Here is a 57,671-nt window from a genome sequence, read left to right as displayed (position 1 = left end):
CTTATCAATATTTTCAAAATATCCCTTTGGAGATAGAATAGATACAGAATACCCCTTCTATTTAGGTGGGATAGAGATTCTAATTCACAATAAAAAAATCCGGTTTTTCTCTAACTGGTTTCACTATTTACCATGGGATGATGAACCTGAGAAAATGGGAAAATCAAGTGAAGAATTGTTGGCATGGGAACGTACAGGGCAGAAATATGAGATGATTCAAAAAGTACTTCCCTACTTAGAGAAATTCAGCGATGAAACAGATTCTATTCCCATGATTTTTGGAGGTGACATGAATACACCATCACATAAAGATTGGGGAGAACAAACAAAACATCTGCATAATGGCTTGGTGGTACCTTGGTATTCTACCAAAGTATTGGAAGATCTAGGATTGATAGATTCCTTCAGGAAAATAAATCCTGATCCTATTTCGTATCCGGGCATAACCTGGGATACTAAAGGAATTAATGATTCGCATCGGATCGATTATATTTTTTACAAAGGGAATTCAATAGAAGCAATAAAATCCGATTCTTATAAGGCTTTTCTAAATGAACCATTTTCTATAAATAACAAAGAGTTCAACTATCCTTCGGATCATGGATTTGTAGTAACTGTGTTTGAAATAAAATAAACAGAATAGAAATTTAAGATATGACTGGGCCTGATAAGCATGTGAAATTCCCGCTTCAGAATTATGATAAGCTATGCTTTTTAAAAAACATCATCAAGAACCCCAATATCATTGTGGGCGACTACACGTATTATGATGACTTTCAAAATGTGGAGAATTTTGAGAAGAACGTAAAATACCACTTTGACTTTACTGGTGATAAATTAATAATCGGAAAGTTCTGCATGATCGCTTCCGGAGTAAAATTCATAATGAACGGAGCGAATCATCTCACAGATTCATTATCAACTTATCCATTTGCCATATTTGGAAATGGATGGGAGAAGGCAATGGAAGGAAAATCATATCCAAACAAAGGAGATTTGGTCATCGGAAACGATGTTTGGATAGGTCATAATGCCACAATTATGGCAGGAGTTAAAATTGGCGATGGAGCCATAATCGCAACAAATTCTACCGTCGTCAAAGATGTTGAGCCATACACGATAGTTGGTGGAAACCCTGCGCTTGAAATTAAAAAGCGATTCCCAAAGGAGACAATAGAGAAACTTTTAGAATTAAAATGGTGGGACTGGGATATTGATAAAATCACTGCCAACATTCAAAATCTAACAGGCAATCAAATCCAAAACCTTTAAAAAAGCCGACCTATCTCCTTGACTTAAAAAATTTTTCCCGCTCCCTACAAAAAATATTTTAATTTAGGTAATTCCAACTTCTTAGAAATTATTAAATAAGTACGCAAAACCACAACGCCTTGAAAACCGCTACTCTCTCCTATCTATTTCTTTTGTTGGGTATCATAAGTTGCTCTGCTCCTACTGAAAATCAGACTGAAGAAGCACAAGAAACTTTACTGACTCACAATCCAGTGATCATGGCCTATTATGTGGCGGAACGTGATTATAAGCCAGAGAATATTCCAGTAGAAAAGCTAACGCACATTATCTACTCCTTCACAAATGTGATCGATGGGGAAATGAAATTCAGAAATGAGGAGGCAGCAGGTCCAAAAATTGAGGCTCTGGTAAAACAAAAGGAACGTAATCCTGATCTAAAAGTAATGATCGCCTGTGGTGGTTGGGGAGCTGATGGATTCTCTGATATGGCATTGACAGAAGAAAGTCGAGCTAAATTCATCAAAAGTGCATCTGAATTCATCACAAAATATAAGCTTGATGGAATGGATATGGACTGGGAATACCCTGGGATTTCCGGTGCAGGCACCATGGCTCGTCCAGAAGACACAAAGAATTTCACTGCCCTGATGAAAGGTTTACGTGAAATGCTTGACGAATTCGATGCTCCAAAAGTGCTCACCTTTGCATCAGCGGGCTGGAAGCGCTACTATGATTTTGTAGATATGGATGAGGTTATGAAATATGCGAATTTCACCAATGTAATGACGTATGATCAGGTTTCTGGCGTTTCTATTTACACAGGGCATCATACACCCCTGGGCGATGTGAAAAGTGCAGACATAGCAGGAACTCCATTCCAAGCGCATCTTGACAGCTTGTATACAAATGGAGATAATTTAGATCCTGATCCTCGTTCATCAGAGAAAATCGTAGACTTCTTAATCAAGGAAGGTGTAGATCCTAAGCAGATCGTAATCGGAAGCGCTTTTTATGGCAGAGTCTGGAAAGGTGTCCCTCCAGTAAATAATGGATTATACCAGTTGAGCAGTGGGCTACATATCGGTTGGATGGCCTATCATCAGATCCGTGATAAATACGAACAAGACAGTAACTTCAAACGCTTCTGGGATGAAAAAGCCGAAGCACCTTATTTGTATAATGCTTCCGACAGCCTGTTTGTATCCTATGACGATACAGTTTCCGTTGCGCTAAAAACAAGATACACCATGGAGAAAGGCTTGGGAGGAATCATGTTCTGGGAATTGGGAAATGACACCAAAGAAGCAGGAAGTTTACTTGATGCAATTTATAAGGCTGTAAAAGAGTAAAAGCTTATGTAGCCAGAAACCTGATTTCACAGGAAAAGAGCAAGGTGTAGTCCTGAAATATTCTCAGGATTACACCTTGCTCTTTTTATAGTGATTTAACTAAAAGAAATCCCAACTAGTTAGAACAAACTGATGCGTGAGCATTACCATAATAGTCTCTCAATTCTAATATTCAAGACACTTTCAGAAGGTTTTTTCTCTGCTGTTTGAACTCATAACATCAGAATCTTGATACTAGACACCCATTACTTAATACTCCCTTATTCACTCACTTTTCAAGCTCTTTACTGGATTGACAATAGCCGCAGAAATTGCCTGATAGCTTACTGTCAGTAGTGCTATAGCCAAGGTCACCAAGCCAGCAAGTAAGAATACGCTGATTCCCAAGTCAATTTTGAAAGCAAAAGAATTCAGCCAGCCTGCCATGGCAAACCACGCAATAGGAACCGCTATCACAAAGGCAATTGTCACCAACTTCGCGAAATCTATAGACAACAACAGTATGATACTTCCAATTGATGCTCCTAGAACCTTTCTAACTCCTATTTCCTTGGTTCGCAAAAAAGCAGTGTAGGCCGCCAAACCGAATAAACCAATGCAGGCGATTACGATGGCCAAAATCGAAAACATACCCAAAACCTGACCAGAAACCTGCTCACTTCGATAAAGTTGGGCTAGATCATCGTCTAGAAAGAAATAAGACAAAGGAGCGCCATCTGAAAGTTCGATCCATTTAGCTTCCAATCCTTTGACGACTTCTGTCTGATGACCTGAAGCGAATTTGATGGATAAGAAATTTTCAAAACCTCTGGCATTATCAGTATTAAACATCACCAAAGGAGTCACCTTCGTATGCAGTGATTCAAAGTTGAAATTGTCTACCACACCAATGACAGTGAACGCTACCTCACCTCTTTCACCATTAATATCTGTATTGGTATTAAGTCGTTGCCCGATGGGGTCTTGATCTCCGAAAAAAATCTTTACAGCCTCCCTATTGAGAATCAAGGATAGCGAATCATTGAAATTCTCATCGAAAACTCTCCCTTCTACAGGCTCAATCCCGATAGTTTGGAAAAAATAATCATCCCCCGCAAAACTCTTTGCTGTCAAAACATCTCCTCCACCAGGTTTTGTAAATTGAACTCCAACGCTACCTTTTCCAGGCAAGCTACTGGACGTGGCCACTGAATGCACTCCAGACAGTTTTTCTAACTCATTCTGTATTACTTCACGTTTCTCTTGGTTGCCAAATCCCTCCAGCACAAGGATATTTTCCTTTTGAAAACCCAAACTGGTGGATTGAATAAAGTTGATCTGCCGATTAATAATCAAGGTGCCAGCAATCAGCATAATGGCAATAGAAAATTGGAAAATCACCAAAACATTTCGAAGCCAATTCCCGCTACCGGTCACTTCCAATTTCCCCTTGAGAATACTGATTGTATTCAGTTTGGAAATATAAAATGCTGGATAATATCCTGCCAAAAGTCCTACTAGAACTCCAAATCCAATCAAAATAGGCAAGGCAAAAAGCACTGAATTCAAATCAATTATAAGCGTCTTTTCAGTCAAGTCATTAAAAAAAGGTAGCGCTAAATAAACAAGCAAAATCCCAAGCAAAAGTGAACTGAAGGTCAAAATAAGTGCCTCAAGAAGAAATTGAGAGATAATTTGACTGCGCCCCGAGCCCATGGCTTTTCTTACTCCTACTTCACGGGCACGATCCGAAGACCGAGCTGTAGCCAGATTAATGAAGTTGATACAAGCCAAAACCAAAATAATAATGGCTATACTAATAAAAATATAGACATATAAAAAGTTGCCGTTTGGCCTCATTTCACTTTCAAGATTGGAGTGCAGATGAATCGATGTTAATGGCTGTAGAAAATAGCGGTACCCATTTCCTGCTGCTGTATAATCTGTAAAGGAAACACCCAAGTCGCGTTCGATTTGACCTGCTGCATACTTGGAAACCAGGACAGGAATCTGAGCTTCAACTTGCTTATAACCAACTTCTGGATTGACTTTCAGATAAGTAAAAGCAGAAAACCCAGTGAAATTTTCATGAATAAGATCCGGAAATGAAACAGTGGCAAAAAGAAAGTCAAATTTCAGATGGGAATTTTCAGGCACATCAGCCATCACTGCCGAAACCTCAAAATCTAACCCAAAGACTTTAAGTAATTTACCTACTGGATTATCCGTATTGAATACTCTCTTAGCTGCTGATTGGGTTACCACTACCGTGTGTGGGCGGATCAAAGCCTTATCTTGTGTAGCGCCTTGGAGGATCTCAAAATCAAATATTCTAAAAAAGTTTGAATCAGCAGCAGCACCAAAATTCTCTTCAAACTTCACATCTCCGATTCCGATCACAACACCATTTCCCAAGGTAAAAATACGCGTGGACTCTTCTACTCCGTTGATTTCATCAGCAATTACTTCTGAGTAGCTGTCAGGAATAATTGCATAAGAACTCACATGATCAGGATACACACGTTCCAAGGAAACTCTGTATATATTCTCGTGATTTGGAATGAATTTATCATAAGAAAGCTCATCCTTCACATGAAGCATTATCAATATGCAGCACATAAACCCAAGGGTCAAGCCCAACACATTAATCCCTGTATATACCTTGTTTTTCAACAAGTTTCGAATCGCAATTTTTAAGTAGTTTTTGAGCATGATTCCTTTGGAAAAAAAATTAAGCAAAGTATACTAATCGAGTTTTCTAATGTAGTAAGGTTGAGAAATGAATAAATTCCAATTCCCTTCTCAGTGAAAAACTTCTCTCTTCCTTCCTGTAATTTACTCTTCGTGAGATAATTACCCACAAATCAAATATAAGGAATCAGTTAAAGTATTCTAAAAAAACAAATTCCATCAGAGCGTTTGAATATAAATCGCATGGCGTAAAACGCCCTGTCTTAACGTCTTTTTTCCTACCTTTGCCTTTTCCCAAAAACAAATCAACCCATTTCCAAATGGCTACCAAAAAAATAAAATCTGCCCTTATTTCTGTCTACTATAAAGACAACCTCGAACCTATCATCGCCCTATTGAAAAAACATGACGTCACCATTTATTCTACTGGTGGCACTCAGAAGTTTATCGAGGAACAAGGCGCGGAAGTAATCCCAGTGGAAGAGTTGACTAGCTATCCTTCCATTTTCGGAGGAAGAGTAAAAACCCTTCATCCAAAGATTTTTGGAGGTATTCTTTACAGAAGAGATAATGAAGGTGATCTTTCTCAAGCTGGAGAATATGACATCCCAGCCATTGATTTGGTGATCGTTGATTTGTATCCTTTTGAGGAAACTTTAGCTTCTGGTGCTTCTGAAGCAGATATCATCGAGAAAATTGACATCGGAGGAATTTCTTTGATCCGTGCTGCTGCGAAAAACTTCAAAGACGTTACGATCATTGCTTCCAAAGATCAATACACAGAACTGGAAGGAAGACTAACTGAACAAGAAGGAGCAACCACACTAGCCGACCGTCGCTATTTCGCAGCTCAGGCTTTCCAGGTTTCTTCTAATTACGACACACATATTTTCAATTACTTCAACCAAGCTGAAAATATTCCAGCATTGAAAGTATCTGAAACCAAAGCAAAAGCACTTCGCTACGGAGAAAACCCACATCAAAACGCTCACTTCTATGGTAACATGGAAGATCTTTTTGATCAGTTGAACGGAAAAGAACTTTCCTATAACAACTTGGTCGATGTGGATGCCGCGGTGAATTTGATCGCTGAATTCAAAGGTGAAACAGCCTTTGCTATCTTGAAGCACACCAATGCTTGTGGAGTTGCCCTAGCATCTACAGTAAAAGAGGCGTATCAGAAAGCTTTTGCCGCAGATACTACTTCTGCTTTCGGGGGCGTGTTGATCACAAATCAGACAGTAGATAAAGATGCAGCTGAAGAAATGCATTCCTTATTCTTCGAAGTGTTGATCGCTCCAGCATTTACAGAAGAAGCTTTGGAAGTGTTGAAAGGCAAGAAAAACAGAATTTTGTTGTTGCAGAAAATGGATCTTCCAGGCACCAAGATGATCAAAACCTTGCTTAACGGCGTGATCGAGCAGGATAAGGATTTGGCGACTGAAACAAAGGCTGATTTCACTGTGGCGACCAAAAAAGCTCCAACAGAAGCTGAGCAAAATGCATTAGTATTCGCAGCAAAAATCTGTAAGCACACTAAATCAAACACGATCATTCTTTCTAACGGAGACCAATTATTCTCAAGCGGAGTAGGTCAAACTTCCCGTGTAGATGCATTGCTTCAGGCAATCGACAAGGCGAAGGCATTTGGCTTTGACCTGAATGGTGCGGTGATGGCATCTGATGCATTCTTCCCATTCCCGGACTGTGTAGAGATCGCAGGCAAAGCAGGAATCACCGCGGTAGTTCAACCAGGCGGATCAATCAAAGATCAATTGAGCGTAGATTACTGTGACGCAAACGGCATCGCAATGGTGATGACGGGAGTGAGACACTTTAAACATTAATAAAGTAGCAAGTCGCTAGACAAAAGTATCAAGACCTTCGGAAGTGAACATTTCGAAGGTCTTTTTTTGGTTTTGAGATTATTAGAATAGAATTCAAAATCAGAAGTTTCCATATATTTAATTATGGGAAAGTATGAGAAGATCCTATTGAAAATACTTAGAGGAAGGTCTGACCAAAACATTGATTTTGAAGACCTTAAAAGGCTACTAATTATTTTTGGGTTTGAAGAAAGAATCAAAGGAAGTCATCATATTTTCTCTAAATCTCAAATGGTAGAAATCCTCAACATTCAGGAAAAAGGAGGAAAAGCTAAACCTTATCAGGTCAAACAAGTAAGAAATCTTATATTGAAATATAGATTAAAGCTAGATAAAGATGAAAACTAACCCTCGATACGAGATTATCATTTACTGGAGTGAAGAAGATCAAGCATTCATTGCAGAAGTACCTGAATTGGCAGGTTGTGCAGCCGATGGAGAATCTTACTCAGAGGCATTAGCCAATGCAGAAATCGTTATTGGGGAATGGGTAGAAACAGCGAAATCTCTTGGAAGGTCTATACCTACGCCTAAAGGGAAATTGATGTTAGCCTAACACTATTCTACCCTTCTCGTAAATTGTATAAAACTTAATAAGAAATGGAAGCCATCAGAATCAAAGCCTATCCAAAACACAAATCAAATCTATTGCTGATTTTTTGAGCAAAGAAGGTATTGAATTTGAAATGGTTGAAAAAGAAGAGTTCTTGGAGTTCCTAGGAGAAATAGAGTCTAGCTTGTCGCAAGTAAAAAAGATTCAAAAAAGAGAAATGAAAAAAGAAAGTGCCAGAGACTTTTTAAATGAGCTATGAGGTAATTCTCACCCAAAATTTTAAAAGTTCTTCAAAAAGCTTTTTAAAAAATATCCTTCCCTGAAAGCTGATCTCTTCAGTCTAATTGGAAAAAGATTATGAAGAAGAAATTCCACTTGGTGGAAATCTCTTTAAAATCCGATTATCAATAAGTAGCAAAAACAAAGGGAAATCAGGCTGAGCAAGAGTTATATACTACTTTTTAAGTCAGGATAAAGAAATCTACCTGATCCATATATTCGATAAAAGTGATTTTGAGAATATCCCAAAGGCGAAATTAATAGACCTTTTGAAATCCGCGGGACTGACCTAGCTTAGCCGTATTAATAGAAATAGTTTTTTAGTGCTTATTATATTTAATGACTTAAATATTCTTGGTTGAATCCTTGTACCTACCTAGACTCAACAGTTATTTTTATTCTTTTTCATTTCCCCACTCGAATCCGCTATTTTGCAGCCTGAATCAATTTCGGGCTAGATCCGTTGTTGGTTTTTGATACTTAGTACAGATTCTACTCATGAAGTCGCATAATCTTAAATTATACAATACTCTTTCACGCCAGAAAGAGGAGTTTCAGCCCATCAATCCGCCTTTTGTAGGCATGTATGTCTGTGGACCGACGGTCTATGGAGATGCTCACCTTGGCCACGCTCGTCCTGCCATCACTTTTGATACAGTCAATCGCTACCTTACGCACTTGGGCTTCAGGGTTCGCTACGTGCGCAACATCACCGATGTAGGTCACTTACAAGGAGATGCAGATGAGGGTGAAGATAAAATCGCCAAGAAAGCAAAGCTAGAACAGCTTGAGCCTATGGAAGTTGCCCAGCAATATACGGACAGCTACCACAGAGACATGGCGCTTTTGAATACCTGGAAACCGAGCATCGAACCTCGTGCAACAGGCCATATTCCTGAGCAAATCGCTTTGGTGGAGGCCATTCTCAAAGAGGGTTTTGCCTATGAAGTAAACGGATCTGTGTATTTCGATGTGATGAAATACAACGAAACGAACAACTATGGTAAGCTATCAGGTCGTGACTTGGAAAACCTGATGAGCGGAAGCCGCACGCTGGATGGACAGGATGAAAAGCGTAATTCAGTTGATTTTGCACTTTGGAAAAATGCTTCTTCGGAGCATCTCATGAAGTGGGACTCTCCTTGGGGAGTTGGTTTTCCTGGCTGGCATCTAGAATGTACAGCCATGAGTTCCAAATACCTGGGCAAGCATTTTGACATCCATGGAGGCGGAATGGATCTTCTTTTCCCTCACCACGAATGTGAAATCGCACAGGGAAATGCATGCAATCATCAGGATCCTGCCAAGTATTGGATGCACAATAATATGATCACCATCAACGGACAGAAGATGGGTAAGTCACTGGGTAACTTTATCAACCTGCAGGAGCTCTTCACTGGAAGCCATAAACTTCTGGAACAGGCTTATAGTCCGATGACGATCCGTTATTTCATCTTGACAGCGCATTATCGCTCTACCTTGGATTTCTCTAACGAAGCACTTCAGGCTGCGCAAAAGGGATACAAAAAGCTGATCAACGGATTGAGAATTGCAAAGATTTTGAAATTCGAAGCGAATGATGCTGAGAAAGATGAGGAGCAAATCAAGCAAGTAGAACAAATCATCAACAACGCTTACCGAGCCATGGACGATGATTTCAACACCGCACAGGCGATTGGGCATTTGTTCAACTTACTGAAGAAAATCAATTCCATGTACACAGGACAATTGAAGTCCGCTGTCTTTGGAGAGGATGTATTCAATAAATTGATTGAAACATTCAACACCTTTGTTTCCGATATTTTGGGTTTGATCGAGGAGAAATCAGATACTCAAAATGAAATGCTGAACCTACTTTTGCAATTGTATGCTGAAGCAAAAACAGCCAGAGACTACGCAAAAGTGGATGAAATCCGAGCAGGTCTGAAAGAAATCGGATTTGTAGTAAAAGACATGAAAGATAAAATTGACTGGGCATATGAAGAATAGATTTTGGCTGGTAGGCTTACTAGCATTAGCCTGGGCATGTACAAGTCCTGACAAAAAAGCTGAGACTGTAGCGGAAGTTCCTGCTAAGCCCTACCCTACTTTCTCTCCAGATTCTGCGTATGCATTTGTGCAAAAGCAAGTTGATTTTGGCCCGAGAGTACCGGAAACCGAAGCGCATGAAGCAACTAAAAACTGGTTATTAGCTAAGTTTGAAGGTTATGGCTTTACTGTAGAAACTCAGGATTTCGAAGCGAAAACCTACGATGGATTAACTTGGGATCTGAGCAACATTATTGCTTCCTACAATCCTCAGGCAACGAAAAGAATACTTTTGGCTGCACACTGGGATACAAGAAGAATCGCTGACAAAGATACCGACAGGATGGATGAACCTATCGATGGAGCTAACGATGGCGCCAGCGGAGTGGGGATTTTACTGGAAATCGCTCGTGTGATCGGTTCTCAGGAACTAAAGCCAGGCGTTGGGATAGACATTATTTTATTCGATGGAGAAGATGATGGGGAACCAGATCTATCTTCCGAAAGAGACAACAGTCAAATATGGTGGTGCCTAGGATCTCAGCACTGGTCCAAAAACAAGCACAAACCGAATTACTCAGCCTATTATGGGATTCTTGTGGATTTGGTTGGAGCCAAGGGAGCTCGTTTCTATAGAGAAGGATATTCCCGTCAATACGCATCTGGAATTTTGAAAAAAGTCTGGGACAATGCTGCACAGATTGGTCAAGGAGACTTCTTTATTTACAAAGATTCTCCTGAGATCCTGGATGATCATGCTTTTGTCAATGAATTTGCCAAAATACCAATGATTGATATAATTGAGTTTTCCCCGGATTATGGCTTCGGTCAATACCATCATAAGCATGCAGATAATATGGAAATCATAGACCGTAGAACTTTGCAGGCAGTAGGAGAAACTGTTTTATTTACAGTTTACCAAGAGTAAAAGCTTATCTTTCCGTCTTAGAATCGTCGAATTTGGAGGGTTCGAAGTGATAGTTAAATGATTTTACCCCATGAAAAAAGGTCATCAAGTCACCATGAAGGAAATCGCCAAGAAATTAGGCGTTTCTGTATCGACCATTTCAAGAGCACTCAAGGATTCTCCTGAGCTTCATCCTGACACTAAAAAACGAATAGTGGAGATGGCAAAGGAGATGAATTACCAACCTAACCTCCTTGCTCAAAGCCTTAGAATTAGCCGTACGAATACACTCGGCGTAATCGTACCAGAAATTACTTCACACTTTTTTGCTTCCTGTATCTCTGGGATTCAGGATCATGCGAATAAGCGTGGTTATAACGTGATGATTTGTCAATCGAATGAAACATTGGAACTTGAAAAAGCTAATATCAGAACTTTAGTAGCCTCTCAAGTGGATGGTTTATTAATCTCTCTGAGCCGCGAAACGAACACATACGATCATTTGATTGATCTCTACAATAGAGAAATCCCCTTTCTGCTTTTTGATAGAGTAAATGAAGATATACCAGTATCGAGAGTGACATTCAATGATGAAGGCGGTGCCTATCAAGTCACCAAACATCTATTGGAAACTGGCTGCAAGCGTGTGATGTATGTATCAGGACCAGAAGATCTCTATATCAGTAAAAAACGTAAAGAAGGATATCTGCACGCACTAAATGAGTTTGGGATCACTCCTGATCCAGCATTGGTGAAAATATCTGATCTTACCATAGAAGGAAACATCAAAATAGGTAAAGAAATAGCCGAAATGAAAGATCGGCCAGATGGCGTATTCTGTATGATAGATCCGGTAGCAATAGATATTCTGACCTGTTGGAAATCCATGGGCATCAAGGTGCCGAATGACATGGCATTAGCTGGTTTTACAGACAACCCTACATCCGCCGTGGTGGAACCGCCACTGACTACGGTAGCCCAACCTGGCTATGAAATGGGGAAATTATCAGTAACTCACTTACTTGATCAATTAGATGGCATCGCATCTGACGACCCTATTTCTATAGTACTCGAAACGACCCTTGTACCTCGACAATCAACAAAAGCCCTTAAGTAAATGAAAGATAAAATTGCCCAAACCTTCAGGAAACTGTTTGGTAGTGAACCTATTTTGGCTTTCGCACCAGGAAGAATCAATCTGATCGGAGAGCACACAGATTACCAGGATGGTTTGGTATTCCCAGCTGCAATAGAACAAGGTATATGGGTAGCTATCCAAAAAAATGGTCTTTCATCCTGTCGCCTTTACTCAGAAGATTACGAGGAAGAATTTGTTTTTGATATCACTTCATTTTCTCCAAAAAAGGGTCACTGGGCAAATTATACCATGGGTGTGATCTCGCAATTTCAGCAGGCGGGTTATAAGTTTGAAGGTTTTGACTTAGCTTTCGTCGGTAACATCCCAGCTTCAGGTCTTTCTTCCTCAGCGGCACTTTCCGTAGCAATCGGTACGGCATTGACCGCTTTATTTAACCTTACCATCACCAAAAAGTCAATCGTTCTCTACGCCCAAAAAGCAGAGCATTTATTTGCTGGTGTGAAATGCGGCATTATGGATCCTTATGCTTCTGCTTTTGGAGTAAAAGACCGAGCCTTATTACTGGATTGCCGCACCAATACACACTTTGAAGTTGAAGTTGATTTTGGTAATCATTCTTTAATTCTGATCAATTCTAAGGTAAAGCATTCCCTTGCCGACTCTGCTTATAATAAGCGAAGAGAGGCTTGCGAAGAAAGTGTAAAAATTCTTCAAGGCACTTTCCCTGAAGCCACAACACTTAGAGATATTCCGGTGAATGATATTGAGAAAGTTCAGCAACTTTTACCCTCAGATCTTTTCCCAAAGGCAAAACACGTCATCACAGAAATCGAACGGGTAAACCTAGCATCTAAAGCTCTCCATGCTGGCGATTTAACTGTCTTTGGAAACCTTCTGAAGGAATCTCATCGAAGCTTAAGTGAAGACTTCGAAGTGAGTTGCGTGGAACTTGATTTCCTTGCTGAGGAATCATGGAAATTACCAGGGGTAATTGGATCCCGAATTATGGGCGGAGGCTTTGGAGGTTGCACTATCAATTTGGTAGCTAATTCAGAATTGAAGAGTTTCCAAGCTACTATGCTAGCTGCCTACAAGGAAAAATTTGATATAGAAGCAGATTTTATCCCAGTTGAACTTTCCGAAGGAGCTAGAATACTATAAAGAGCCATCATTTAAAAATTCTATTGTTTCAATTAGACAATTACTATAATTTTTATCAAAATTTTCCCCAATTTGTAACCCCAACTCTGAATTGAGTTTTATTACCTATTTTCCCAAAAATTTGAAACCTATGAATTTTCCAAAAAACCTAAGAAGCCTACTGCTACTTGGTCTGATTGCGAGTGTAGGTTTCTGGAGCTGTAATTCTCGCTCTGGAAAACCTAAAGTACTTGTATTTAGCAAAACAGCAGGATTTCATCATGAATCCATTCCTAAAGGAATAGAAGCAATAGAAAAACTAGGGTCAGAAAATGGCTTTGACGTGGATACTACCACTCAGGCAGAAATGTTCACCGAGGAGAATTTAGCACAATACTCAGCCGTAATCTTTTTAAGCACTACTGGCGATGTGTTAAACAACTACCAAGAAGCTGACTTCGAAAGATACATTCAATCAGGTGGCGGTTTCATGGGTATCCATGCTGCAGCTGACACAGAATATGAGTGGGGCTGGTATGGCCGATTAGTAGGTGGTTATTTCACCGATCATCCCGGCATCAACGATCCTAACCCAAATGTACAGGCTGGAGAAATCACTGTGGTGGATGCTAAAAACTCCTCCACATCTTTCCTAACTAGTCCTTGGGCAAGAACAGATGAGTGGTACAGCTACAAAAACATGAACCCAGACGTCCATGTGCTATTGAACCTGGAAGAAGACTCTTATAAAGGTGGTTTCGACATGGGAGAGCATCCTATCGCTTGGTATCATGACTATGATGGAGGAAGAGCTTTCTATACTGGAGGTGGTCATACTAATGAATCTTATTCTGAAGAATTATTCTTGAAGCATGTACTTGCAGGTATTGAATACGCTATTGGAAACAATTCCGAATTAGATTATTCTAAAGCAAAGAGCAAGCGTGTTCCTGAGGAAAACAGGTTTACAAAGACGACTTATGCTTATGGAGAATTCACTGAGCCAACTGAGATGACCATACTTCCGAACTTAGATATTCTTGTATCACAGAGAAGAGGAGAAATTCTGTTATTCGATAATGATACAGAGGAACTGAAAGAAGTAGCCAAGCTTGATGTGTACTGGAAAACAGAAGTAAAGGGAGTAAATGCTGAAGAAGGATTGATGGGGATTAAAAAAGACCCAAATTTCGCTGAAAACGGCTATATTTTTGTCTATTATGCACCAGCAGGTGATGAAGAAATCAACAGGCTTGCAAGGTTTACTTTCAAAAACGACACATGGGATATGGCATCAGAAGTTGTCATTCTCGATATACATTCCGATCGTGATATTTGCTGCCATACTGGTGGATCTATCGCATTTGATAAAGATGGCAACCTATTCCTTTCCTTAGGAGACAATTCTACTCCTTTCAACCAAGCTGATTCTAAATTCATCAACAACGGATTTGCTCCGCTAGATCAGAGACCGGGTAAGGAACAGTATGATGCGAGAAGATCATCTGGAAATGCAAATGACCTTAGAGGTAAAATCCTTAGAATTAAAGTAAAGGAAGATGGTTCTTATGATATCCCTGAAGGCAATCTATACCCGGTAGGAACAGAGGGCACTAGACCTGAGATTTATGTTCAGGGAAACAGAAACCCGTACAGAATATCTGTTGATCAGAAAAATGGTTTCTTGTATTGGGGTGAAGTTGGTCCTGACGCCAATGCTGACAGCTTGGAGACTCGTGGTCCTAGAGGCTACGATGAGGTAAACCAAGCGAGAAAAGCAGGGAATTTTGGCTGGCCTTATTTCGTAGGAAATAATTATCCTTACCGTGAATTTGACTATGAAACTGGTGAATCAGGAGCAGCTTTTGATCCTAATGGCCCAACAAACACATCCGTAAATAACACCGGTAAAAAGGATTTGCCTGCACTAGCACCTGCATTCATTTGGTATCCATATGCGGAATCTAAAGAGTTTCCGCAATTAGGAACGGGAGGAAGAAATGCAATGGCAGGTCCAATCTATTATTCTGACATGTACACTGCAGACACGAAGTTCCCGGATTACTACGATGGGAAAATCTTTATCTATGATTGGATCAGAGGCTGGATTAAGGCTGTTACCATAAAGGAAAATGGTGATTTTGACAAAATGGAAGCATTTATGCCAAGCACCAAATTCAACGCATTGATAGATATGGAAATGGGGCCTGACGGCAGAATCTATATATTGGAATACGGAAATGGCTGGTTCTCCAAGAATCCAGATTCAGGACTTTCCAGAATAGATTTTAATGGAGGAAATAGAGCGCCAACGGTGACTAAAATTTCAGCAGATAAGACCTCAGGAACAAATCCATTGACTGTCACATTTAGTGCGACTTCTTCAGATCCTGAAAATGACGCAATGACTTACATTTGGGATTTGGGCAATGGTGAAACCAAGACTACAGAGGCTCCTAGCCTTACCCATACTTTTAATGGAATCGGTGAATACGAAGTAAAAGTAACTGCAAAAGATCCTAAAGGATTAACTGGCAGCAGTTCTATTGCTAGTGTTTATTCTGGAAACATTGCTCCGGAAGTTTCAATCACAATCAACGGAAATCAGTCCTTTTATTTCCCTGGAAAGAAAGTAGAATACAACGTATCCGTTGCTGATGCTGATAACCCTGAGGCTGCTACAGACCTCAGTACCCTGTATATTTCTGCTGACTATATCGAAGGACTAGATAAGGCAGAATCTGACATGGGCCACAAGGTGATGACTGAAGCAATGATGGGTAAATCTCTCTTCACCACACTAACTTGTAAAACCTGTCATAAGGAAGCTGAAGCATCTGTTGGACCTGCTTACATTGATGTAGCGAAGAAGTACAATCAAAGAGACATCGACTATTTAAAGAATAAGATCAAAAATGGTGGTGGCGGAGTCTGGGGCGAAACAGCTATGCCTGCAAATCCAGATATGAAAGATTCTGATTTGAATGCCTTGGTTGCTTATATTCTTTCTTTGGATCAAGTGACTACTCCTTCTCTTCCAAAAACTGGATCTGTAGATGCGACAGCTGGTAAAACTCCAACTCCAACAGGCATATTGATGCTCAATGCATCTTATACAGACCAAGGAGGGGAAAACATAAAACCACTAACAGGTTCCTCTACCCTATTGCTCAAGAGTAACACCATAGATTTGGGTAATGCGGAAGAATTAACTGGAGGCTATGCCATCAGCAGTTATAATGGAGCAACTTTCTTATCGGTTCCTAACGAGGAGGGCACTGCTCTTATCGGTACTGTAGATTTGACTGACGTTGGTTCAGTAACTCTAAACATGTTTACCATGGGAGCTTTAGCTGGGCAGTATGATTTCCAACTAAGATTGGATAGCCCTACGGGAGAATTAGTGGGTGAAGGAAACTTCAGTCCAAAAGCTTCCACAGGCAGAGCGCCAAACCAAGGGGAGCTGACTATCCCATTCACTGGAAGTACTGATGGAAAAATGCACAAGGTCTATTTGATTTCAAAACCAAATACCGAAGGAAATAAAGGAAGATTTACTATTAGAGCTTTCACATTCAACTCTAAATAAAACCAACCTTCTTAGAACAGTAAAGCCATCCCGATAATCGGGATGGCTTTTTTTGTATCTAATCAATTCATTTAATGAAGATTAGCTAGAATATCACTTCCTTTTACCCAAAAACACACTCTGAGTTTGCCGGCTGCCAGATAACCTCGCTGTCTTCCAAATCATCAAAGCTTATTTGTTCATTTATTCTATTCCCTTCACAATCAAGTAAGATCAATGCCCAACTGCAATTGGGACAACAAGAGCCTTGATAAAAAACTCTTTTCCCTTTGTATTTAGCTTGAGTGATATAAGCATATTCGGAAAATCCTCCAGTTGAGGCACTTTCAGCCAATAGCTTAAGCCAAGGAAGATTTTCTATGGGATCACTCACTCCGCAGGCTGTGGCAGGGTCATCCTTCTCCTCACATGCAAAACCGATTAGTACAATGAATAAAATAGGGTAAATAGACTTTTTCATGGTAAAGAGTTTTCTAGAAAGCAAGTAGTTTGATACTATTACGGACAGTCCAACCTTTACGCTACACTCTAATTATTTCAAAGGAGAAAAAGGCAAAGTCTTTAAAAACACAGCATCCACTTTCTCTACAATCTTTCCATCAGCCTCCGAAGCATCTCTAGCTTTTACCCAAGCCGGATCTTTGATGAAGTTTTGAAAATTCTTTTCAAAAGATTCTTGATCCTTGTCTGCAAGAAGATAAACCAACTTTGGTTGACTTCCGTCCTTCTCTACTGTAACCCAATACGGATAATTTCGCAAGCCCTGCTTCTCAAACAAATCCTGCGTATGATCATTAAATCTAGTGATTAGATTATTTAGCCTTCCATCAAAACAAGTATAGGTCCTTAACTGAAAGACTCCACTTTCCTGATTCTTTGGGGTATCATTCAGTCCTTGCGCCAATTTCATAAAAGTTTGATCTACCCCCTTTACTAGGCCTCCATTCAGTTCTGATTCCTTCTTCGCTTTTTGCCATTCTGGATCATTAGCAAATTTTGCCCACATCCGATCGCGAGAATTTTCATCTGGGTAGCCCAAGATGTATGTCAGGGAATTATCGGTGTTGTCTATTGGAAGAAAATAGGCAATGTTCTCCATTCCACTTTTCTCAAAAAGGCTCATCGTATGATCTTCGAAGCGCTTTATCAAATCGTCTAACTTGCCTTCGTTAGCGTAGTACTTCCTAATTTCAAAATAGGTAGACGTACTTCCACTTAACTGCTGCGCAAAACTGCCAAAGGCGAATAACATAACTAGTAAACTTAGAATTGACTTTTTCATGGTTGTTTGGTTTGATTAGTTTAGGGAAAATAGGTAATCAGAGCTATCTCAATTGGGGAATTGATCTTTCTGAAATTGTCTCCTATTTCTTCCAGGCTTTCCACAAAGCAGGAAGCATCACTACAAGGATAATTAATAGTCCAAAAGTCTCTCTGGACTCTTCCATAGACTGAGTTTTCATACTAAGATTATGCTGTTCTACTTCTTGCGAAACCCAGCTTCCCACATCTCCTTGCCAATAATAAATAGCGCCAATGATGCATCCAATTGCAAGAATAGTCAAAGGAATTTTCGGAAAGACTCCACGGGTCCCCAAAAGACAAAATATCATCGCTACACCATAAATACTCACCCAAACTTCAGGGTCTGGATCATTAAATTGCCAAAAGGCAAATAGCGCGAAAATGAAAATCCATATTCCAAAAAAGATCTTATTAAACTTCATAGCATTTTAGGGTTTTGGTCAAATTTACAGAAAACAAAGAAACTTAATTATTTTACTACTACTTCTATCCAACAAATTATCTGATAAATTATTCTGAATTGTCAAAATACTCTGCCATTCTAACTATAATACCTAGCCCGCCGAGTTAACAAATGAAGATATACTTGCTGACTTAAATAGGTATAAAAAGCAGGATATTACCTCGTTCACTAAGAAGTGATTCAGACTTTTTGAAAGAAACAAAAAACATTTCCTGAATAATACATACTGCCGTTAATTAATGCTAGCTCATATCAAAATCCTAAAAAATGAGCATTTATCTTCAGTATTCTATTTTCAGGTGACCCTTACCTTTCATGGCTGTGTGTAAGAATGGAATATTGAGATCGGAGATTGCCCAGAAAAGTCTTAAAAAGCAAAAAGGGAAACCCTCTTGCGATTGTTTCCCTCTCTCTCACTGATAACCATAGTCATCAACAAGAGCCAAGCTACTGTTTAAAGACTTTTCATCCAGTTACCCGGATTCCTAATACTGACTTTCAAACTCCGCCCTCTCCACCTTGCGGTTTTGAAGATATCAATTAACACTTCTGTGGTAATCCATTTCAGACAAATACCCTGAGGTCTTTGACCATTCATGTTTTAATTACGAGCTTTCAATCTGTATCCGAGATCGTACTCTCGGTCTTTTTATCTCTTACTTGGTTTAATAAATATCTTCCTAATTTCACCTAATCGCAAGATTTAAAGACCTTATTTCTCCACTATCTTTCCACCAAATATTATTCTAAATCAACACACTTATTCACTTTAAATAAATGGTTATCAACTTTTTAATCACATCTGGATACCCATCCCAGATAATTGGTTCGAACCCGGATTTAGTTGACTTTGATTCTCATCAAATAAGCATCTGCAGTGATGTATAAATACTTCTCCTCGCTGTCAAAAGTACAATTCGCCGTACCCTCACCAGTCAGGATAGTACCTAGGTGCTTTCCCTCCGAACTGATCACCCAAACTCCGCCTGGCCCAGAAGCAAAGAGAGTACCCGAACTATGAACTGTCAAACCATCAGGCAACCCAGGCAGCTCATCCCCTACACTTGAAGTAACATCCAATAAAATTCTCCCACTCAAAACATCTCCATTCTCATTCAAGCTGAAAGAATAATACCTCGCTTTTTCAGCATCAGATTGAGCTATGTAAAGTGTTTTATGGTCTGGACTTAACCCTATTCCATTTGGCCGACTAAGACTATCTAATAGCAAAGTCAAACTTCCATCAGTATCCAATCTGTAAACACCCTGAAAATCCAATTCCTTGGTATCCCAATCATCCAGACCATAAGGCGGATCTGTAAAGAATAATTGTCCAGAATTATTTAGAACCAAATCATTTGGGCTATTGAATTTATTGCCCTTGTAATCAGAAACCAATGCAGTAAAATCAGATGTCGGTGCGGAGAGCGGAGAATTCATTTTTGCAATACGTCTTTCTCCATGCTGACAAAGAATTAGATTTCCATCTCTGTCCAGAATCAAGCCATTTGCTCCTGGCTCTTTCTTATTTGTCTCTGAGCCTAGATATCCAGAAGGTTCCAAAAACAAACTCAGACTGTCAGCCTCTGTCCATTTCCAGATTTTGTTAGTCGGCACGTCTGTAAAAATCAATGCATTCTGATCAGCAAGCCAAAGCGGCCCCTCAGACCATTCAAATCCGGAAGCGATAACTTCGATTTCAGCTCCGACAGCTATCAATGAATTGATCTCTGAATCTATTCTCTCCACAGAACCAACCGTCTTATAAGGAGATTCTACCACCTCTGTATCAGAAGATGTTTTAGGGCTGGCGCAGGCAAAAGCTGAAACAAGGAGGCATAAAATACTTGAATTTCTCATATCTGAATATTTAATTTATCTATTTTAAAAGTATGGAGAAGTAATAATATCATGAATATATAAGAATAAGACAGGACAGAGAAGGACACTCAAATTCTATTTCATAATTATATTCAATTATTCAAAGGTTTTAACAGTAAATAGATTGGGTACGAAAAGGCGGGGATTATTCTCCGCCTTTTCACATTTATACTCCTGTATTTTATCTTATTTCCGCTCTGAAGGCAGCAAACCAAAAATCGGATTTGCAATATGCGATGAATTCATCAAGCCTTCCAATTCCTTAACTTTTTCCGGATTTTCTGTCGCTATATTATTCTGCTCCCCTATATCCACACTTAAATCATAGAGCTCGAATACAGGCTCCTTACTACCAAAAACCTGAAGCTTCACCGCTTTCCATTTGCCCTGTCTCACCGCTTGCTTCCCTCCTTGCTCGTGAAATTCCCAATACAAATACTCATGCTCCTTCTGGTCTTTTTGAGCCAATAAAGCTGGCAAAAATGAAATCCCATCTATAGTGTCTGGCGCTTTGGTACCAGCCACCGCAGCGAAAGTCGGCATGAGATCCCAGAATGCTGAAATGTGATCACTTTGCGAACCAGCTTTGATCTTACCTGGCCACCAGGCAATCATAGGCGTGCGTACACCGCCTTCATATAAGTCACGTTTGTGCCCGCGATAAGGCCCGTTACTATCGAAGAAGTCTGGGTCGGCCCCTCCTTCTTGGTGCGAACCATTATCAGAAGCAAATACGATCAAAGTGTTTTCAGCTAAGCCTAATTCTTCCAACTTAGCCAAGACCTCTCCTACATACACATCCATTCTTTCCACCATCGCAGCAAAAGCAGCATGCGGAGTTGGATGTGATTGGTACGCAGAGATAGTTAGATCAGGACCATATTCAGTTCCTTTACCTGCCGGATGCGGCTTCTCATCACCGAATTTGGCTCTGTACTTTTGAATAATTTCATCCTCTGGTGCGGCTAGTTCTGCGTGAGGCATTACGATGGGCATAAAAAGAAAGAAAGGATTATCCTTATTATTTTCTAAAAAAGAGATCGTCTCTTTCTGAATAGCATCAGGAGCATAAACCGTTTTTTCTACCCAACCATTTCCTTCGAGAACAATTTTATTACTGTTGTGCCAAAGATGCGCAGGATAATATCGATGCGCATATCTCTGGCAATTGTACCCATAGAACTCCTCGAAACCCTGACTATTAGGATCTCCGGTAGTTCCCACGAAACCCAAACCCCATTTCCCAAAAGCACCAGTCTTATAACCGGCACTTTCCATCACTCTGGCTATGGAGGGGATGGAATCAGGCATAGGATACTGACCTTCTGGCTGAACTTCCCGGTTACCTCTTATAGGTGTATGCCCCGTATGCAAGCCTGTCAAAAAGGAAGATCTAGATGGAGCACAGACTGTAGCACCTGAATAATGATTCGTGAAAAACATTCCTTCTTTCGCAAGTCGGTCTATGTTTGGTGTCTCTATGTATTGTTGACCCAAAAAACCCAGATCTCCATATCCGAGATCATCTGCAAGGATAAAAATGATGTTTGTCTTTTTTTCTACTTCTACCGTCTTTTCCTCTTTTGAACTAAAACCAGTAAACACTAGTGAGGAGGAAAGAAAAAGTAACGTTAGGAGATTAGTATAGCATTTTAACATGCCCTAAGATAATAAGATTTACTTCTGGCTAAAATATTGAATTATAAGATTTCACGCCTCTTTCTTGAACCAGTTTATTGCGAATCATCAAAACCCTATACGCTTCTAAGGGTTCTGCTGCTCCCCCAGCACGAACTCTGGCCTCGCACACCAAAGGTCTTACATCTATCAAATAAGCCATTTGTAGGATTTCCTGTGCTTGTGATCCTTCCCCATTCTGCTGGCACTCCTGTAATCTCTTTCTATCTACCAGCATGGCTTTGGTGTAGGCAATCGTAATCGCTTCCAAAGCTTGAATTAAATCGACCAAAGGATCCTGAGTATTATAACTTGCGTCAATCATCCAGGAAATACTATCCCAAGCTTGAGCCCCGTCTTGGTCACCTCCTATTAGTTCACAGAAAATCAAAAACAACTGATAAGGCTTAACACTACTAGGGTTCAGATCGTCATCACCATATTTACTATCATTGAAGTGAAATCCAGCGAGAAGGTTCTGATACATCAGAGTAGCTACGATCTGTTCAATATTCGTTTTGGGTAAATGGTGACCAAGATCCACCAGTACTTTAGCACGTGATCCCAATCTCTTGGCGAGCATAGATGAAGTTCCCCAATCAGGAACAACTGTATGATAACAATTAGGCTCATAAGGTTTGTACTCCAACATAAGATCCCAATCCGACGGCATGAATTCGTAGATCTCACGAAGTGACTCCTCCGTCCATCCTAGCGTACTTCTAAATTTGGACTGCCCAGGAAAATTACTCCCATCAGCCATCCAAACTGTCAGCCCCTTGCTCCCGAGCTTTTTACCTATATCGATTACATCCTCATTATGAGCGATAGCCTCTTCCCGAATAGCTTTGTTAGGGTTACCCAAGGATCCCAACTTGGCATACTGCTTCTGATTTTGATCCTGAGAACTAGTACTGTTCATCGAGTCAAACTCCAAATTGAGTTCATTTGCCAAGCCTTTTACCTCCTGATAATCCTCTGGCATATCCCATGGAATATATACAGAAACAGAATTGGTCTTGCAGGTCAATTGCTGTAACAGCCCGATATCTTCCAGCTTTTCATTTAGATTTCTAGGCTCACCGCCTGTCCTTGACTTCTTATTTCTCGCCCTGCCATTTCCCAAAGCGGCACTGGGAATAGCAATCTGAAATCCCTGAATTTTACGGATAACATGCTCAAAATTCAAATTTTGCTTTGAGAATCGCTCACGCAAAAGATCAATCGAACGGTTATGAAAGTCAGTGGAAGAAAAAGATGCTAGTTGGTCTTCTGTAATTCTCATGTTTACTGTGTTGTTGTTTCTCTATTACTCGAATTGCTCAAAAAATGGGCAAATGGAATCGGTTTGGATGTCGTTGAAAACCCTAGCATTTCTATGCAAAAAGAACAAGGCAGATGTGCTATCTCATGTAACAAGATTCTTTGATTTAGAAATAAAAATGATTAGTCTCCTACTATTCAATACATTATATTGAAATCACTGCTATACCCTTGATGTACTAGTTCAAAAACGACCATCCAAAATCTATTTTTTGATTTTCGTAGCATACTGATAATGCAAAAATCAGGTTAAAATCCCTTCTGTTGTTGGAAGAGCCAATAGCTCAACTCATTTCAAACTAGTTAACAATCAAAAAATAACTGGGGAGCGCAAGTTTTGGTCGAGCAACAATAGCTGAAGCTCTGATTAAACTAAGCAAAACACATGAATAGTCTGAAGTAAATAGAAGAATAGTTGAGACTCTTCAAGCGCAGACACTTACTATTATAGTCTTCATGCATTTTGATTATTACTTTTTAAATTACGGTCTAGATTAAGTTTATAATAAATCGCAAATAAATTAACAGTGATTGCTTCAGGTAGTAACCGTTTCCATACTACTATTTTCAATCCGTAACCAAAGTAAATTTGGTTATTAACTATTTTAATCAAATAAACAAGTGATTTTATGTTATAGTCAAAATATTACAACGATTAACAATCTAATAAATCAATAAAATTCCTTTTGTATTCAAGACAGCACAGGATACCTCAGGTAATATTTTCACCCATATTCACTATCAGAACAATCTGCTAAACGCAATGAGCATAACAACACAAAACTTTAAGCACGTAAGTTACCTTTGGGATGATGCAGTCGCATCCAAACTAGAGGGCAAAGAAGTTGATCTTCTTATTTACCGTTCAAATATACTTGGAGCCGATCTGAGAATCACAAATTACGGCGGTGGAAACACTAGTTGCAAAACCTACGAAGCGGATCCACTTACCAATGAAAAGGTAGAAGTAATGTGGGTAAAAGGCTCAGGTGGAGACATCGGAACCTTGACAAAAGCTGGCTTAGCCGGACTTTATGTAGACAAACTTCGAGCTTTGAAAGGAATCTATAGAGGTCTGGAATTTGAAGATGAGATGGTTGAACTTTTCAATCACTGTATCTACGACCTTAAGTCTAAAGCACCTTCCATTGATACGCCTTTACACGCATTTTTGCCATTCAAGCACATTGATCACTTGCATCCAGATGCTGCGATTGCTATTGCAGCAGCAAAGGATGGAGAGCAAATCACGAAGGATCTTTGGGACGGCCAGATTGCCTGGGTGCCTTGGCAAAAACCAGGTTTCGATCTTGGACTACAACTGAAGCAAGCACTTGACGAAAACCCAGGAATCCGTGGCATTATGCTTGGTGGGCATGGACTTTTCACTTGGGGAGATACTGCCTTTGAGTGCTATATGAATAGCTTGGAAGTAATTGAAACTGCTTCTGAATACTTGGCTCAGAATTACGGGAAAAATCGTCCTGTATTCGGAGGTGAAAAAGTACAATCTCTAGCTCCTGAGCAAAGAAAAAGTCAAGCAGCTAAACTTGCTCCTTTACTAAGGGGACTAGCTTCTTCGGAAAACCTAATGGTTGGTACATTCACGGATGCACCTGAAGTCCTTCAATTCATCAATAGTAATGATCTAAGCAAATTGGCTCCTATGGGAACAAGCTGCCCTGATCACTTCTTGAGAACAAAGATTTCTCCTTTGGTTTTGGATATTTCTGCTGATGCAGATCTTTCAGATCTTACTGCTTTGAAAGAACAAATCAATGTAGCATTCCAAGCATACAGAGAAATGTATGCTGATTATTATGAGAAGCATAAACATGCTAATAGCCCCGCTGTTCGAGACGCAAACCCGGTAATCATTATCTGGCCAGGTGTGGGCATGTTCAGCTACGCAAAAAATAAGCAAACTAGCCGTGTGGCAAGTGAGTTTTACATCAACGCAATCAACGTAATGCGTGGTGCAGAAGCTGTTTCTAAATACGTATCATTACCTCTTCAGGAGGCTTTCAATATTGAATACTGGTTACTTGAAGAAGCAAAACTTCAGAGAATGCCAAAAGAGCAGCCGCTTTCTAGAAAAGTAGCTTTGGTTACTGGAAGTGCTGGCGGAATCGGCTTAGCTATCGCAGAGAAATACATCAAAGAAGGTGCTTGCGTGGTAGTAACAGATATTGATGGAGACAGATTGCAGCAGACCAGCGATGCACTCTTGAAGAAATATGGAAAAGACGCATTCTTAGCAGTGAAACTGGATGTGACTGATGGAAAAAGCTTAGAAGCTGCTATGCAGGCTACTTGCCTACAATTCGGTGGAGTGGACATCATGGTCAACAATGCAGGTATTTCTATCAGCAAGTCATTTGAAGATCACACCGATCAAGACTGGGACAGACTGAATGATATCTTGGTAATGGGTCAATATCACATCTCCAAAGCTGGAGTTAAAATCATGAAGCTTCAAGGCCATGGTGGAGATATAGTAAACATTGCAAGTAAGAACGGCTTGGTAGCCGGAGCGAAAAACGTTGCTTACGGTACTGCTAAAGCAGCTCAACTTCATATGTCCAGATTAATGGCTGCAGAACTTGCTGAAGACAAAATCAAAGTCAATGTGGTGAATCCTGATGCAGTGATCGAAAACTCAAACATCTGGGAAGGTGGATGGGGCGAAAATCGCGCTAAGGCATACGGAATTGAAGTAAAGGACTTGCCTCAGTTCTATGCTAATCGTACCTTATTGAAAGAAAGTGTAAAAACCAGCGACATCGCAGACGCAGCATTCGTTTTTGTAAGCGGTCAACTTGGCAAAACCACAGGAAATATGCTTAATGTAGACGGCGGACTAGCTGCTGCATTCCCAAGATAGACTTGAATTAATAAACCTCGATTACACCTAGTACCCCACAATAACCCAAAATGCTATGTTAGTTGACAAATCGGAAAAGATCCACACGGACTCACGGACACCTAAATACATGCAGGTAGTCAATCTCATACTTGATGATCTTGATAGTGGTAAACTCAAAATCGGAGATAGAATCCCATCTATCAACGAGACGAGTTTCGACTTTCTGCTTTCCCGTGATACTGTAGAAAAAGCCTACAATGAACTTCGGGATCGTAGCATCATCACTTCTGTGAGAGGTAAAGGCTTCTACGTGAGTTCTACGAATATGACTAACAAAGTAAAGGTTCTATTAATCTTCAATAAGCTAAGTTCTTATAAGAAGATCATCTACTACTCTATTGTAGAGACTTTAGGAAATCAAGCGACGGTGGATTTACAGATCCACCATTATAATCGTACGATTTTCGAAAACCTTTTGGAGCGAAATCTGGGGCACTATAATTACTATGTCTTGGCACCTCATTTCTTTGATGAGAACACTCATCCAGAAACGTGCTATGACCTTATCCAGCAAATCCCTAAAGATAAACTCCTGATAATGGATCGTGACGTGAAAAATCATGAAAACGAATTCCCAGGAGTTTATCAGGATTTTGCTAGAGACATTCTCGAAGCACTTGAATCGGGCATTACCCACTTAAGGAAATACACGAGATTGACTCTTGTTTTCCCAAAAGGGGATATGTATCCAGTTGAGATCATTGATGGATTTAAGCGTTTTTGCTTCTTCCACAATTTCAACAACCTAATACTAGATGGAATCGATGATGAACAACTGTATGAAGGAGACTCCTTTATCGTATTGGCAGAAACTGACCTTGCCAATATTGTGAAAAAATCCCGTGAGCAGGGCTTTCAACTTGGAAAAGACATAGGAATCATCTCGTACAACGAGACTCCTTTGAAGGAAATTTTGGCAGAGGGAATTACCACTATCTCCACTGATTTCGTCGAAATGGGAACCACAATCGCAAATCAAATCCTAGGTGAAGAAGATAAAATCCCTCTGAAGAACCCATTCAAGATGATCATCCGAAAATCGCTCTGATAGCGTAACTATGAGTAAAATCCCAGTAACGGCAGTATTTGACATCGGCAGGACGAACAAAAAGTTCTTTCTTTTTGATGAAAATCTAACCGAAGTATACAGTTCCTACATACGTCTAGATCCTATTCCAGACGAAGACAATTTCCCGAGTGAACCTCTGGCACCGCTTGAAGAGTGGATGCTAAAGACATTTAAGGATGCACTGAAGTCAACAGAATATCAGATTAAACGATTGAATTTCTCCTGTCATGGAGCTTCTTTCGTGCATATTGACAAGAATGGTATTCCAGCCACTCCACTTTATGATTACCTGAAACCTTTCCCTGAAGACCTGTTGAATAGGTTTTATGAGGAAAATGGAGGAAAAATGAGTTTCTGTAGAGCCACATCTTCTCCACCTTTGGCCATGCTCAATTCGGGTTTGCAGCTCTACTTTATAAAATACGCTAAGCCGGATTTCTTCAAAAGAATTGCCCATTCCTTCCATTTTCCTCAGTACCTGAGTTTCCTATTTACGGGAGAAATGGTCTCTGATTACACCAGCATAGGCTGTCATACCGGACTCTGGGATTACGAAGCAAATGATTACCATGCCTGGGTAGATCGGGAAGAAATCAGAAAATTGCTTCCTCCTATTGTGCCTGGAAATACACTCTTAAAGACCAAACCAGAACTTGGCAACATCCCCTGCGGAATCGGAGTACATGATTCTTCCTCCGCTTTACTTCCTTACATCAAGCAAGAAAAAGAACCTTTTGCCTTGCTATCTACAGGCACTTGGGCTATTTGCATCAATCCATCCAACAAAACCAAGCTCAAGAAAAAAGAGCTTAAACGGGACTGCCTGCAGTTTCTCAGTATCAAAGGAGAACCCATTAAAATCTCCCGACTATTCATAGGAGAAGAGCACAAATATCAGGTGGAAAAGCTGTATGAGCACTTCCAAATGCCTCTTGGCACCTATAAGAAATTAAAATTCAGTGCGACTCTTTTTGAAAAAGTGCGAGATCACAAAGCCAAGCGCATTCACTTTCATTACCTCAAACCTGAGGATTACGGATTAGCTCAAGCCAATGAGAATGACTGGTCTCTTTTCCAAGAGTTTAATGAAGCATATTACACCTTTGTCCATGAGCTCACAGATCTGCAGACTGCAGCCATTAAACTTGTTCTAGACAATGCCCCGGTAGGTAGGCTTTTCATAGATGGTGGCTTCAATGCCAACGATATCTTTGTAGAGATGCTTCGCAAAAAGCTTCCTGAATTAACGATCATTCCAAGCGATTTCCCGAATGGCTCAGCATTAGGCGCGGCTATGCTGGTATCAATGGACTAGATGGTTTAATTTACATTTCCTATGAAATCGAGCATATCGCAAGCGTCACAGGAAGGAATGATTATCTATCAGGCGAGATTCCATCTGACCTTTGAAAATCTAACTATAAACAGATGAAAAAAGACGTCCCACATATTGGCCTATTTATCCCTTGCTACATCGATCAGTTTTATCCCAATGTAGCAATTGCTACTCTAGAACTGTTGGAGAAACTTGGCTGTAAGGTCACCTATCCACTCGGCCAAACTTGCTGTGGACAACCTATGTCTAATGCTGGTTTCGAAGCAGACACTGCTGGCACGACATCCAAGTTCATTAGTGATTTCGCCAAGTTTGACTATATCGTTGCTCCCTCTGGTAGCTGCGTATTGCACGTCAAAGAGCACTCGCCAAAAGTAGATAAGCTCAAGAAAAACCAAGAACACGTACAATCAAACATCTACGAACTCAGTGAATTTATCACCGACGTACTTAAAGTGGATTCGATCAAAGGTAGCTTTCCACATAAAATAGGTTTTCATGCTTCTTGCCATGGACTTCGAGGCCTAAGGCTTGCCAGTAATACAGAACTTAATGAACCCGCTTTCAATAAAACGCTCCAGCTGATGAAAGATCTGGAGGGATTGGAAATAGTGGAATTGACGAGAAAAGATGAGTGCTGTGGATTCGGCGGGACTTTCGCTGTAAGCGAAGAAGCTATCTCCGTGCAAATGGGCAAAGACCGAATCGCAGATCACGTAGATAAAGGCGTAGAAATCATCGTCGGTGGAGACATGTCTTGCATTATGCACATGCAGGGAATCGCCACACGAGACAAAGACAACGTACAACTCATGCATTTCGCAGAAATCCTAAACCAAGTCATGTCATGAGCCATCCGGAAAATGCGACCGTATTTCTGCAAGATAAAGAACGTGCCAAATGGCATGATGACACACTTTGGATCGTTCGCCAAAAGCGCGATGTAACTATACATCAAATCCCCGAATGGGAAAAGCTTCGAGAACTAGCTTCTCAGATCAAGGATCACACACTTTCGAAGCTTGATTTTTATCTCGAAGAATTAGAGAAAAATGCTACCGCAAATGGCATCAAAGTTCACTGGGCAGAAAATGCTGAGGAGCATAATCAGATCATTGGAAAAATCCTCGATGAGAAGAATTGCAAGGCTATAGTCAAAAGTAAATCTATCCTTACCGAAGAGTGTCATTTGAATCCATACCTGGAAGAAAAAGGTATTGAGGTAGTGGACACCGATTTGGGAGAGCGGATTATTCAGTTTCTAAAACAACCACCAAGTCATATCGTGATGCCAGCTATTCACTTGAAAAAGTCGGATATCTCAGATATTTTTCACGAGAAACTTCATACCGAAAAAGGGAATGTAGACCCTGTTTACCTTACATACGCAGCTCGCTTGCATCTACGTGAAAAATTCCTGCAAGCCAAAGTAGCTATCACCGGAGTCAATTTCGCTGTTGCAGAGACTGGTGAATTCGTGGTCTGTACCAATGAAGGTAATGCCGATATGGGCGTTCACTTAGCTGATACGCATATAGCTTGCATGGGAATAGAGAAGCTCATTCCTAGAAGAAAAGACCTGGGTGTATTTCTCCGTCTTTTAGCGAGATCCGCCACAGGCCAGTCTATCACGAATTACAATTCACATTTCAGAAGTCCATCTCCGGGTAAGGAACTTCACCTCATCTTGGTAAACAATGGCAGAACCAAGCAGCTTGCACGAGAGAAATTCAGAAATTCTCTCAAGTGTATCCGTTGTGGAGCATGCATGAACACCTGCCCGATCTATCGCCGAAGCGGTGGATTCAGCTACGGAAGCACTGTTCCGGGACCTATAGGCTCCATACTTTCCCCAGGAATTGATCTTAAGAAATACAGCACCTTACCTTTTGCCTCCACGCTTTGCGGAAGCTGCACCGATGTATGTCCCGTGAAAATAAACATTCACGAGCAACTCTACGAGTGGAGACAGGAAATCACCAAAGCACAAGGAGCGTCCTTGAAAGGCCTGTCAATGAAATTGGCCAATGGAATCTTTAAAAGCCCATTGGCTTATAAAATTTCAGGGAAAATGATGCGAGCATCTTTGAAGACCTTGCCTGACAGCATCATCTACAACCCGCTAAATGCTTGGGGAAAAGGTAGAAATCTACCAGAATTACCAGCAGAATCATTCAAAGATTGGTACAAAAAGAATAGAAACAAATGAGCAGCAAAGCATCCATATTAGCAGCGATCAAGGGATTGAATATGAAAGAGAAACCTCTTCCAGAGATTCCTGATTTTGAAGTTGCTCCTGACCTCGTAGAGGCTTACACTCATTCTTTGAATGGCAATAAAGGCACTGTGGTGAGTAAAGAGGAACTTGAACAGTTGATAATAGAAACTGGTTTTCCAAAAATATACAGTTCCTCTCCTACCTTTGAAGCCTTTACCAATTGTAAACTACCACAGCATCCCGCTGATTTTGCAGATCTGGATTTGGCGATTATAGAAGGACAATTTGCTTCGGCAGAGAATGCTGCAATTTGGCTGGATGAAAGCAATTTAGACCTCAGAGCAATCCCCTTTATCACAGCACACCTAGTGATTGTGATCAAGAAGGAAAACATCGTGGGAAATATGCACGAAGCTTATGATAGAATTGGAGACACAAATTCTGGCTTTGGTGTATTTATCGCTGGGCCTTCCAAGACCGCTGATATCGAGCAATCGTTGGTAATAGGCGCTCACGGAGCAATGAGCCTAAGAGTAGTGATTCTTTAAGCCAACTTTTTGGTCAAAGTAAAGCAGTTGTGATCTTTTCTAGTGCTACTATAGCATAGTTCAAATTCAATTTTGTCAGCTACTCTTTTACACAGAGGCAAGCCTACACCTGTCCCCTTTTCTTTCTTCGTACCATAAGAAGTTCTAGCTCGGAAAACGAACAATTCTTTCTGATCTGCAGGCGAAATCGTAGCTCCTTGATTGCAGACTGACCAGCTTAATTGTTTCTTATTGATATTAAGATCCAGGTTAATCGTTGAATTCATGGAAGAAAACTTGATAGCATTATCCAATAAATTTTTTAGAATAATCTTAATCTCATTGATCTCTAAAGAAATGTCTCTATCATCGCCTTCTATGGATACTTCTATCGTCTGGTTTTTCTCAATAGCTTGGACTAGCATCATCTCTTTCATTTCCAACGTAAGTTCTCGCAAGCTAATCTGATGAAGCTGGATAGGCGTATCCTCCAATTCGGTCATTACCCAGCTCAAGGTATTGTTCAATACCTTATTCAAATGGAAGCTTTGCCCTTTCAAATTCCTGAGAATTTGCTCCAATTCCCCTGGCTCAAACGCATCTTTGTCCACAAGTCCGAGGGTGGTATGAAGCATGCCTATAGGATTTTTTAAATCATGAGAGAGTAAGGCAATAAGCTTGTTTTTCTGGTCGTTGAGCATCTTCACTTCCTCGAGAGACTGCTCTTGTCTCTGCTTTATTTTATTGAGTAGTTGACTTTGGTTTTGGTAACTTTTAATGAAAAAATGTAGAACAGTAAATACAAACATACTAATCCACATGATCGAGATAGTATGATCAATAAATTGATTTTCGGGACCATCATAATAATGGACAACTTCTATATACCCTTGTGCTTCCCCATAAAAAAGGATAAAAAACATAGATATAGAACCAATAAACCAAACCCCTTTAAGCCAGCCCTGAATTAGCAAGGAAGAAATAACCAGCATTAAGAAAAAAGCATAGATGGTAGGACCATCATTCCCATCATTATAGAGGAAATTGAAGCAAATGACTACGTGAGCCAAGACCAGCAAAATATTTAATGCCAGTTGTACCCTGCCATATTTAGAAACCAAAAAATAGGCTATTATAAATGGAAAGGAAAGTCCTATTTTAACCCAAACAATGACTGGAGACATACCCAGAAATATATCCGAAATACCTAGCAGCAATAATAACACAAATGCTAAAAGTGAAATTATAATAGCTATTTGTTTCTGGATGTATTCCAGATTGGTAACGTTCTCCTCAGAAAGCATCAAGCCTTTGGTAAGCAGCATAAAAATCTTTTAGACTAAATTAAATCGCAAATTATAAAACTCAGTTAAATTAAGAGTCTGAGCAAAAGAAAATTACGGCAAAAATTCTGATTTCATCCAAATTGACGATAAACTAAGCCAAAGAATGAAGGGCTATACGATTGCCTTCCGAATCCAAAAACACGCCCATATAGCCATACTCAGGCGAAATAATCTTTTTAGGAATCTGTACAGTCCCCCCAGCTTCTTCCACTTTTGCCAGCTCTATAGATACGTCTTCGGAAGAAAAGTAGATTAGGGTACCTGCTAGATTACTTGTTTTATAAAACTCCTTATTGTAAACCAAGCTACCCTCAGCTCCCTTTCCCCCACCTTCACCAGGAAACATTGCCATTTGAAAATCGCCCATATCAATTTTGTGAAGGGTGCAATCAAATACTTTTTGATAAAAAGAAATTGCTCTATCTAAATCAGAAACAGGGATCTCAAACCAACCGACAGTTACTTTTCTCATGATTTACAAAATTAAAAATTACAACATTTATAAAACTAGAGAAGGCTTATATCAAACTCTAGTAAGTTTAATAGGATAAGTCTTTCCTGCATTCCATTGGCATACATAGATATTTTCGTCCTGATCTATGCATACATCATGACAATGCTTGAAAATAGATTCTGATTGCACCATTAATTGTAGTTCTCCATTTCTATACTCCGGAGCCGTTCCACCTGGGTTGGAGACCACTTTATTGTCTTTATCCAAAATAGTCACAAAACCCGAATCAGGCGTTTGCTCCAAGTAGCGAAGTCTGGACCAACACACGCCAGCATAAAGATTATCCCCATGTATCACTGGTCGGCACACAAATGCTCCCGGCAAGAAGATAGTCTCCATATACTCCCCATCCAAAGTAAAACGCTTAAAAGAGTTGTGACCTCGGGATGTACAAAGTAAGGTTGGTGCTTTTCCTCCACGCTGATCTACCGTGATACCATGAGCTGTACTAAATTGTGCATCACCAGATCCACTTCCGCCAAATTTTCGGATAAACTTCCCGTTTTTGTCATAGTGTAAGAAAAATTGTGAGCCATAGCCATCCGCTATGTATAAGTCCCCATTAGGCGCTACTGTTGTTTCAGTAGGTACATAAGCCATTTTCTCAGTATAGATCCCTTCTGTCGCAGGCGCAGCTATTTCAGCTACAATAGTACCGTCCAAGGTGGTTTTGACCACTCTACCAGCATTGTCAGATACCCAAAGATACTCTGCATCGCCTTCATCCACTAGGGTCAAACCATGGGCACGATCCATTCCAAGTGTCCAAGAATTAAGAAACTTCCCCGATTGATCATATATAATAACATTGTTTTTGGGCTCGTCAGTCACCATGATCATTCGGCCTTTGCGATCCATTACCATCTCGTGACAGTTGTTAACAGGCACTTTGGCTGGATCTAGCATACCCCATTTAGGGTCAACCTGATATTGAAAATTTCCGTGACCGATTACCTGATCACGGTTTTGGGCAAATGTAAAAGAAGGTGAAATTGACATAGCAAGTCCCATCAGGGAGGTATTTTGGATAAACTTTCTTCGATCAGAATTCATAGGTACAGGGTAAAGCTTGAATTTAAGGATTACAATCGAAAACTGGATAATAATCCATAGTTTAGGTCTAGCCTAATTTACGAAAACATGAAAACACAGATCAAATTACTCTTATCATTCCTTTTTATATTCTCACCATTCCTACAACTCCAGGCACAGGAAGTGGCCTTACAGCTATATTCTCTGCGCAATGAAATGAAGGTAGATCCGGTGAAATACCACCAACTGATTTCAGAATGGGGTATCTCAGCTCTGGAAGGCGGGGGCGGATATGGCATGTCGGATTTTGAATACGCCAAACTTCTCAATGACAACAATCTTCGTGTCATCGGAGTAGGCGCAGATTACGATCAGCTCACAAAGGACCTAACACCGATAATTGATCAAGCCAAGAAGTATGGGGCTAAGTACGCCACTTGCTATTGGATACCTCACAAAGACGGGCCAATTTCCATGGAGGAAATCAAAATAGCGACTGCTCTTTTCAATGCTGTTGGCGAAGAACTACAAAAGAAAGGAATCACATTTTTGTACCACCCTCACGGCTATGAGTTTGCAAAGGATGGTAAAGGAGTCGCCTTAGATTACATGCTTAAAAATGCTAAAAACTTTGGCTTCAATCTGGATGTATTCTGGGTGAAAATGGGTGGCGGTGATCCACTGAAGATCATGAAAAAATACCCCGGTAAATTCCCGGTACTTCACTTGAAAGATCGCAGAAAAGAAACTCCAGGATCAAAAGATGGTCATGGTGATGTAGAAACGAATGTAATCCTAGGCACAGGAGACATAGATATAGCAGGCATTATACAGGAAGCCAAAAAGCAGGGAACAGAGTATTTGAGCATAGAAGACGAAAGCTCAAGATCAGTAACACAAATTCCTTTGAGCATAACTTTTATTAAGCGTGAACTTGAAAAGAAATAATCCATTCCCCCCTTAGACTTCAATTGTAAAAATTGACTTAGATTGCTTCTATTATAAATCCCAAAACAATTAGAAAACTCATGAAAATCAACAAACTCTTTTTATCGGCACTCGCCTTCATGCTCTTTTTATCGGTTTCTACCACCTCTTTTGCGCAGCTACAAGCACCTGCACCTAGCCCGTCAGCTTATGTTTCTCAAAATGTCGGCTTCACCAAAATCAGTATTGATTATTCTTCTCCAGCAGTAAAGGGCAGAAAAGTATTCGGTGAGCTGGAAAAATATAGTGTTACTTGGAGAGCAGGTGCCAATGGTCCAACGATCATCGAATTCAGTACAGGAGTGAACATTGCAGGCAAAAACCTAGCAGCTGGAAAATACACTCTTTTCATCACTCCTATGGAATCTGGTGATTGGACTATCCATTTGAATGGTAAAGAAAATGCAGTGTTTGCTTATACCAAAGATGGCAAGATAGACGAAGAAGCTATGGCAAAAGATGATGCTGTAGCTATCAAAGTAGCTCCTATTGCAGCTCCATTTACCTTTGAAAGACTTGCTTATTTTATCTCAGCAGAAAACAATAAGGTAGCCTCAGTTACTTTTATGTGGGCAGATGTAATGCTTTCATTTGAAGTAGATACGCAGGTAGATCAGAAATTAGAAGGTTTCAAAGGAGTTTTCTAAACTTGAATTTCCTTAAATCAAATACCAAAGCCCGGATTGAATTCGGGCTTTTTTTATGCATCGTTTTTCTAGCATCATGAAATAGGGCAGACTTTTAACTACATGGGATTTCAGCCTTGTTTAGTTAGACTTCAAAAGCACCTTAATCTGCTCTGCTATCTCCTTTGCCTTTTCTTGGGCTTCATCTAAAGGAATTCCTTCATTTAACCCAGGACGTAAATGCCCAGTAGATCTAAGCCAAGCATCTCGAAGTATTGCTTGGCGCATTGCAATTAGACTGAGGATTGACTCACCATTCGCAAACGAAGCAAATGCTTCATGAATATCTGCGAAGTCTTTCACTTCCGATTCTCCTAGACCTAGCAAAATCTCCTTTGCCATCAACCAATGCCCTACTTCTCCTGGATGCACTCCATCTTTTGCCAAGTAAAAAGCGCTATCTAATCCACGCTGATCCTCTAGATACTTACGCATAGGCCAGTGAATATCTAATACCTTCCACTCGTCGGTATATCTTCTGGATACCAACCAATCCGAGTAATTATCCAACACATTAGCATAAGCTGCACCTTTCAGAGGATCAAAGATTGGTGGTGTGACAAAAATCGCATGGGCTCCAATTTCTGAAATCTTAGCATCCAGCCAATCTATGCCATCTTTGTATTTCTGGAATCTCACTTCATCCAGCGGTAAATAAATCCCGTCATTCATTCCATAATTCACAAAGACCAAATCAGGTTTAAGTTGCTCAAATACCCGGTCCAGGCGCTCATGTAGATCCGGTCTAAGAAATGCACCTCCGGCATGATTATCCTCAGATAGGCCAGAAACAGTCTCACTTGGCAAGCCTACATTGATCCATTCGATTTCCCGCTCTGGATGTTTTAGTCTAAAATAACTCTCGATGTAGCTGATGTATTGACCACTATAGGTGATGCTATTTCCTAAAAAGACGATTCTCCGTACATCCTCAGGAATCGCATATTCAGACTGCGAAAAAGCAGACAAACTCGGTATTATAAAAAGTAAAAAAACTAAAGCAACTCTATTCATCATAGGAGTTTTGGTATAAAACATGTATTAAACCTCAAGTTAAACAGATTATAATGTACTCCGGCAAATTCTCCACTGATGAAATATTCATTTGTGCGCATCGCTAGAGCAAAGTATCTTCACCTCCAATTCTTAATAATTGGCAGGGTATTTTAAAAATTTTTAATAAAAGAAATGGCTTCAGGATTATTTGCATTGCTCGATGATATCGCTACCCTAATGGATGATGTAGCAGTAATGAGTAAAGTGGCAGCTAAAAAAACAGCTGGTATTTTGGGAGATGATTTGGCAGTAAACGCTGAAAAAGCTTCTGGATTTGTCTCCGATCGTGAAATCCCAGTGCTCTGGGCGATCACCAAGGGATCACTATTGAATAAAGCCATCATTCTCCCCTTTGCCTTCTTGCTTAGCGCATTTGTTCCTGCAGTAATCACTTACATTCTTATACTAGGAGGTCTTTACCTCGCCTATGAAGGTGCTGAGAAAATCTATGAATACATGTTCCCTCATGAGCATCATAACGATGTCAATCTAGCAGTGGATCTTACCAAAGAAGAGATTCTTGCCCGTGAAAAAGACAAAGTAAAGTCAGCCATCGTCACTGACTTTATACTATCAGTAGAGATTGTGATTATCGCATTGGGTACTGTCGTTGGTGAACCCATACTTGAGCAAATTATAGTAGTATCAGTTATTGCAATGTTAGCTACCGTGGGCGTTTATGGAATTGTTGCGGTGATTGTTCGTATGGATGAATTCGGCTATAAATTGATAGCAATGAACGACAGAGAGGACAGCTTTTCCGATAAACTCGGTCTAGTCCTAGTGAATGCCCTCCCGAAAATCATCAAAGCCATGGGCTTTATCGGAACCATAGCCTTGCTTCTTGTCTCAGGAGGTATTTTCGTGCATAACATTGACTTTTTCCATCATCTTTTTCCAGCTATCCCATCTATCATTACTGAGTTTCTAATTGGACTAGTGATTGGTTTTATAGTGTGGGGGATTATTGAATTGGGGAAAAAGCTTTTTAAGAAGAAATAGACAAGGCTTTCATACTAATCCTAAACAGCTTCTATACAATTAGCTGAGTATTCTTGATGCTTGTGATTATCTTATACTTTTCAACCAAAGTATTTTAGATGAAAACTCCCCGTCACTACTTAGCTATTCTTGTTACACTGATTCTTTTATCTTTTTCTACCCATGCTCAGGATAAGAAAGTTGAAGGAACAGCACCTACTTTTTCCCAAGACTATCAAAAACCTGTTTTTGAAATAGATCAACGAGCTGAAAAGATCAAAGAAATCCTACCAGAATTAGAGGCTTTGATGGCGAAGTACGCCAAGGAAAATCATATCCCTGGAATCTCCTACGGTATCGTGGTAGATAATGAGTTGGTAATTGCATCTTCTACCGGCTTGCTGGATTTAGCGAAAAATATCCCAGCAGAAACTACTTCCTCCTTTCGAATAGCATCGATGACCAAGAGTTTTACAGCAATGGCCATCATGGATCTTAGAGATAAAGGAAAGATATCACTCAATGATCCCGTCTCCAAATACGTCCCCGAGATGGCAAAAATTCACTATCTAACTGAAGATGCTCCTATCATTGACATAGAAAATCTCCTGACTATGACTGCTGGATTTCCAGAGGATAATCCCTGGGGTGACCGACAACTCGATGAGTCAGATCAGATGCTACTCGATTTGATTTCCGCAGGTATTTCCTTCTCAAATACTCCTTCTCTTCAGTACGAATACAGCAATACTGGCTTTGCTATCCTTGGTCATATTATCTCAAAAGTCTCTGGCCAGCCTTACCAAGAATACATCAACGAAAATATTCTCCTTCCTCTGGGAATGACTCATACCTATTGGGAAATTGACGATGTGCCAAACAAAGAGTTGGCTATTGGCTATCGCTGGGAAGATGAGCAATGGAAACTGGAACCTATGCTTCATGACGGAGCTTTTGGCTCGATGGGTGGTTTGATTACTTCCATTGAGGATTTCAGCAAGTATGTAAGTTTTCATTTATCGGCTTGGCCAGCTCGAAATGGTGCAGAAACTGGTCCAATCAAACGCAGCTCTCTGCGGGAAATGCAAACCCCACAATTCCCTAGATTAAATAATAATGGAGACTGTGCCATCATGAGTGGCTATGGTTTTGGATTGGGCATTTCCCAAAACTGTAATGGCATCAAATGGGTGTCACACGGAGGAGCTTTACCTGGCTTTGGGAGTAATTACCGATTCTTTCCTGAGTTTGGAATTGGCATCATGGCTTTTTGCAATTTAACCTATACTACGCCTTGGCCACTGGCAGAAATTGAAGATCTTCTATATAGCAAGGGAATCATGATGTCTAGAAGTTTACCAGTTTCAGAAATTTTAGAAACACGCAAAAATCAACTCGTAATTCTAATTCAAACTGGCAACAAAGCGCTTGAAAACTCTATTTTGGCAGAAAACTTTTTTCTAGACAGGTCGAAAGAACATCGCTATGCTGAATACAAAGCTATTTTGGCTCAGGCAGGAGAAATCAAAAATGTCACCACCCTAAAGCCTAGCAATCAACTTCGCGGTAGCTTCACGCTAGAAGGAGAAAATGGTGACGTGGATATTTTCTTTACACTGACTCCAGAAAAGGACCCTAAGGTTCAACAACTTGACATAACCTTCGAAAAGAAAAACTAATATGAGTATCCGCTTAGCTCCACGTATGTGCTTTGAATTAATGCTAAAGGTTCAAATTTGGCAATTCCCCCTTTTTTAAAGGGGGGAAGGGGATTTTTTCAGGCTATAGCCAAACATAATTTTATTATGTGCATTCATCCTGATATACATAAAAACTAAGGAGAATGCATTTGGCGTTTTTAACAAAAATCAAATAATTTATATGTACATACATTTATTTTCTAAACACTGAACTTTATAAAGCTTGCTGTGTTTAACTTTTATTGTTTCTGAGTGAAAGCTTAGGACTTGAAAACTGAACCAACATTTTATGCAAGTATTAGAAAATTTGAATTGGCGATATGCCACCAAATCAATGAACGGAACTCCTGTTCCACAAGAAAAAGTAGATTACATCCTAGATGCTATTAGACTTTCAGCTTCTTCCTCAGGATTGCAGCCTTATGAAATTTTGGTAATCACTGATCAAGAAGTAAAGGAAAAAATCAAGCCTATTGCTTGGAATCAAAGCCAAATCACTGATGCATCGCATGTACTTGTGTTTGCAGCTTGGGAAAATTATACTCCTGAACGCATCAATGGTGTTTTCAAATACAACAACGAACAGAGAAATCTTCCAGACTCTGTCACGGATGATTATCGCAACATGCTTTTAACAAGCTATACGGCGAAGAGTGAAGAAGAAAACTTCACTCACGCAGCAAAGCAAGCTTATATCGCTTTAGGCACAGCATTGATCGCGGCAGCTGAGCAGGAAGTGGACTCCACTCCTATGGAAGGTTTTGACCCTGCCGCATTGGATGAGATTTTGGATCTAAAATCCAAAGGACTTCGAAGTGTAGTGGTGCTGCCACTTGGCTACAGAAATGAAGAAGGTGACTGGTTGGTCAACATGAAAAAAGTACGTACTCCAAAAGAGAAGTTTGTAACAGTTATCTAACTGAAACAATTTCAACAGATACAAAGCGGATTGGGTTAGCACTCAATCCGCTTTTTTATTTTGCCCCTCGACAGTTAAAATTCAATCTGGAAAAAGCAGTCATTTTTAGCCTATTAGAGACAATTTTCAAAGTACTGGACCGCCAGCCAGGGGATATTCTGGAATAGTAGCCAATTGGAAAATCACCTGTATCGTAAACATTTAAGCATTATTATTTCTTTAACTTTAAGTAAACGAGGTCGCAAAAAACAATTTCATGTCCGCATCCAGACGAAAGAATATTCAAACTCAAAGCTCCAAAGAGTTTACAGGAATAACTCTAAAAACTCCTGCAATTTATGCCGCCGGCTTGACTGCGGTGAAGGTGGCTTTGCAGCATACGTTTAAGGAAATGGGGGCAATAAGAGCTATCAAGACTCTTTCACATATGAATCAATTGGATGGTTTTGACTGTCCGGGATGCGCATGGCCAGATCCTGACCACCGATCCAAACTGGGGGAATACTGCGAAAACGGAGCCAAAGCACTGGCTGAAGAAGCAACTAACCAGATCGTGGACAATGCCTTCTTTTCAAATTATTCCGTGCAGGAAATCTCCCGCTGGTCAGATTACAAAATCGGAAAAAGCGGTCGACTGGTAGCTCCTATGATCCTAAAGCCAGATTCTAATCATTACGAGGAATGCACTTGGGAAGAAGCATTTAGGGTGATTGCAAATCATCTTCGTGAGCTTGAAAATCCCAATCAGGCAATATTCTACACTTCAGGAAGATCAAGCAATGAAGCTGCATTTCTATACGGACTTTTTGCTAGAGCTTTTGGTACGAACAATATGCCCGACTGCTCCAATATGTGCCACGAATCCAGCGGAATTGGACTTTCTGAAACGCTGGGAATAGGCAAGGGATCAGTGAAACTGGAGGATTTTGACAAAGCTGAAGTGGTGATGGTCATCGGACAAAATCCCGGAACAAACCATCCAAGAATGCTTTCAGCGCTAGAAAAATGCAAAAGTAATGGAGGTAAAATAATTAGTATAAATCCTCTTCAAGAGGCGGGACTAATACGGTTTCGTAATCCTCAGGAAATAAACGGAATGCTACTCAATGGCCACGGATTGACAGATATCTATCTTCAGGTAAAAATCAATCAGGATGTCGCACTTTTAAAACTGATTGAGAAAAAATTAGCCCTATTGGATAAGGCTGACAGGAAGGTATTTGATCATGAATTTATCGAGAAGTACACTGAAGGGTTCGAATCACTTTTAGCACATCTAGACACACATACCGAACAGGAATTACTAGAACTATGTGGCGTAGATGAGAAATTGATTGACGAAGCAGTAGCTCTTTTAGCCAAGAAAAATAAAATCATCATCTGCTGGGCTATGGGACTTACGCAGCATAAAAATGGTGTCAACAATATCAAAGAATGTGTTAATCTACTTTTGCTGAAAGGAAGCCTCGGTAAATCTGGAGCAGGTACCTGCCCCGTTCGCGGACACAGCAATGTGCAAGGAGATCGAACCGTGGGCATAATGCACTATGTATCCAAAGAGCTGAATGCAGCCATCAAAAAAACATTTGGTTTCGACGCTCCAGATCATGAGGGAGTAGATGTTGTCAAAGCAATTCCTGCCATGCATGAAGGGAAAGCTAAAATCTTTATTGGCTTGGGTGGCAACTTTGTATCCGCCGCTTCCGACACAGAATATACAGCCAAAGCACTTCAGAACTGTGACCTCACCGTTCAGATCAGCACCAAACTTAACCGTAGTCATTTGATCACTGGTAAGACAGCTTTGATTTTACCGACCCTTGGAAGATCTGAAAAGGATTTTAAGGACGGACAACAAAGGCATTTCACCGTGGAAAACAGCATGGGGATAGTTCACCAATCCAAGGGCTTTCTTGAACCTATCTCTGACGATATCAAAAGCGAACCCGAGATAGTAGCTGGAATTGCTTCTGCATATTTCAAAGGAAATCACCCTGTAAAATGGAAGTTGCTGGGATCGGATTATGAATTGCTCCGAGAGAAATTAGGCGAAGTGATCACTGGATTCAAGGACATGAATACAAAATCTAAAGGTTCTGGATACTATCTCCCAAACAATGTGCGAGAGCTGGATTTTAGCAAACTTCCGAACCAAAGAGCCCAGTTCAGCAATACTGAACTTCCTTTCCACAACCTAAAAGAAAACGAATATCTGCTGATGAGTATCCGCTCTCACGATCAGTTCAACACCACCATTTATGGCCTTAATGATCGGTATAGAGGTATTCACAATGAACGCCGGGTTCTCTTTATGAATGAATCTGACATGGCTCGGGAGAATCTCAAGAAAATGGACGTGGTCAATATCATGAGCAATTATGATGGACAAGAGCGAAAAGTTTTCCAGTTTTTAGTCATCCCCTACCAAATTCCAAAAGGCAATCTAGCGGCCTATTTCCCAGAGACAAATCCATTAATTCCCATCCAGGAGTACGCTGACAAAAGTAATACTCCTATCAGTAAGTCAGTCCGAGTGAGTGTGGAGAAAGCTGGTTGAACTTCGAAAGTATAGAGTAGCAAGTCACAAGTTTTGTAATTTGACTTTAAGCATCAATTTCTGAAGTTCAAGTTTGGCAATTCCCTCTTTGACAAAGGGGGCTAGGGGGATTTTATTTAATGACTGAGACATTATTTTTTAGAACTACCTACCCTTTGCCAAAAGCAAAACTTGCGCAAATCCATGAAATCCATTTCGTAACAAAATAACTAAGAGAGCATCCTACAGGTTAGAATTGAAAAAGATAATTGCTATTTTAAGCCATACTTAGAATCATTTTTAGGTAAAACCCAAATTATCCAAAATAACCTTAAACCATAAACATGAAATCGAGCATAACTACAAAGTCACACACTGGGATGATTACAGTGCATGCGAGATTCCATATGACCGGTAAAAAACAATTATAAACATATGAAATCCAAACAATGGAAAACACTGGTGCTTGCTGTGATTGTCATGACCGTATGCTCTTATCTTTTTGTTTTCAGAGAAGGAAAACTTGAGCCCATCTTGGCAAAAGTGCCATTCGTATTTTGGACAGGCTTCCTTGTCACCCTACTTGTAGTATTTGCAACCTTCATAGGCTCAAAAGTTTTTCCATTTGAAGACCCGAAGAAGCAATGATTGGATGGTTAGTATTTTTCTTCACGCTATTTATAGCCATGCTCGGCTATGCTTCTTATCGTTCCTATAGTAAAGAAAGAACCTCAGACGATTTCATCTTCGCAGGTTCAAACATTGGTACGATATTAGGATTCCTGACCTTCTCCGCAGCATTGTTCTCTGCATTCACCTTCATGGGAATGCCGGATTTCTTCCGAACTCACGGCGTAGGCGCTTGGATTTTCCTTGCATTATCAGATGCATTGATGGTCTTTTTCTTGATTTGGTTTGGATTTGCGCTGCGCAAAAGAGCGAGTATAAACGGCTATAAAGGCGTCGCTGGATTGATGAAATCTTGCTATGGAAATTCCTTCGCTGGCTATTTAGTATTCGCGAGTGCCTTCCTCTTTTTGATTCCGTATGTGGCTATTCAGATCAGAGGAATCTCCATCTTTCTAGATGCGGCATTTCCTGACATGCTTCCTTACTGGTCTTGGTCAGCACTTTTGGTTTTCATCATGCTGATTTATTCAGAAATCGGTGGGCTAAAAGCCATCGTGTATAGCGACGCCATCCAAGGAGTGATCATGCTCACGGTGATTTGGATTATCGGCGTGACTTGCCTGCAAATGAGCGGTGGACTGGAAGCTGGATTAGAAAAAGTATCAGCGACAAATCCAGATTTACTCACGCTTCCTGGCCCGAAAGGGCTTTTCACTAGCCCATTTCTGATCGCTTCAGCCATAGCAATTGTGCTGATTCCAGTTTCCCAACCTCAATTCACTACGCGCTTGGTGGTAATGAAAAACCTGAAATCCGTGCATAGAATGGCTTATGCAGTGGGCATTTTCGCCATGTTGGTCATCTTACCTACTGCCTTCATCGGCCTATATGGCGCGATCAAATATCCTGATGCGAGTACCGCAGATTTCCTGACAAATGCGTTGTTGTTTGATCAGGCTGTTCCGGTTGCAGCACTCGCAGTAGTCGGTTTATTTGCCGCCTGCCTTTCTACGACAAATGCACAGATTTTTGCTTTGGGCACCGAACTTAGATCTCTACTTTCTGGCTCAGACAAAACCAATATGCGTATCACCAAGATTTCTATCATGGTCTTTTCGCTGATTGTACTTGTATTCTCTACTTATATGAGTAACGAACTGGTTTTGCTTGCTCGTGTGAGTTTCACCGGCACATCTATGATCGCACCGGTAGTGTTAGGAGCAGTGATTTTCACTAAACCTCCACAATCCTTAATAGCACTTTCTACCATTGCCCTGGCCATTTTTATCCTTTCTCTTTTAGAAGTCGTACCGGGAAAAATAGCTGGATTACCTATTGATTACTTGATGTACGGAGCCTTATTTGTGATCACCGCTATCATTATGATCACCCATTCTCAAACTCAAAAGAAACAACATGCAACTCAATCCTAATTTTTCCATAAATGATCTTGAAGTTCAACTCAAACGTTTTTGGGAGCTTTCTGGAGAAAAAATAAACTTGATAGAAACATCCTTTGACACTGCGAATGGAGCGCCTGTTTTCACAGAAAAAGGGAAATATGTCACACGCGGATGGACGGAATGGACTCAGGGATTCCAATACGGTTCGGCAATTCTCCAGTTTGACGCCACGGGAGATGAGCATTTTTTGAAAATCGGCAGAGATAAAACCTTGAACAAAATGGCTCCGCACCTCACTCATACTGGCGTGCATGACCATGGATTCAACAATGTCAGTACTTATGGAAATCTGCTTCGACTGATCGAAGAGGGGAAAATCGAAGGTGCTGCTTGGGAGAAAAACTTCTATCAACTTGCGCTGAAAGTGAGCGGAGCTGTGCAAGCCATGCGCTGGACTCCAACTCAATCAGGCGGTTTCATTTATTCTTTCAATGGACCACATTCCTTATTCGTGGACACGATTCGCTCGTGCAGAGCTTTGGTCGTTTCGCATGGATTGGGACATGTATTGCAAGGAGAAAATGACAAGCGAATCTCACTGATTCAGCGAGCAATTCAGCATATTTTGAGTACAGTTCGCTATTCGATTTACTACGGAAATGGTAGAGATACCTATGATATTTCTGGTAGAACGGCTCATGAAATCATCTTCAACACCAATGATGGAAATTACCGTTGCCCAAATTCTCAGCAAGGCTATACAGGATTCAGCACCTGGACTCGTGGTCTGGCCTGGGCTATTTGTGGTTTGGGAGAAACATTGGAGATTTTAGATCAAATCGATGAAAGCGATTATTCCGAGGTCATTTCTAAAAAAGACTTGATCAAAGAACTTACTGAAGCAGCAAAAGCTACAGCTGAATTTTATCTGGCAAATACCCCTACTGATGGCATTCCATATTGGGACACAGGAGCGCCAAACTTGCACAAAATGGGAGATTACTTGAACGAGAAATCTGATCCATTCAATGCCCATGAGCCAATCGATTCTTCCGCAGCATGTATCGCTGCGCAAGGTTTTATCCGAATTGGTAATTGGATGAAATCAACTGATCAAGAAGCTTCCGAGCGATATATACAGACAGGCATGCAGCTCGCGAGTGCTTTGTTCAGCGATCCTTATTTGTCAACTGATCCAGCCCACCAAGGATTGATTTTACATTCTATTTACCATCAGCCAAATGGCTGGGATCATCGCCCAGATCCTGCAAAAGCTCCATACGGAGAATCTTGCATGTGGGGTGATTACCATGCCCGAGAACTAGCATTGCTGCTGCAGCGCATGCAAAAAGGTGATGCTTATTACAGCTTCTTTAACTGTGTAGGGAAATGAGCACTGGAAAATACAAACCACAATATCCCAGAGTTGCCCAGCTGAAAACAGGAGAAAACCTTCGTGACCATCTTGCCAAAGAAGGTATCAACATGGGTTTTGATGAAGATTTAAAAACTGGAGAAAACTCTCCTTTTACGAAAGCACATACCACACGAGCTGGCAACACGATAGGAAATGCCTTCTGCATCCTCCCGATGGAAGGTTGGGATGGTACCACTGATGGCAAACCTACCGAACTCACCAAAAGACGTTGGAAGAACTTTGCGATCAGCGGAGCCAAATTACTTTGGGGTTGTGAAGCCGTAGCCGTTCAGCCAGCTGGCAGAGCAAATCCTAATCAACTCATGATCAATGAGCAAAACCTCGGTGATTTCGATGAGTTGTATAAAATGGTAGAAACTGAGCACAAGGCTGCCTTTGGAAACACCGATGATTTGCTCACAGGGCTGCAACTCACACATTCAGGCAGGTTTTGCAAACCGAATAGCAAAACTCAAATGGAGCCGAAGATTCTATATTCCCATCCGGTTTTGAATAAGAAATTTGGTCTTGCCGATGATTATCCGCTGATGACGGATGGAGAGATTTCCGAGTTGATTGATGCGTATGTGGTCGCTGCAGTTAGAGCACAGAAGACTGGATACAAATTCGTCGACATCAAGCATTGCCATGGATATTTAGGACATGAGTTCCTGAGTGCTTATGATCGTGAAGGAAATTACGGCAAATCCATAGAAAACAGAACACGCTTCATCCGAGAAATAACAGCGGGAATCAGAGCAGAAGCGTCAGGACTGGAAATCGGTGTTCGCATGAGCATCTTCGACTGGATGCCATTTAAGCAAGGCCCAGATGGAACAGGAATCCCAGCCACAGAAAGTCCATACAAGTATGCTTTTGGAGGAAATGAATCAGGCATAGGCGAGAATCTATCTGAGTCTTTTGAGTTCCTGAAAGAGCTAGAAAAACTTGATATTGAATTGCTTTGCACCACTGCAGGCAGCCCTTATTACAACCCACACATTCAGCGGCCAGCACTTTTTCCCCCATCAGATGGCTACATGCCGCCAGAGGACCCTTTGCATGGAGTCGCTCGGCAGATCGATGCGGTGGCAGAAGTAAAGAAAGCATTCCCAAGTTTCTACACGGTAGGATCAGCCTACTCCTATTTGCAGGAATGGCTGCCAAATGTGGCTCAAAATGTATTGGAAACAGGAAAAGCAGATTCAATCGGTTTAGGCAGGATGGTGCTGAGCTATCCCGAATTGCCAGCGGATGTATTGGCTGGAACTCCGATGAAGCGTGCTAAAATCTGTCGTACGTTCTCGGATTGTACTACGGCACCAAGAAACGGAATGATTTCAGGCTGCTTCCCGCTTGATCCTTTTTACAAAAAGATGGAAATACACGAAACACTTAAAACGATCAAAGCATCATGAGTCGAGTAGCATTAGTCACAGGCGGAAGTCGTGGGATAGGTTTAGGTATTGCAAAAAAACTCGCTGAAGAAGGCTTTAATCTGGCAATAAATGGCGTGCGTGAAGAGGCGAGTGTAAGAGAAGCCTTGGAGGAATTGAAAGGATTTGGCGTACGGGTAGAATACCTTCAAGGGAACATTGCTTCAAGCGAGGATCGTGAAGCAATCATTTCAGGGATGATTGCTAAGTTTGGCAAAATCGACGTATTGGTAAACAATGCTGGAGTAGCTCCAAGAACGAGATCTGATATTTTTGATATTACAGAGGACGATTTCGATCACTTGATGAACATCAACCAAAAAGGCACTTTCTTTCTGACTCAAGCTATCGCAAAATGGATGGCAGAACTTAAAGTAGCCACGCCTGATTCTGAAATCTCAATAATCAACGTAACATCTATTTCTGCCACAGTTGCCTCCAAGACTCGGGCTTCTTACTGTATGTCCAAGGCTTCATTGGCTATGCTATCTCAAGTTTTGGCTGTGAAAATGGCTGAGTTTAACATCCCGGTTTATGAGATTCGACCTGGCGTGATAGAGACAGATATGATTGAGAAAGTTCGCGAAACCTACCACCAAGGTGTGAAAAACGGAATGACGCTAGAACCCCGAATGGGAGTTCCAGAAGACATTGGAAAAGTGGTTGCTACCTTGGTGAGAGGTGATCTTCCCTACTCCACTGGACAAGTGATTTGCGTGGACGGAGGAATGACTATCGCGAGAATGTAGAGGAATTGCGGGCGGGAAGACCCCTGCCCGACAGCAGGCGGGGATGACCGGAGACCGAAGTTGCCTCAATGATAATTGTAAACTATCATAAGATGCTTTAGTCTCTATACTATACTTATGGTAAACAGGATATTGAGAATTTTAAGTTGATGATAAAAATTAGGAATTACTTCCTGAAAGAATCCCCAGCAGCCAGTCATTCACTTTCAAGTCCATCACTAAGTGTATTCTATCCGTTTCGCCTTCATTTAGGACGCTATGTGGATCAGAAAGCCTAAGATACCAGCATTCCCCTTCCTTCATTTCCACCTTCTTGTTATTCACAAAAAAGCTAACTTTTTCATTCGTGAAAACGGGTATGTGAATCCGAACTTCTTCCTCATCCAAATCATAATCACTGTGTTCTTTTATCTCCGAACCTGGAGTTAGTTTCATCAACCTCACAGAACACTTCTCTGCTTTGAAGCTTTCCAAAACGGACTGAAAATAGGGACAGGACTGTAAGTAAAGAGTCGGCACAAAATCGTAATCCCCTGGAATAGCTGCTGCCATTTGAATAGGGTGAGTAACTCCTTCTCTGGCAGTCAGCGGAATCACTGACCAATTCCCTTGATAATTCCGGGTTACAAAATGGTTGACCCACTCAACTTCTATCAGCTTTTTCACCTCTGATTGAAGTAATTGACTATCAAAAAGAAATGGCAGTTGTATCCTATCTTGGTTAATCATTCTTGAAAATAGTAATTATAAGTCCTGTCAAACCTAAATTTAGTCCCTAGCCTCGAATCAATTAAAACTAAAAATCATCGCATGCTTGCAAAGTCAATCCAATTTCTCGATTTTTTAGTTCTCTAACCTAACAAACCCATGAAAACCCGATTCATTTTCAGTTTCTTCCTATTAATAACTATTTGCATCCAGTCATTTGCGCAGCAGAAACGCACAAAAATTGGAGTTGCCGGCCTCACGCACGGCCATGTAGGCTGGATTTTGAAGGCAAAAGATCGAGCTGATTTAGAGATTGTCGGCATTGCAGAACCTAATAGAGAACTGGCAAAACGACTTACAGAGCAACATGGAATTTCGATGGATTTGGTTTTTGACACCATGGAAGAGATGCTTGAGAAAACGAAACCTGAAGCCGTTACCGCTTTTGGAAATATCTACGACCACCTTTCAGTTGTCGAGGCCTGCGCACCTAGAGGCATTCATGTGATGGTGGAAAAGCCGCTTGCTGTGAGTCTAGAACATGCGCAGAAAATGAAGGCGCTTGCTGAAAAACACAACATTCATCTCATCACCAATTACGAGACAACTTGGTACCCGAGCACCTTTAAGGCTTATGAGATTCTTCAAAGTGGAGAAGTAGGCGACTTGCGAAAAGTAGTGGTTCGTGATGGTCATAAAGGGCCAAAAAAAATAGGCGTAAGCGACGAATTTCTGGAATGGCTGACTGATCCCAAGCTTAATGGTGGTGGTGCAATCATTGATTTTGGATGCTATGGAGCAAATCTGGTGACTTGGCTGGAAAAGGGAGAACGTCCTAAATCAGTGACAGCAGTGACTCACCAACTTCAAGCAGAAAATAATCCAAAGGTGGACGATGAAGCCACGATAATTTTAAATTACCAAGATTCTCAGGCAATTATTCAGGGTTCGTGGAACTGGCCTATTGGCAGAAAGGATATGGAAATCTACGGACTTACCGGAGCTATCTATGCTGACAATCCAACTGATGTCCGTGTCCTAAATGCTGAAGGCTATTCCGGATTTGAAGAAACTGAATACAAGCTGGAATATGAGAATACCCCATTCGAAGATCCATTTACCTTATTCTTAGCAGTGATTAACGGTGATCTAGTTTTAAATGAATACGCCCTTCCTTCTCTGGAAAACAATATGATCGTGGTAGAAATCCTCTCTGCAGCTGTAGAAAGTGCCAAGACTGGTAAGACGGTTTATTTGAAGGGGAGGTAAAAGATGGGAGACAGAAGACGGGAGACAGAAGTGTGTACTTCCCTAAATAGTGTTGACCGTTTGTTTGCATGTAACTGTCAATAGGCCTCGACTTCGCTCGGCCACCGTATTCGGTGATGTAATGGGAGGGTGAAAGAGGCGGCTGCGCCGCCTCTTTCACCCTCTACTAGTTTCATTCAAGAATTCGGCTCCCGAGCGAAGTCGAGGGGAGCAGCTCGCAGAATACTATTTGGATACATGCAAATAGTAGGATACACATATATCAAATAAAAAAGCCGTTCGTGTAACCACGAACGGCAGTAAGAGATAGCACAGGTACGGGCGAATAATTATTCGCCCCTACTACAATTCTTTAATCTTCAAATTCTTGAAAATCACACCTTGACCTTCACTTTGTAGGCCGATGTATCCTTCTTTAAGCAACTTGCCGTCTTCCTTGTATTTTGGATCAAAGCCATTGGCTACTCCCCCGCCGATCTGAGGCAAGGTATATTCCAACACCTTCACATCATTCACCATGTGGACCACGAGTGAATCGCCGTAAACGATCAAATCAGCCTTCACCCACTCATCCCATTTGAAGGTCGGAGAAGTAGAATTAATGCAATGTCTTGGATCTTTTTTGCCTTCAAAAAAAACATCTGTTCCAGGCGAACACATATTTCCTGTTGGTCTAGGAACGCCTTCTTTCTCTTCGGCCAGCATTTGCCATTCCACAGAAATAGGCCAATCCTGCTCTTTCAAAATAGTCTCTGGAGCTTGAGAGTGAAACATTACGCCGCTGTTTCTATAGGTGTAACTTGCCGCATCTTCTAGCCACTGCTCTGTAAATCTATATTCCCAAGTCATGTGAAAAGAAGAAAAAGGCTTTTTATAAAACAGGTGACCATAGCGATCATTGAAGCCTTCATTGTAATCATCGTAATTCACCTCTATAGTACCATCTACTACGCGAAAGGTGTTTTGGTAATTATCACCAGACTCATGATGATATATTTTAGCGGTCCAATCTTCCAGATTTTCACCGTTAAACATATCAATCCATTCAGCTTTAGGTTGTTCTGCTACCTGGGTTTCTTTTTTCTCTGTACTACAGGAAATCAAGGCAGTACCCAAAATTGAGGCTACTAGTATTTTTTTAAGCATGGAGGTTTAATTTGATGTAAAAAGATAAAAGTAAGTTAAGGAATTCCCGGGTTTAAAAAGTCAGTTTGGGATAAGCGAACTCAATCCAAGGAAGTGTGGCAAGCACCAAAGGATTTCCCGGTCAAAAACTTAAATGCATGCTTTTCTATTTTAGCGGAAATGAAATCAGTAGTCTCCATTATTTCCCCGTCGATTTGAAATTCTGCGCCTTCTGGATTGGAAAGTTGACATTCCTCTACCGACCATGTTTGGACACCATCTACTTGATCAATATCTCCTTTAATAAACGCCATGGTCATACGCAGATAATCATCAGCAGTTTCGGGATTGAAAGCAATGACTTCAAATTTACCATCATCCATGATGCCCTTGCAATTCACAATGGCACCAGTGCCATATTGGTCTCCATTGGCTAATACAATCATTTTGGCTTTTAGCTCAATTGACTCTTCGCTGATTTTTAAAATAAATGTTCTTGATTCAGTACCAAAAATCTCTGAAAAGGAATTCTTCACATAGGCTAGCATACCCCGGGATTCCTCTTGCTCAAATTTCTGAACAAGGTTAGCATTGATACCAAAGTCAGCTAAGTGTAAACAAAGTTCTCCGTTGATTTGAATAGCATCTATATCATGGATTTTGAAATCCCGAACTGACTCCCAAGAATCCAATAAATCATTAATCCCTAGACATTTTGCCAGCCCATTGGCAGAGCCTAGTGGCAAGATACACATGGGTACTTCTTTATGTTGAAGGCATTTGGCAACCAATTTCACAGTCCCATCTCCACCACCAATCAGTACCAAATCGGGTTTGGACTCCTCGTATTTAGCTATAATCTTATCCTCATCATTCTCACCGGTAGTTTCCCACAGCTCTATAGCAAAATCAGGCATTCTCACTTGTGCCATTTCCAGAAGCTCTGCGTTGGTAATAGAATCATTTCCAGAGACAGGATTATAAATCAACAAACATTTCGTTGCCATTTTGAGCAGATTTTACACTAGTTGACAATTGATTCTTTTTCGAGTATTGCTATTGCCTGTTCAGACGACTCTATAAAATGGAAGTGATCTGAACCGTGGAGTTTCATTAATTCGCTTTCTCTAGACTTATCTAATTGGCCTACAATTCTAATAAATACGTCTTTCACTCTACCTGGATAATCCTCAATCACCTGAGCATAAATCTCAGGATCATGCTGTCCACTGTCTCCCACTAGGTAAAATTGCATCTTAGGAAACATTTCCATCAAAAGCTCAATTTTCTGTAATTTGTGAGAGTGATCGCCACCACCAGATTTCCAGATATTTTTAAGGTTGATATGTTTGTCTTTGAGCAAGATCGGCCCATCAGGAATATGACGAAATCGCAGAAAATCCTTGATCAAGTCAAACAAAGACCAATCACTGCTGGAGACATAGAATATGGGATAAAATCCGTTCCCAGTTAGTTTTCTATAAAACTCAGACACCCCAGGCAAAGGTCTTCTGGTAAAAGCATTTTTAGAAACTGAAAGCCAAAACTTTTTCCCTATGTCTGTTGAATGCGAAATAATGATGGTGTCGTCAATATCCGAGATCACTCCCGTATTACCCGAATAGCGCTTCACCTCCAAGTGAGCAACTGGTGATTTCCTGGTTTTTGGCTCCAGCACCTGAAAAGTCACGAGCTCACTTAGTTCATTATTGGGTTTGCATTCCCCAATCTGCAACTCAAAAACCCCATCCTCATCTGTAGAGACTATATAGTTTTCATCCCTATACTTGATTTCTACTTTAGCCAAAGGAACTGAGGAGCCGGAATATCTTCTGATTGCAGCCAGAATGTTTTTTAACCAGTTGTTTCGTGAGGACGGCCTTTTTTCTCTATAAGCACTTATAACCCTACCTTTTAAGAAAACAGTTTCCGTATTACCGAACGCAAGAAATGGTTCGACAATAATTTTATCATGTTTCACTAATGCCATTATAAAAATTGATAGTTGGTTCCCTATAAATAAATCAAAAACCAAGCTGCAATAGTGAAAGAGCCTTTTGGTTAACTTCTCCCCAAAAGGCTCTATTCATTTTAGTGCTTCCAATCGTATTGGTCAATTTGTTCTAGACACGCCTTTAACAAGGCGATAGAATCAGCAATATCTTTCTTGTGCGCCATTTCTATCACCTGATGCAGATGTCTGGTAGGAATGGAAATCGCACCTGCGATCGCACCCTGCTTACCCATACGCTGCACTCCCGCAGTGTCTGTACCACCTGCAACCAGTATTTCGGGTTGCCAGGATATCTTGGCTTTGTCTGCAGTTTGCTTCATGAATTCTACCATTCTATAATCGCAGATCGTCATTGCGTCCATGATCTTGATAGCTGTACCCTTACCTAGTTCAGTCACCTTCTCATGAGCTTGAGCTCCCGGCACATCAAAAGCTATTGTGGTATCCAGCGCAATTCCGAAATCGGGATTAATTCCATGTGCAGCCACATTTGCACCTCGCAAGCCAACTTCCTCCTGTACAGTGAACGTCGCATAGACATCGTAAGCAGGATTTTCCAATTGTTTCAGCGTTTCAATCAGGATAAATACTGCCACTCTGTTGTCAATTGATTTACAATTCACACAATCACCCATTTCGATCAGTTCTCGATCTCTAGTCACTGGATCACCTATGGTAATGTATTTCTCCACTTCCTCTTTGGGCATTCCCAAGTCGATAAAAAAGTCTGTGGTTTTAGGCAGTTTGGTTCGCTCCTCGGCAGACATGACGTGAATAGGCTTGCTCCCCATCACTCCTACCAGATCTTTTTTACCATGCACGATTACTCGCTGAGCAGTGAGGGTTTTGGGATCAAAGCCACCTAGCGTGTGGAATCTCAAAAAGCCATTTTCATCAATATGAGTGACAATAAACCCAATCTCATCCATATGGGCTGCGATCATTACTCGCTTTCCATCAGGATTTCTCACACCCTTCTTGATAGCAATCACATTCCCGATATTATCCACTTTGACTTCGTCAGCCAGTGGAGTGACTAATTCAATTACTAAATCCCGAACTCTTTTCTCAAATCCAGGTGCTCCTGCTATTTCACAGATGTCCTTTAAAAGGCTTACGTTTATGTCCATTTTCTATTTATTCTAATTAAGATGAAATTAAGAATTTGAAATCTTTTGGCAGTAAAAAAGGCACAGAGAAATTATCTGTGCCTTCAATTTATAATGCGTTTCCCTTTCATTCAAAAGGGGAAAGCTAATTCTTCTGTACTCCTTAGTATGCTCTCACAGTCTTGCCTTCCATGAAGTTCACGAAAGACTTATTCACTACTCTCATCCCGCCTGTAGTAGGATAATCACCGGTGAAATACCAGTCACCCAGGTGGTCAGGACAGCATTTATGTAGATTATCTACCGTCTGATAGATTATTTTCACTTCAGCTTTTATCTCATCATTCGTGACGATTTCAGATATTTTATCTGAAATCTCGTCATCAGTGAAAGCGCTATACACACCTTTTACAAAGTTCTCTATAGAATATGGATGCTCCACACATTCTTCATAAACGCTATCCAAGGTGTTTTCAATTTTTCTCTCTTTGAGTAAGGCCAATGCTGCTCTGAAAGCGACAAATTCTTTCATCTTCGACATGTCTATACCGTAGCAGTCCGGGAATCTAATCTGAGGAGCTGAGGAAACGATAATAATACGCTTGGGATTCAACTTATCAAGCGTAGTCAGAATACTTTTCTCAAGTGTGGTTCCTCGTACGATACTGTCATCGATCACCACAAGGGTATCAATTCCAGACTTAATCACCTCATAAGTAGTGTCATACACATTGGCTACAATAGAATCCCGTTCATCATCACTAGCGATAAATGTCCGAAGTTTCACATCCTTGCTCACCAACTTCTCCACCCTAGGACGGAAACTAAGAAGCTCATCCAAATCACCCATATGAGGCTTTCCATCGACGAATACTTCTCTACGCTTGGCAGCTAAGTAATCTTCCAAGCCTTCAATCATGCCATAAAAGGCAGTTTCCGCTGTATTTGGAATGTAGGAAAAAACAGTGTTTTTCAGATCGAAATCAATTGCCTTCAAAATCTGTGGAATTAGTGCTTTTCCTAGATTTTTTCGCTCTTGATAGATATTAGGATCAGTACCTCTGGAGAAATAGATTCGCTCAAAAGAGCAGGACTTTTTCTCTCTCGCAGGCATGATTTCAGATTCTGCATAAGAACCATCCTTATTGATCACCAAGGCATGCCCAGGCTGAATCTCTTTGATGGAATTGAAATCAATATTAAATGCCGACTTGATCGCTGGCTTCTCAGAAGCCACCACAATCACTTCATCATCTGCATAATAGAAAGCTGGGCGTATACCGGAAGGATCTCTCACTACGAAAGAAGAACCATTTCCTACGATGCCTGCCATAGCATAACCACCGTCAAAATCTCTACAAGATCTTCTAAGTATTCTCGCCAAATCCAATTCATCCTCGATCACCTGAGTAATCTGTTCATTTGAGAATTGGTGCTTGTACTTATCAAAAATTCGCTGATTTTCCTCATCTAGGAAGTGACCGATTTTCTCCATCACAGTGACAGTATCGGTTTTTTCCTTAGGGTGCTGACCAAGTTCCACAAGCCTGTCAAATAGCTCTTCCACGTTGGTCATGTTGAAGTTACCGGCCATTACAAGGTTTCGGCTTCTCCAGTTATTTTGTTTTAGAAATGGATGGCAAGTCTCTATTGAATTCTCGCCGTGTGTACCATATCTCAGGTGGCCAAGCCAAACTTCACCTGTAAAAGCGATGTTATCTTTCAGCCATTCCCCATTCGTAAGTGCATCCTCCGGGCCTATTTTCTTGGCTTTTTTGTACTTGCGGTTGATCTTGTCAAAGATGTAGTTTACAGCTGAAGGCTCAACTGACCTATATCTACTGATGTAGCGAGTTCCAGGCTTGGTGTCAATTTTGACATTGGCGACACCCGCGCCATCCTGTCCTCGATTAATTTGTTTCTGCATCAAGACATAGAGCCTATTAGAAGCAAAAGCAGCAGTACCATACTTATCGATGTAATACTGGGCAGGCTTTCGCAGTCTAATCATTGCTATGCCGCATTCGTGTTTGATAGCGTCACTCATGGAGTCTGGCAAATGTTATTTTGAAGATTCAAAGGTAATTGTTTTTAGAAGATATATCGGGTAAAATAAGTTCTCTTTACTTCCAAAAAATTTGGCAAACCCTTACTCTTTTGACTTATCTCAAAAGCCACCCCAACCCTCTCATTCCTAGTATTTATGGCTACAATATGTCGCAATTTCCCACAACATTGGATAGGTATTTTATTCCTAAAACTGGCCTATCTCAGCTAAATCGAAGTAGGCACAATGATCGCCTTAAGTAATTACCATTCGGATTTTGACTTGAAAAAAATCGAATTTCCACTTCATTTTCACTGCAAAAAATAATTACCATGGTCAAAGTATTTTTTCTCCCATGATTTATTTTATCCCCATTTGCTTTTGATATTCTTATTCTAAACCACTACTGTCCGAGAAACGGTTTAAAATTTAGGGGAAGCTTCGTTTGAGAAGCTTCCCCTTTTCTGTATTTTCAGTTTACCACAACCAATAAATACAGCAGATGAAAAATACACATTTCTTCGGACA

At 40.7% G+C, this 57,671-nt stretch carries 47 protein-coding genes (1 of these 47 running past the window's edge); 30 read left to right on the top strand and 17 right to left on the bottom strand.

All coding sequences use genetic code 11. From position 1 onward, the window contains the following. The 3 genes from ESV85_RS17230 to ESV85_RS17220 form a co-directional block, all read left to right on the top strand. On the top strand, positions 1 to 634 hold the 3' portion of the coding sequence (locus ESV85_RS17230; protein ID WP_146919790.1) for an endonuclease/exonuclease/phosphatase family protein. It extends 281 nt beyond the left edge of the window; the window shows 634 of its 915 coding nt (coding positions 282–915); the start codon falls outside the window, past its left edge; it ends in the stop codon at positions 632 to 634. A gap of 20 nt (positions 635 to 654) precedes the next feature. Beyond that, positions 655 to 1,272, top strand: coding sequence for a CatB-related O-acetyltransferase (locus ESV85_RS17225; RefSeq protein ID WP_146919788.1), 618 nt, complete (start codon positions 655 to 657; stop codon positions 1,270 to 1,272). 119 nt (positions 1,273 to 1,391) lie between these two features. Then, entirely contained in the window at positions 1,392 to 2,603 is a 1,212-nt protein-coding gene (locus ESV85_RS17220; RefSeq protein WP_223276033.1) for a glycoside hydrolase family 18 protein, read from the top strand. 264 nt (positions 2,604 to 2,867) lie between these two features. On the opposite strand, the gene ESV85_RS17215 is transcribed toward ESV85_RS17220, so the two are convergent. Next, positions 2,868 to 5,294: an ABC transporter permease gene (locus tag ESV85_RS17215; protein WP_146919786.1), complete on the bottom strand. Its 2,427-nt coding sequence runs from the start codon at positions 5,292 to 5,294 to the stop codon at positions 2,868 to 2,870. Positions 5,295 to 5,593: 299 nt separating this feature from the next. Here ESV85_RS17215 and purH point away from each other — a divergent pair, with 299 nt between their 5' ends. The 9 genes from purH to ESV85_RS17170 all read left to right on the top strand — a co-directional run bounded on the left by purH (position 5,594) and on the right by ESV85_RS17170 (position 16,754). Beyond that, complete coding sequence (gene purH, locus ESV85_RS17210; RefSeq protein WP_146919784.1) at positions 5,594 to 7,120, top strand: bifunctional phosphoribosylaminoimidazolecarboxamide formyltransferase/IMP cyclohydrolase; 1,527 nt, start codon at positions 5,594 to 5,596, stop codon at positions 7,118 to 7,120. Positions 7,121 to 7,243: 123 nt separating this feature from the next. Further along, positions 7,244 to 7,507: a type II toxin-antitoxin system HicA family toxin gene (locus ESV85_RS17205; RefSeq protein ID WP_146919782.1), complete on the top strand. Its 264-nt coding sequence runs from the start codon at positions 7,244 to 7,246 to the stop codon at positions 7,505 to 7,507. Continuing rightward, positions 7,497 to 7,715, top strand: a complete 219-nt coding sequence (locus tag ESV85_RS17200; RefSeq protein ID WP_146919780.1) for a type II toxin-antitoxin system HicB family antitoxin — start codon at positions 7,497 to 7,499, stop codon at positions 7,713 to 7,715. The genes ESV85_RS17205 and ESV85_RS17200 overlap by 11 nt, the downstream gene beginning before the upstream one ends. A gap of 103 nt (positions 7,716 to 7,818) precedes the next feature. After that, positions 7,819 to 7,971, top strand: a complete 153-nt coding sequence (locus tag ESV85_RS22355) for a hypothetical protein (protein WP_191322042.1) — start codon at positions 7,819 to 7,821, stop codon at positions 7,969 to 7,971. Between the two features lie 518 nt (positions 7,972 to 8,489). Further along, positions 8,490 to 9,980 carry a cysteine--tRNA ligase gene (gene cysS / locus ESV85_RS17190; protein WP_146919778.1) on the top strand — a complete coding sequence of 497 codons (1,491 nt, stop codon included), beginning with the start codon at positions 8,490 to 8,492 and terminating at the stop codon, positions 9,978 to 9,980. Beyond that, complete coding sequence (locus tag ESV85_RS17185; protein ID WP_146919776.1) at positions 9,970 to 10,947, top strand: M28 family peptidase; 978 nt, start codon at positions 9,970 to 9,972, stop codon at positions 10,945 to 10,947. Before cysS ends, ESV85_RS17185 begins: the two co-directional genes overlap by 11 nt. A 70-nt stretch (positions 10,948 to 11,017) precedes the next feature. Beyond that, a complete protein-coding gene (locus ESV85_RS17180; RefSeq protein ID WP_146919774.1) occupies positions 11,018 to 12,043 on the top strand; it encodes a LacI family DNA-binding transcriptional regulator in 1,026 nt (341 codons plus the stop codon). Continuing rightward, on the top strand, positions 12,044 to 13,186 hold the full coding sequence (galK, locus tag ESV85_RS17175) for a galactokinase (RefSeq protein WP_146919772.1): 1,143 nt from the start codon (positions 12,044 to 12,046) through the stop codon (positions 13,184 to 13,186). 130 nt (positions 13,187 to 13,316) lie between these two features. Further along, on the top strand, positions 13,317 to 16,754 hold the full coding sequence (locus tag ESV85_RS17170; RefSeq protein WP_146919770.1) for a ThuA domain-containing protein: 3,438 nt from the start codon (positions 13,317 to 13,319) through the stop codon (positions 16,752 to 16,754). Positions 16,755 to 16,857: 103 nt separating this feature from the next. On the opposite strand, the gene ESV85_RS17165 is transcribed toward ESV85_RS17170, so the two are convergent. The 6 genes from ESV85_RS17165 to ESV85_RS17140 all read right to left on the bottom strand — a co-directional run bounded on the left by ESV85_RS17165 (position 16,858) and on the right by ESV85_RS17140 (position 23,365). Continuing rightward, positions 16,858 to 17,214: a hypothetical protein gene (locus tag ESV85_RS17165; RefSeq protein WP_146919768.1), complete on the bottom strand. Its 357-nt coding sequence runs from the start codon at positions 17,212 to 17,214 to the stop codon at positions 16,858 to 16,860. Between the two features lie 72 nt (positions 17,215 to 17,286). Further along, the gene (locus ESV85_RS17160; protein ID WP_146919766.1) at positions 17,287 to 18,036 is read right to left on the bottom strand and encodes an NIPSNAP family protein; all 750 of its coding nucleotides are present in this window, start codon (positions 18,034 to 18,036) and stop codon (positions 17,287 to 17,289) included. 82 nt (positions 18,037 to 18,118) lie between these two features. Then, complete coding sequence (locus ESV85_RS17155) at positions 18,119 to 18,481, bottom strand: transmembrane 220 family protein (RefSeq protein WP_146919764.1); 363 nt, start codon at positions 18,479 to 18,481, stop codon at positions 18,119 to 18,121. 881 nt (positions 18,482 to 19,362) lie between these two features. Beyond that, a complete protein-coding gene (locus ESV85_RS17150) occupies positions 19,363 to 20,382 on the bottom strand; it encodes an SMP-30/gluconolactonase/LRE family protein (protein WP_146919762.1) in 1,020 nt (339 codons plus the stop codon). A 207-nt stretch (positions 20,383 to 20,589) separates the two neighbouring features. After that, the gene (locus ESV85_RS17145) at positions 20,590 to 22,062 is read right to left on the bottom strand and encodes an arylsulfatase (RefSeq protein ID WP_146919760.1); all 1,473 of its coding nucleotides are present in this window, start codon (positions 22,060 to 22,062) and stop codon (positions 20,590 to 20,592) included. 28 nt (positions 22,063 to 22,090) lie between these two features. Further along, positions 22,091 to 23,365 carry a TIM barrel protein gene (locus ESV85_RS17140; RefSeq protein WP_146919758.1) on the bottom strand — a complete coding sequence of 425 codons (1,275 nt, stop codon included), beginning with the start codon at positions 23,363 to 23,365 and terminating at the stop codon, positions 22,091 to 22,093. A gap of 801 nt (positions 23,366 to 24,166) precedes the next feature. On the opposite strand from ESV85_RS17140, the gene ESV85_RS17135 reads away from it, so the two are divergent. From ESV85_RS17135 to ESV85_RS17110, 6 genes are all read left to right on the top strand, one after another. After that, positions 24,167 to 26,287 (top strand): bifunctional aldolase/short-chain dehydrogenase, encoded by a 2,121-nt coding sequence (locus ESV85_RS17135; protein ID WP_146919757.1) that lies wholly within the window; start codon positions 24,167 to 24,169, stop codon positions 26,285 to 26,287. Between the two features lie 55 nt (positions 26,288 to 26,342). Continuing rightward, positions 26,343 to 27,377 carry a GntR family transcriptional regulator gene (locus tag ESV85_RS17130; RefSeq protein ID WP_146919755.1) on the top strand — a complete coding sequence of 345 codons (1,035 nt, stop codon included), beginning with the start codon at positions 26,343 to 26,345 and terminating at the stop codon, positions 27,375 to 27,377. A 10-nt stretch (positions 27,378 to 27,387) separates the two neighbouring features. Further along, positions 27,388 to 28,713 (top strand): FGGY-family carbohydrate kinase, encoded by a 1,326-nt coding sequence (locus ESV85_RS17125; protein ID WP_146919753.1) that lies wholly within the window; start codon positions 27,388 to 27,390, stop codon positions 28,711 to 28,713. A gap of 113 nt (positions 28,714 to 28,826) precedes the next feature. Next, positions 28,827 to 29,585, top strand: coding sequence for a (Fe-S)-binding protein (locus ESV85_RS17120; RefSeq protein WP_146919751.1), 759 nt, complete (start codon positions 28,827 to 28,829; stop codon positions 29,583 to 29,585). After that, entirely contained in the window at positions 29,582 to 30,943 is a 1,362-nt protein-coding gene (locus ESV85_RS17115; protein WP_146919749.1) for a lactate utilization protein B, read from the top strand. The genes ESV85_RS17120 and ESV85_RS17115 overlap by 4 nt, the downstream gene beginning before the upstream one ends. Continuing rightward, positions 30,940 to 31,500, top strand: a complete 561-nt coding sequence (locus ESV85_RS17110; protein ID WP_146919747.1) for a lactate utilization protein C — start codon at positions 30,940 to 30,942, stop codon at positions 31,498 to 31,500. Before ESV85_RS17115 ends, ESV85_RS17110 begins: the two co-directional genes overlap by 4 nt. Here ESV85_RS17110 and ESV85_RS17105 read toward each other — a convergent pair. From ESV85_RS17105 to ESV85_RS17095, 3 genes are all read right to left on the bottom strand, one after another. Next, positions 31,497 to 32,804 carry a sensor histidine kinase gene (locus ESV85_RS17105; protein WP_146919745.1) on the bottom strand — a complete coding sequence of 436 codons (1,308 nt, stop codon included), beginning with the start codon at positions 32,802 to 32,804 and terminating at the stop codon, positions 31,497 to 31,499. The two genes, ESV85_RS17110 and ESV85_RS17105, sit on opposite strands and share 4 nt — an antisense overlap. A 112-nt stretch (positions 32,805 to 32,916) precedes the next feature. Then, positions 32,917 to 33,297: a VOC family protein gene (locus ESV85_RS17100; RefSeq protein WP_146919744.1), complete on the bottom strand. Its 381-nt coding sequence runs from the start codon at positions 33,295 to 33,297 to the stop codon at positions 32,917 to 32,919. Positions 33,298 to 33,348: 51 nt separating this feature from the next. Continuing rightward, positions 33,349 to 34,392, bottom strand: a complete 1,044-nt coding sequence (locus tag ESV85_RS17095) for a 6-bladed beta-propeller (RefSeq protein ID WP_146919742.1) — start codon at positions 34,390 to 34,392, stop codon at positions 33,349 to 33,351. A gap of 87 nt (positions 34,393 to 34,479) precedes the next feature. Here ESV85_RS17095 and ESV85_RS17090 point away from each other — a divergent pair, with 87 nt between their 5' ends. Together ESV85_RS17090 and ESV85_RS17085 are read left to right on the top strand one after the other, a co-directional pair. Continuing rightward, entirely contained in the window at positions 34,480 to 35,319 is an 840-nt protein-coding gene (locus tag ESV85_RS17090) for a sugar phosphate isomerase/epimerase family protein (RefSeq protein ID WP_146919740.1), read from the top strand. Positions 35,320 to 35,399: 80 nt separating this feature from the next. Then, positions 35,400 to 36,005, top strand: coding sequence for a DUF2911 domain-containing protein (locus tag ESV85_RS17085; protein WP_146919738.1), 606 nt, complete (start codon positions 35,400 to 35,402; stop codon positions 36,003 to 36,005). A 120-nt stretch (positions 36,006 to 36,125) separates the two neighbouring features. Here ESV85_RS17085 and ESV85_RS17080 read toward each other — a convergent pair whose 3' ends face one another. Next, positions 36,126 to 37,082, bottom strand: a complete 957-nt coding sequence (locus tag ESV85_RS17080; protein ID WP_223276032.1) for an SGNH/GDSL hydrolase family protein — start codon at positions 37,080 to 37,082, stop codon at positions 36,126 to 36,128. A gap of 150 nt (positions 37,083 to 37,232) precedes the next feature. Here ESV85_RS17080 and ESV85_RS17075 point away from each other — a divergent pair, with 150 nt between their 5' ends. The 9 genes from ESV85_RS17075 (at position 37,233) to ESV85_RS17035 (ending at position 48,871) form a co-directional block, all read left to right on the top strand. Next, entirely contained in the window at positions 37,233 to 38,102 is an 870-nt protein-coding gene (locus ESV85_RS17075) for a DUF808 domain-containing protein (protein WP_146919736.1), read from the top strand. Between the two features lie 98 nt (positions 38,103 to 38,200). After that, positions 38,201 to 39,760, top strand: a complete 1,560-nt coding sequence (locus tag ESV85_RS17070) for a serine hydrolase domain-containing protein (RefSeq protein ID WP_146919734.1) — start codon at positions 38,201 to 38,203, stop codon at positions 39,758 to 39,760. 310 nt (positions 39,761 to 40,070) lie between these two features. Continuing rightward, on the top strand, positions 40,071 to 40,700 hold the full coding sequence (locus ESV85_RS17065) for an NAD(P)H-dependent oxidoreductase (protein WP_146919732.1): 630 nt from the start codon (positions 40,071 to 40,073) through the stop codon (positions 40,698 to 40,700). Positions 40,701 to 40,956: 256 nt separating this feature from the next. Then, positions 40,957 to 43,257: an FdhF/YdeP family oxidoreductase gene (locus ESV85_RS17060; RefSeq protein ID WP_146919729.1), complete on the top strand. Its 2,301-nt coding sequence runs from the start codon at positions 40,957 to 40,959 to the stop codon at positions 43,255 to 43,257. Positions 43,258 to 43,671: 414 nt separating this feature from the next. Next, on the top strand, positions 43,672 to 43,884 hold the full coding sequence (locus ESV85_RS17055; RefSeq protein ID WP_146919727.1) for a hypothetical protein: 213 nt from the start codon (positions 43,672 to 43,674) through the stop codon (positions 43,882 to 43,884). After that, complete coding sequence (locus ESV85_RS17050) at positions 43,881 to 45,299, top strand: sodium:solute symporter family protein (RefSeq protein ID WP_146919725.1); 1,419 nt, start codon at positions 43,881 to 43,883, stop codon at positions 45,297 to 45,299. Before ESV85_RS17055 ends, ESV85_RS17050 begins: the two co-directional genes overlap by 4 nt. Continuing rightward, on the top strand, positions 45,283 to 46,662 hold the full coding sequence (locus tag ESV85_RS17045) for a glycoside hydrolase family 88 protein (RefSeq protein WP_146919723.1): 1,380 nt from the start codon (positions 45,283 to 45,285) through the stop codon (positions 46,660 to 46,662). Before ESV85_RS17050 ends, ESV85_RS17045 begins: the two co-directional genes overlap by 17 nt. Further along, positions 46,659 to 48,104: an NADH:flavin oxidoreductase gene (locus ESV85_RS17040; RefSeq protein WP_146919721.1), complete on the top strand. Its 1,446-nt coding sequence runs from the start codon at positions 46,659 to 46,661 to the stop codon at positions 48,102 to 48,104. The genes ESV85_RS17045 and ESV85_RS17040 overlap by 4 nt, the downstream gene beginning before the upstream one ends. Then, the gene (locus ESV85_RS17035) at positions 48,101 to 48,871 is read left to right on the top strand and encodes a 3-ketoacyl-ACP reductase (protein WP_146919719.1); all 771 of its coding nucleotides are present in this window, start codon (positions 48,101 to 48,103) and stop codon (positions 48,869 to 48,871) included. Before ESV85_RS17040 ends, ESV85_RS17035 begins: the two co-directional genes overlap by 4 nt. A 159-nt stretch (positions 48,872 to 49,030) precedes the next feature. Here ESV85_RS17035 and ESV85_RS17030 read toward each other — a convergent pair whose 3' ends face one another. After that, positions 49,031 to 49,600 (bottom strand): aspartyl/asparaginyl beta-hydroxylase domain-containing protein, encoded by a 570-nt coding sequence (locus ESV85_RS17030; protein ID WP_146919717.1) that lies wholly within the window; start codon positions 49,598 to 49,600, stop codon positions 49,031 to 49,033. Positions 49,601 to 49,738: 138 nt separating this feature from the next. Between ESV85_RS17030 and ESV85_RS17025 the strand changes: the two genes are divergently transcribed. Continuing rightward, a complete protein-coding gene (locus ESV85_RS17025; protein ID WP_146919715.1) occupies positions 49,739 to 50,848 on the top strand; it encodes a Gfo/Idh/MocA family protein in 1,110 nt (369 codons plus the stop codon). Between the two features lie 342 nt (positions 50,849 to 51,190). Here the strand turns inward: ESV85_RS17025 and ESV85_RS17020 are convergent, their stop codons facing one another. From ESV85_RS17020 to ESV85_RS17000, 5 genes are all read right to left on the bottom strand, one after another. Then, the gene (locus tag ESV85_RS17020) at positions 51,191 to 51,994 is read right to left on the bottom strand and encodes a DUF1080 domain-containing protein (RefSeq protein WP_146919713.1); all 804 of its coding nucleotides are present in this window, start codon (positions 51,992 to 51,994) and stop codon (positions 51,191 to 51,193) included. Between the two features lie 80 nt (positions 51,995 to 52,074). Continuing rightward, the gene (locus ESV85_RS17015) at positions 52,075 to 52,980 is read right to left on the bottom strand and encodes a diacylglycerol/lipid kinase family protein (RefSeq protein WP_146919711.1); all 906 of its coding nucleotides are present in this window, start codon (positions 52,978 to 52,980) and stop codon (positions 52,075 to 52,077) included. A gap of 17 nt (positions 52,981 to 52,997) precedes the next feature. Continuing rightward, entirely contained in the window at positions 52,998 to 53,963 is a 966-nt protein-coding gene (locus ESV85_RS17010) for a phosphatase domain-containing protein (protein WP_146919709.1), read from the bottom strand. A gap of 101 nt (positions 53,964 to 54,064) precedes the next feature. Beyond that, the gene (locus tag ESV85_RS17005) at positions 54,065 to 55,117 is read right to left on the bottom strand and encodes a M42 family metallopeptidase (protein ID WP_146919707.1); all 1,053 of its coding nucleotides are present in this window, start codon (positions 55,115 to 55,117) and stop codon (positions 54,065 to 54,067) included. 142 nt (positions 55,118 to 55,259) lie between these two features. Next, positions 55,260 to 57,143, bottom strand: coding sequence for an amidophosphoribosyltransferase (locus ESV85_RS17000; RefSeq protein ID WP_146919705.1), 1,884 nt, complete (start codon positions 57,141 to 57,143; stop codon positions 55,260 to 55,262). Between the last annotated feature and the right edge of the window lie 528 nt (positions 57,144 to 57,671).

Source organism: Algoriphagus aquimarinus, from assembly GCF_007997215.1.
Taxonomy (GTDB): Bacteria; Bacteroidota; Bacteroidia; order Cytophagales; family Cyclobacteriaceae; genus Algoriphagus; species Algoriphagus aquimarinus_A.
Note: the sequence above shows the minus strand (reverse complement) of the source record. Positions and strands in the feature narration are given on the sequence as shown.

Excerpts from the sequence above, each read along its gene's own strand:
- ESV85_RS17050 (WP_146919725.1), top strand. The coding sequence starts at position 43,881 with ATGATTGGATGGTTAGTATTTTTCTTCACGCTATTTATAGCCATGCTC.
- ESV85_RS17095 (WP_146919742.1), bottom strand. The coding sequence starts at position 34,392 with ATGAATTCTGATCGAAGAAAGTTTATCCAAAATACCTCCCTGATGGGA.
- ESV85_RS17105 (WP_146919745.1), bottom strand. The coding sequence starts at position 32,804 with ATGCTGCTTACCAAAGGCTTGATGCTTTCTGAGGAGAACGTTACCAAT.
- ESV85_RS17060 (WP_146919729.1), top strand. The coding sequence starts at position 40,957 with ATGTCCGCATCCAGACGAAAGAATATTCAAACTCAAAGCTCCAAAGAG.
- ESV85_RS17000 (WP_146919705.1), bottom strand. The coding sequence starts at position 57,143 with ATGAGTGACGCTATCAAACACGAATGCGGCATAGCAATGATTAGACTG.
- ESV85_RS17030 (WP_146919717.1), bottom strand. The coding sequence starts at position 49,600 with ATGATTAACCAAGATAGGATACAACTGCCATTTCTTTTTGATAGTCAA.
- ESV85_RS17150 (WP_146919762.1), bottom strand. The coding sequence starts at position 20,382 with ATGAGAAATTCAAGTATTTTATGCCTCCTTGTTTCAGCTTTTGCCTGC.
- ESV85_RS17080 (WP_223276032.1), bottom strand. The coding sequence starts at position 37,082 with ATGTTTTATACCAAAACTCCTATGATGAATAGAGTTGCTTTAGTTTTT.
- ESV85_RS17110 (WP_146919747.1), top strand. The coding sequence starts at position 30,940 with ATGAGCAGCAAAGCATCCATATTAGCAGCGATCAAGGGATTGAATATG.
- ESV85_RS17145 (WP_146919760.1), bottom strand. The coding sequence starts at position 22,062 with ATGTTAAAATGCTATACTAATCTCCTAACGTTACTTTTTCTTTCCTCC.
- ESV85_RS17020 (WP_146919713.1), bottom strand. The coding sequence starts at position 51,994 with ATGCTTAAAAAAATACTAGTAGCCTCAATTTTGGGTACTGCCTTGATT.
- galK (WP_146919772.1), top strand. The coding sequence starts at position 12,044 with ATGAAAGATAAAATTGCCCAAACCTTCAGGAAACTGTTTGGTAGTGAA.
- ESV85_RS17200 (WP_146919780.1), top strand. The coding sequence starts at position 7,497 with ATGAAAACTAACCCTCGATACGAGATTATCATTTACTGGAGTGAAGAA.
- ESV85_RS17005 (WP_146919707.1), bottom strand. The coding sequence starts at position 55,117 with ATGGACATAAACGTAAGCCTTTTAAAGGACATCTGTGAAATAGCAGGA.
- ESV85_RS17075 (WP_146919736.1), top strand. The coding sequence starts at position 37,233 with ATGGCTTCAGGATTATTTGCATTGCTCGATGATATCGCTACCCTAATG.
- ESV85_RS17115 (WP_146919749.1), top strand. The coding sequence starts at position 29,582 with ATGAGCCATCCGGAAAATGCGACCGTATTTCTGCAAGATAAAGAACGT.
- ESV85_RS17035 (WP_146919719.1), top strand. The coding sequence starts at position 48,101 with ATGAGTCGAGTAGCATTAGTCACAGGCGGAAGTCGTGGGATAGGTTTA.
- ESV85_RS17070 (WP_146919734.1), top strand. The coding sequence starts at position 38,201 with ATGAAAACTCCCCGTCACTACTTAGCTATTCTTGTTACACTGATTCTT.
- purH (WP_146919784.1), top strand. The coding sequence starts at position 5,594 with ATGGCTACCAAAAAAATAAAATCTGCCCTTATTTCTGTCTACTATAAA.
- ESV85_RS17125 (WP_146919753.1), top strand. The coding sequence starts at position 27,388 with ATGAGTAAAATCCCAGTAACGGCAGTATTTGACATCGGCAGGACGAAC.
- ESV85_RS17085 (WP_146919738.1), top strand. The coding sequence starts at position 35,400 with ATGAAAATCAACAAACTCTTTTTATCGGCACTCGCCTTCATGCTCTTT.
- ESV85_RS17130 (WP_146919755.1), top strand. The coding sequence starts at position 26,343 with ATGTTAGTTGACAAATCGGAAAAGATCCACACGGACTCACGGACACCT.
- ESV85_RS17015 (WP_146919711.1), bottom strand. The coding sequence starts at position 52,980 with ATGGCAACGAAATGTTTGTTGATTTATAATCCTGTCTCTGGAAATGAT.
- ESV85_RS17180 (WP_146919774.1), top strand. The coding sequence starts at position 11,018 with ATGAAAAAAGGTCATCAAGTCACCATGAAGGAAATCGCCAAGAAATTA.
- ESV85_RS17215 (WP_146919786.1), bottom strand. The coding sequence starts at position 5,294 with ATGCTCAAAAACTACTTAAAAATTGCGATTCGAAACTTGTTGAAAAAC.
- ESV85_RS17055 (WP_146919727.1), top strand. The coding sequence starts at position 43,672 with ATGAAATCCAAACAATGGAAAACACTGGTGCTTGCTGTGATTGTCATG.
- ESV85_RS17065 (WP_146919732.1), top strand. The coding sequence starts at position 40,071 with ATGCAAGTATTAGAAAATTTGAATTGGCGATATGCCACCAAATCAATG.
- ESV85_RS17135 (WP_146919757.1), top strand. The coding sequence starts at position 24,167 with ATGAGCATAACAACACAAAACTTTAAGCACGTAAGTTACCTTTGGGAT.
- ESV85_RS17040 (WP_146919721.1), top strand. The coding sequence starts at position 46,659 with ATGAGCACTGGAAAATACAAACCACAATATCCCAGAGTTGCCCAGCTG.
- ESV85_RS17185 (WP_146919776.1), top strand. The coding sequence starts at position 9,970 with ATGAAGAATAGATTTTGGCTGGTAGGCTTACTAGCATTAGCCTGGGCA.
- ESV85_RS17045 (WP_146919723.1), top strand. The coding sequence starts at position 45,283 with ATGCAACTCAATCCTAATTTTTCCATAAATGATCTTGAAGTTCAACTC.
- cysS (WP_146919778.1), top strand. The coding sequence starts at position 8,490 with ATGAAGTCGCATAATCTTAAATTATACAATACTCTTTCACGCCAGAAA.
- ESV85_RS17010 (WP_146919709.1), bottom strand. The coding sequence starts at position 53,963 with ATGGCATTAGTGAAACATGATAAAATTATTGTCGAACCATTTCTTGCG.
- ESV85_RS17100 (WP_146919744.1), bottom strand. The coding sequence starts at position 33,297 with ATGAGAAAAGTAACTGTCGGTTGGTTTGAGATCCCTGTTTCTGATTTA.
- ESV85_RS17205 (WP_146919782.1), top strand. The coding sequence starts at position 7,244 with ATGGGAAAGTATGAGAAGATCCTATTGAAAATACTTAGAGGAAGGTCT.
- ESV85_RS17225 (WP_146919788.1), top strand. The coding sequence starts at position 655 with ATGACTGGGCCTGATAAGCATGTGAAATTCCCGCTTCAGAATTATGAT.
- ESV85_RS17140 (WP_146919758.1), bottom strand. The coding sequence starts at position 23,365 with ATGAGAATTACAGAAGACCAACTAGCATCTTTTTCTTCCACTGACTTT.
- ESV85_RS17155 (WP_146919764.1), bottom strand. The coding sequence starts at position 18,481 with ATGAAGTTTAATAAGATCTTTTTTGGAATATGGATTTTCATTTTCGCG.
- ESV85_RS17025 (WP_146919715.1), top strand. The coding sequence starts at position 49,739 with ATGAAAACCCGATTCATTTTCAGTTTCTTCCTATTAATAACTATTTGC.
- ESV85_RS17170 (WP_146919770.1), top strand. The coding sequence starts at position 13,317 with ATGAATTTTCCAAAAAACCTAAGAAGCCTACTGCTACTTGGTCTGATT.
- ESV85_RS17160 (WP_146919766.1), bottom strand. The coding sequence starts at position 18,036 with ATGAAAAAGTCAATTCTAAGTTTACTAGTTATGTTATTCGCCTTTGGC.
- ESV85_RS17165 (WP_146919768.1), bottom strand. The coding sequence starts at position 17,214 with ATGAAAAAGTCTATTTACCCTATTTTATTCATTGTACTAATCGGTTTT.
- ESV85_RS17090 (WP_146919740.1), top strand. The coding sequence starts at position 34,480 with ATGAAAACACAGATCAAATTACTCTTATCATTCCTTTTTATATTCTCA.
- ESV85_RS17120 (WP_146919751.1), top strand. The coding sequence starts at position 28,827 with ATGAAAAAAGACGTCCCACATATTGGCCTATTTATCCCTTGCTACATC.